Source organism: Streptomyces sp. NPDC057697 (genome assembly GCF_042799335.1).
GTDB lineage: Bacteria > Actinomycetota > Actinomycetes > Streptomycetales > Streptomycetaceae > Streptomyces.
Genome location: NZ_JBHVJA010000013.1, coordinates 223,204 through 280,874, shown reverse-complemented (window position 1 = coordinate 280,874; position 57,671 = coordinate 223,204). Strand labels below are relative to the sequence as shown.

Sequence of the window (57,671 nt, the reverse complement as noted above, 5' to 3'; positions counted from 1 at the left end):
GGTGGCCTTCGACGGCCGGCCGGCGAGCTGCCGGAGCCGGTCGGCCAGCACCGGGCCGATCACGTCCAGGGCCTCGGGAGTCGCCATGGCGGCGTGCTCGCAGTCGACCTCGTGGAAATCGACGGTGCCGTCGACGTGGGGCTCCCACATGTCCGGGGTGAGCCGGTCCTTGGGCTTGTCCATGGCCGCGAAGACCAGGGCATCGGTCCGCACCCGCTCGTGCCGGTACTCGGGGCTGATCCGGATGTCGTTGATCATCACCTGGAGGATGGCGGCGAACTGCTCCTCCTCGAAGTCGGCGAACACCGAGTTGTGCTGACGCGCGAGACGGGTGAACCGCTCGTACGTGAGCGGGGTGCCGCCGTCCGTGCCCTGCTCGGTCCCGGATTCCTCGGCACCGAGCGGGCCGTCGGGGTCCGCCCCGATCGCCTTCAGGAGCGTCAGGTACACCATGGCCGCGTCCAGCCCGGCCTCCTCCGCCACCTCCTCCTCGGTCCGGGGACGGGCGGGCTGTGCGTCGAGCAGGACGAGCAACGGCACGTCCTCGCCCCGTTCGCGCAGCCTGGCGGCCATCGCGTGGGCCACGACGCCTCCGAAGGACCACCCCAGCAGGTGGTACGGGCCGTGCGGCTGGATGCGGGTGATCTCGGCGAGGTAGTCGTCGGCCACCTCTTCGACGGACCCCGGGAGGTATCCGGGGGTGGACAGCCCCCGCGCCTGGATGCCGTACACCGGAATGTCCGCGTCCAGGTGCGGCAGCAGCCCCGCGTACGACCAGCTCAGTCCGCCTCCCGGATGGATGCAGAACAGCGGGGCCCGGCTCCCCTGCGGACGCAGCGGAAGCACCACGTCGAACGCGCCGCCCTGGCTCTCGTCCCCGTCCAGGCGGCGTGCCAGTCCGGCCACGGTCGGTGTCTCGAACAGGGCCCGGAGCGGGAGTTCGAGGCCCAGGACGTCACGGACGCGGCCGATCAGCCGGGCGCCGAGCAGCGAGTGGCCGCCCAGGTCGAAGAAGCCGTCGTCGACGCCGACCCGGTCGAGCCGGAGCACTTCGCGGAACAGGGCGCTCAGCACGTCCTCGTTCGGTGTGCGCGGCGCACGGCCGACCGGGGCCGTGTAGTCGGGTGCGGGCAGCGCCCGCCGGTCGAGCTTCCCGTTGGGCGTCGTCGGCAGCGCGTCGAGCGGCACGACCGCCGACGGCACCATGTGTTCCGGGAGCCGCTGCCGCAGCGCGTCGCGGATTCCGGCGATGCCGGACTCGTCGGCGCCGACGACGTACGCCACCAGCCGTGGATCGCCCGTACGGTCCTCCCGTACGACCACGACGGCGTCGGACACCCCGGGCCGCTCCCGCAGCGCCGATTCGGTCTCGCCCGGCTCGATCCGGAAGCCACGGATCTTGACCTGCTGGTCGGCCCGGCCCAGGAACCGCAGACCGTCTCCCCCGGTCCGGCGCACGAGGTCCCCGGTCCGGTACATCCGCGACCCGGGCGGGCCGTAGGGGTCGGCCACGAACCGCTCGGCGCTCAGCCCCGGCCGTCCCAGGTAGCCCCGGGCCAGCCCGGCGCCCGCGATGTACAGCTCGCCGGGAACCCCCGGCGGAACCAGCCGCAGTCGCTCGTCCAGCACATAGGTGCGGGTGTTGAGGATCGGCCCGCCGAGACCGGGCGGGGTACCGGGAAGCACGGTGGAGGCGGTGGACCAGATGGTGGTCTCCGTCGGCCCGTACAGGTTGGTGACGCCCGCCGCGTGGGCGGCGAGGGTCTCGGCCAGGTCGGCGGGGAGCGCCTCGCCGCCCACCAGGACGCGCAGCCCGTCGAGCACGTCGGTGCGTACGTCGACGAGTGCGCGCCACAGGGTCGGTGTGGCCTGGGCGATGGTCGCCCCGCTGTCCCTGATGAGGTCGGCCAGCGCGTCCGGGGTGCGGACGGTGTCGCGGGCGGCGAGCACCAGGGTGGCCCCGTGGAGGAGCGGCAGATAGATCTCCAGGGCGGAGATGTCGAACCCGACGGTGGTCACCGCGACCCAGCGGTCCTCCGCGTGCAGGGGGAACCGTACGGCCATGTCCGCGAGGAAGTTCGACAGCGCCCCGTGCGGCAGCACCACGCCCTTGGGCGTGCCGGTGGAACCCGAGGTGTAGATCACGTACGCCGGGTGCCCCGGGTCGAGCGGCCGTCCCGTGCCGGCCCCGGCGGCGGTGTCCGGCAGCGCGTCGAGCGCGGACCGGTGGCCGGGCGCGTCCAGGACGAGGACGGGGATGTCCGCCCCGTCCGGGAGCAGCCCCGTCAGCCCGGAGGTGGTCACCGCCAGGACCGGTGTCGCGTCGGTGAGCATGTGCGCGACGCGGGGCGCGGGGTACTCCGGGTCGACGGGCAGATACGCGGCGCCCGACTTGAGTACGCCGAGCAGGGTGGCGATCAGGTCCGGCGAGCGTTCCAGCAGGACGGCGACGAGGTTCCCGGGGCCCGCCCCGTTCTCCGTCAGCCAGTGCGCGATGCGGTTGGCCCGCGCGTCCAGCTCGGCGTACGACCACTCGGTGCCGTCATGGACGACGGCGGTGGCGTCCGGGGTGCGGGCGGCCTGGGCGGCGAACAGCTCGGGAACCGTCTCGCGCGGGAACTCCCCGCTGGTGCCGCGCCATTCGTCGGTGATCCCCCGGCGTTCCTCGGTGGTGAGGATGTCGGCGTGGGTGACGGGCTGCTCGGGCCGGGTGGTCAGGGCCTCCAGGAGGGCCGTCCAGCGACCGGTCAGGGTGGTGATGGTCCCCGGGTCGTAGAGATCGGTCGCGTACTCCGCGAACCCCTCGATCCCGGCGGGCCGCCCCTGCCCGTCATGCCGTTCGACCAGACTCAGCGTCAGATCCATCCGGGAAACACCCGAATGCAGGTCCTCCGCCCGCACCCGGAGCCCCGGAAGCCGGAAGTCCGGCTGCTCGTTGTTCTGGAGCGCCAGCATGACCTGGAACAACGGGTGGTGGGCGGTCGAGCGCCGAGGATTCAGCTCCTCCACCAAATGCTCGAACGGCACGTCCTGGTGAGCGAACGCCCCCAGACTCGTCTCCCGCACCCGGGCGACCAGCTCCCGGAACGACGGATCACCGGAGGTGTCCGTACGCAGGACGAGCGTGTTGATGAACACACCCACCAGCTCATCCAGCGCCTCATCCGTACGCCCGGCGACAGGACTGCCAATCGGCACATCCGTACCAGCGCCCAAGCGGGTCAGCAACGCGGCCAACGACGCCTGCAACACCATGTACACCGTCGCATCACACTCACGCGCGATGCGGGCGATCCGCTCGTGCAACCCTGCATCCAGGCCGAATTGCCGTACGTCACCCGCGTACGTGGCCACGGGGGGCCGGGGCCGGTCGGCGGGAATCGTCACCAGTTCCGGAAGGTCGGCCAGCCGGCCACGCCAGTACGCCACCTGCCGGCTCAGCGCACTGCCCTCGTCCCCGGCGTCGCCCAGCAGCTCACGCTGCCACAGCGTGTAGTCGGCGTACTGCACCGGCAACGGCTCCAGCGCACCCGAACGCCCCTCCAGACGCGCCGAATACGCCGACACCAGGTCCCGCGCCAACGGCGCCAGCGACCACCCGTCACCCGCGATGTGATGCAACAGGATCAACAACACGCACTCGCCACGGGACACCCGGAACAGACTCGCCCGCACCGGAATCTCCGCATGCAGATCGAACGCGTACCGCGCCGCCCCATCCAGCGCACCCGACAGCTCCGCCCCGGCCACATCGACCACCGTCAACGGCACCTCGGCCTCGTCCGCACCGAGAATCACCTGACGTGGAGAACCCGCACGATCCCTGAACAGGGTCCGCAACGACTCATGACGCACCAGGACATCGCCCAGCGCCCCACGCAACGCCCCCTCGTCCAGCTCACCGGACAGACGCAACGCCAACGGCATGTTGTACGTCGCCGACGGCCCCTCCAACTCGTACAGGAACCACAACCGCTGCTGGGCGAACGACAACGGCAACACCTCCGGACGCACCACAGGCACCAACGCGGTCCGCTGCCGCACCTCGGCCTCGTCGAGGCGTCGCGCCAGTCCGGCGACGGTCGGCGTCTCGAACAGGGCCCGTAGCGACAGGTCCACCCCGAGCACCGCGCGGATCCGGCTGACCAGCCGGGTGGCGAGCAGCGAGTGGCCGCCCAGGCCGAAGAACCCGTCGTCCACGCCGACCTTCGCCACACCGAGCATCTCGGCGAACAGCCCGCACAGCACCACCTCCCGTGGAGTGCGCGGCGCGCGTTCGGTGAGCGGCGCGTAGTCGGGTTCGGGCAGGGCGCGACGGTCCACCGTCCCGTCGGACGCCGTCGGCAGGGCCTCCAGCACGACCACGGCGGACGGCACCAGCGGGGCGGGGAGCGCATCCGTCAGCTCGTCGTGCACCCGGATGACGGAGAACTGGTTCGCGACGGCGGGGACCACATGGGCCACCAGCCGCCGTTCGCCCGCCGGGTCCTCATGGAGCGTCACGACCGCCTGGGTCACACCGGGCAGGTCGCGCAGGACCGCTTCGACCTCGGCGAGGTCGAAGGCCGTGCCCCGCAGAACGACCCGTGTGTCGTCCCGGCCGACGAGCCGCAGTCCGCCGTCGCGCTCGCGGCACGCCACGTCCCCGGTGCGGTACATCCATGCCCCGTCCGGGCCGTTCAGCTCGGCGGGCAGCCACGCCGTGCCACTGCTGCCATCGGCCCCCACGCCGTCCGGAGCCTGCCCGGAGCCGACGAGGTACAGGGAGCCGGGTACGCCGTACGGCGTCGGCCGGAGCCGCCCGTCCAGTACGTAGGAAGGCGGGGCGACGAGCGGCAGCCCGGTGGGCCCGAGGACCCGGACCGTCCGGCGGCCGCCGGACGCACGCGCGAGGAGCCCCGGCGCGTCCGGTTCGCCGAGGACGACCAGGGTGGACACCCCGTCCGGCGGGGTGGCCGTCGCGTCGGACGACGCGACCAGCTGCGCCGGTGCGAGCACCGCGTGGGTGATCCGGTGCTCGTCGAGCACCCTCGTCAACTCCGCGCCGACCGGTCGGCCGGGTGCGGTGAGAACCACCGTGGCCCCCGTCGCGAGCGCGGACAGCTCGATCAGTTCCGCGTCGGTACCGGGTGATGCCGGGCACGAGACGCGGGAGTCCCCGTTCACCTCGGCCCCGTGCCGGAGCGAACCGGCCAGTCGGGCGAGATGCAGATGCGGTATGTCGACGCGTACGGGCCTGCCCTCGGCATCGGACGTGCGGGTCACGAACGCCGGCCGCGCCCAGGAGGTCCGGTCGGCGGGAACGGCGTCCGCGGGGTCGCTCTCCGGGCAGGCCCGCAGAGCCGCCGCCGCGTCGGGCCGGTCCGGCGACACGACCACGCACCCGTCGGGCAGCGAACCCCCGAAGCGGTCCGCGGCCGGGCCCTCGGTGACGACCAGCGCGGGAGCCGCCTCACCGATCAGGCGCGCGGTGTACGCGACGGGGTGCTCCGGGTCCAGGGCCAGACACGCGGCACCGGTCTTGAGCACACCGAGCAGGGTGGCGACCCGGTCGACGGACCGGTCGAGGAGCACGGCGATCTCCCGGCCCGCACCGGCGCCGAGTCCCGTGAGCCAGTGCGCGACGCGGTTGGCCCGCGCGTTCAGCTCCTCGTACGTCACCGTCCCGCCGTCGTGTTCCAGCGCCGGGACGCCTGCGGCGTGTACGGCCAGCTCCTGGAAGTCGGCGAGCCACGCGGTCCCGGGGTCCTCGTGCGCGGTGTGGTCCTGGGCCCTGAGCAGCTGCTCGTTCTCCTCGGTGGTGAGGATGTCGGCGTGGGTGACGGGCTGCTCGGGCCGGGTGGTCAGGGCCTCCAGGAGGGCGGTCCAGCGGCCGGTCAGGGTGGTGATGGTCCCCGGGTCGTAGAGATCGGTCGCGTACTCCGCGAACCCTTCGATCCCGGCGGGCCGCCCCTGCTCGTCGTGGCGTTCGATCAGGCTCAGCGTCAGATCCATCCGGGAAACACCCGAGTGCAGGTCCTCCGCCCGCACCCGGAGCCCCGGAAGCCGGAAGTCCGGCTGCTCGTTGTTCTGAAGCGCCAGCATGACCTGGAACAACGGGTGGTGGGCGGTCGAGCGCCGAGGATTCAGCTCCTCCACCAAATGCTCGAACGGCACGTCCTGGTGAGCGAATGCCTCCAGGCTCGTCTCCCGCACCCGGGCGACCAACTCCCTGAACGACGGATCACCCGACGTGTCCGTACGCAGGACGAGCGTGTTGATGAACACACCCACCAGCTCATCCAGCGCCTCATCCGTACGCCCCGCAACGGGGCTGCCGATCGGCACATCCGTACCGGCGCCCAGACGCGTCAGCAGCGCCGCCAACGACGCCTGCAACACCATGTACACCGTCGCATCGCACCCACGCGCGATCCGCGCGATCCGCTCGTGCAACCCGGCACCCACACCGAACCGCGCCACCTCACCCGCGTACGACGCGACAGCGGGCCGGGGCCGGTCACCGGGAACGGTCACCAGCTCAGGAAGCCCGGCGAGCCGGCCGCGCCAGTAGGCCACCTGCCCGCTCAGTGGGCTCTCCGCGTCCCCGGCGTCGCCCAGCAGCTCACGCTGCCACAGCGTGTAGTCGGCGTACTGCACCGGCAACGGCTCCAACGCACCCGAACGCCCCTCCAGACGCGCCGAATACGCCGACACCAGATCCCGCGCCAACGGCGCCAGCGACCACCCGTCACCCGCAATGTGATGCAACAGGATCAACAACACACACTCGCCGTCCGCGACCCGGAACAGACTCGCCCGCACCGGAATCTCCGCATGCAGATCGAACGCGTACCGCGCCGCCCCATCCAGCGCACCCGGCAACTCCGCCTCCGTCACCCGACCGGACCACCAACCCATCCGGACGTCCTCGGCGGGCAGGACCACCTGGTGGGGCCGGCCGCCCTCCACATCGCGGAACACCGTCCGCAGCGACTCATGGCGTACCAGGACATCGCCCAGCGCCCCGCGCAACGCCCCCTCGTCCAGCTCACCGGACAGACGCAACGCCAACGGCATGTTGTACGTCGCCGACGGCCCCTCCAACTCGTACAGGAACCACAACCGCTGCTGGGCGAACGACAACGGCAACACCTCCGGACGCACCACAGGCACCAGCGCGGCGCGCTGCGGCGCGTCGGCGTCCACAAGGGCGGCGAGAGCGGCGGGGGTCGGGGCGTCGAAGACGGTACGTACCGCGATCTCCATGCCCAGGCGGTCCCGGATCCTGCTCACCAGCCGCATGACCAGCAGCGAGTGCCCCCCGAGCCTGAAGAAGTCGTCGTCGGCGCCCACCGTGTCGAGCCCCAGTACGTCGGCGAATGCCGCGCAGAGCGCCCTCTCGCGATCCGTGCGCGGCTCCCGTCCGGACACCAGTCGCGCGAAGTCGGGTGCGGGCAGCGCACGGCGGTCCAGCTTGCCGTTGGCGGTCAGCGGCAGTTCCGGCAGAGTCATCAGAGCCGCCGGAACCATGTAGGCGGGCAGCGATCCACCGAGGTGCACCCGGATCGCCTCCGTGTCCGGCGTCGCTTCCGCGTCCGCCGCGGCCACCAGGTAGGCGGCCAGTTGCCCCTGGCGCTCGACCACCACCGCGGCGCCGACGGACGGGTGGTCCGTCAACGCGGCCTCGATCTCGCCGAGTTCGATGCGGAAGCCACGGATCTTGACCTGGTCGTCCGACCTGCCGAGGAACTCCAGCACGCCTTCCCGGGTCCAGCGGGCGAGGTCTCCGGTGCGGTACATCCGGGAGCCGGCGGCGCCGTACGGGTCTGCGACGAACCGCTCGGAGGTCAGTCCGGGACGGTTCAGATAGCCCAGCGCCAGCTGGGTACCGGCCAGGTACAGCTCACCCGCGACGCCCGGCGGGACCGGGCGCAGCGCCGCGTCGAGCACATACGTCCGGGTGTTCCAGACCGGACGGCCGATCGGCACCACCCCGGTGTCCGTGAGGCAGGGCCAGGCCGTGACGTCGATCGATGCCTCGGTGGGGCCGTAGAGGTTGTGCAGCTCGGCTCCGAGGGCCGAGCGGAAGCGCTCCGCCAGCCCGGCGGACAGTGCCTCGCCGCTACAGATCACCCGGCGCAGCGTGGTGCACTGTGCGGCGGCGGGTTCGGCGAGGAAGACATCCAGCATCGACGGGACGAAGTGTGCCGTGGTGATGCCCTGGTCCTTGATCAGTCCGGCCAGGTAGGCCGGGTCCTTGTGCCCCTGCGGAGCGGCCATGACCAGCGTCGCGCCGGTGATCAGCGGCCAGAAGAACTCCCACACCGACACGTCGAAGCTCGACGGGGTCTTCTGGAGTACGCGGTCGTCGGCCGAGAGCCGGTAGGTGTTCTGCATCCAGAGCAGGCGGTTCACGACGCCGCGCTGCGGGATCACGACCCCCTTCGCCCGGCCGGTGGAACCCGAGGTGTAGATCACGTACGCGGGCAGCTCGGGCGACAGGGCCACGGACGGGCCGTGTTCCGAACCGTCCACGGCGGCCGTGCCGGTCAGCGCGGCGATGGCGTCGAGGTCGTCGAGCACGAGATCGGGCCGGGCGTCGGCCCGCATGAACGCGAGCCGCTCCGCCGGATAGTCCAGGTCCAGCGGAAGGTACGCCGCGCCCGCCTTGTGCACGGCCAGCAGCGCCACGACCAGCTCGACCGAGCGCGGCAGCGCCACGGCGACCGTGCCACCCGGCCGTACGCCTCGATCGGCCAGCTTCCGGGCCAGCCGGTTGGCGCGTGCGTCGAGCTGCGCGTAGGTCAGTTCCGTGTCCCCGTCGAGGAGCGCGAGTGCGTCCGGGGTTCGTGCGGCCTGGGCGGCGAACAGCTCCGGCAGCGTGGTGTCGGGCACCTCGTGCCCGGTGTCGTTCCACTCCGCGAGCACCTGGCGGCGCTCTTCGGCGGTGAGGATGTCGGCGTGGGTGACCGGCTGCTCGGGCCGGGTGGTCAGGGCCTCCAGGAGGTCCGTCCAGCGGGTGGTCAGGGTGGTGATGGTCCCCGGGTCGTAGAGGTCGGTCGCGTACTCCGCGATTCCCTCGATCCCGGCGGGCCGCCCGTGTTCGTCACGCTGTTCGGTGAGGCTCAGCGTCAGGTCCATGCGGGAGACACCGGAGTGCAGGTCTTCCGTCCGTACGCGGAGCCCCGGGAGCCGGAAGTCGGGCTGCTCGTTGTTCTGGAGCGTCAGCATGATCTGGAACAGCGGGTGGTGGGCGGTCGAGCGCTGCGGGTTCAGCTCCTCGACCAGGTGCTCGAACGGCACGTCCTGGTGAGCGAACGCCCCCAGACTCGTCTCCCGCACCCGGGCGACCAGCTCCCGGAACGACGGATCACCGGACGTGTCCGTGCGCAGGACGAGCGTGTTGATGAACACTCCCACCAGCTCATCCAGCGCCTCATCGGTACGCCCCGCGACGGGACTCCCGATCGCCACGTCCGTACCGGCGCCCAGACGCGTCAGCAGCGCCGCCAACGACGCCTGCAACACCATGTACACCGTCGCATCGCACTCACGCGCGATCCGCGCGATGCGCTCGTGCAGCCCGGCGTCCACACCGAACCGCGCCACCTCACCCGCGTACGACGCGACAGCGGGCCGGGGCCGGTCGGCGGGGGCCGTCACCAGTTCCGGGAGGTCGGCCAGCCGGCCACGCCAGTAGGCCACCTGCCGGCTCAGCGCACTGCCCTCGTCCCCGGCGTCGCCCAGCAGTTCACGCTGCCACAGCGTGTAGTCGGCGTACTGCACCGGCAACGGCTCCAGCGCACCCGAACGCCCCTCCAGACGCGCCGAATACGCCGACACCAGATCCCGCGCCAGCGGCGCCAGCGACCACCCGTCACCCGCGATGTGATGCAACAGGATCAGCAGCACGCACTCGCCGTCCGCGACCCGGAACAGGCTTGCCCGCACCGGGAGTTCACGGGACAGATCGAAGGCGTGGCGTGCGGCCCGGGAGAGCCGCGCGTCGAGTTCCCGTGCGTCGACCTCGTGCACCGCCCAGTCGATCCGGGCGTCCGCCGCCGCGCGGATGGTCTGCCGGGGTTCGCCGCCGGTCTCGGTGAAGTGGGTGCGCAGAGCCTCGTGGCGCGCCAGGACGTCGTCCAGCGCAGCCCGGAGCAGGTCGATGTCCAGCTCACCGGAGAGGCGCAGGGTCAGCGGCATGTTGTACGTCGCCGACGGCCCCTCCAACCGGTGCAGGAACCAGAGTCGCTGCTGCGCGTACGACAGCGGCAACGTCTCCGGGCGGACCGCAGGCACCAGGTCGGGGCGGGCCGACGCGTCCGGGTCGGGGCCCTCGTCCAGCCGCTTCGCCAGTCCGGCGACGGTCGGTGTCTCGAACAGGGCCCGCAGCGGCAGTTCGACCCCGAGTCCGGTACGGATGCGGCTGATGAGCACCGTGGCGAGCAGCGAGTGACCGCCCAGGTCGAAGAACCGGTCGTCCGCACCGACCCGCTCCAGGCTCAGCACATCGGCGAAGAGCGCGCACAGCTTCTTCTCCCGTTCCGTGCGCGGCTCCCGTCCGCCGACCTGGGCGGAGAAGTCGGGTGCGGGCAGCGCACGGCGGTCCAGCTTGCCGTTGGGCGTCAGCGGGAGTACGGGCAGCGGCACGACGGCCGAGGGCACCATGTATTCCGGCAGGCGCAGCCCCAGCGCGTTCCGCGCGTCGGAGAGGTCGACGCCCTCCTCGACCACGACGTAGCCGACGAGGCGCCGGTCGCCTTCCCGTACCTCGTGCACGACCGCGGCGGCCTGGGTCACGCCGGGGAGGCCGCGGAGTGCCGTCTCGACCTCACCGGGCTCGATGCGGAATCCCCGTACCTTGACCTGGCTGTCGGCCCGGCCGACGAACTCGACCTGTCCGGCCTCGTTCCAGCGCGCCAGGTCGCCCGTGCGGTACATCCGCGACCCCGCGGGGCCGAAGGGGTCCGCGACGAAGCGCTCCGCGCTCGGACCGGGCCGGCCGAGGTAGCCGCGGGCCATGCCGGCTCCGGCGACGTAGAGCTCGCCCGCGACACCGGGCGGTGTCAGCCCGAGACGGTCGTCCAGGACGTAGACCCGCATGCCGCTGACGGGGCGGCCGATGGGAAGCGCCGTCGGCAGTGTGTCCTGCGGGACCATCGCGTGCAGGGTGGCGAAGGTGGTGGTCTCACCGGGGCCGTAGCCGTTGATCACGGTGGTGTCCGGGCAGGCGTCCAGCACGCGCCGGACCGCCGTGGGTGGCACCACCTCGCCGCCGGTGAAGACCTGCCTCATGTGGACGAAGGCTTCCGGGGACTCCTCGGCGATGACCTTGAACAGACCGGCCGTGATCCACATGGAGGTGATGCGGTGCTCCACGACGAGGTCGCCCAGCGCGGCCGCGTCGAGCCGTGTGTCCGGCGCGATCACGACGCGGCCCCCGAGCAGCAGCGGCATCCAGAGTTCGAGGGGCAACGAGTCCCAGGCGGTCGGCGAGTGGAGCAGCACCCGTTCCGGGTGGCGGCCGACCACCGGGTCGTCGGCCAGCGCCGTGATGTCGGCGTGGGTGAGGGCGATGCCCTTGGGCTTGCCCGTCGAACCGGAGGTGTAGATCACGCACGCCAACTGGTCCGGCAGGAAGGCCGCTTCGACGCGGTCGGCCGTCCCGTCCGGGGTGGCCGGGTCCTCGGTGGCGAGCTCCGGTCCGAGCAGCAGGACCTGCGACCCGGGTACGAATTCGGGTACGCGCGAGGGGCTGTCGGCCAGCAGCACGGTGACGGCGTTGTCCGTCCACATCATCCGGATCTGGCTCTGCGGGTACCGCTCGTCGAGGGAGACATAGGCGCCGCCCGCCTTCATGACGGCCAGCACGGCCACCACGAAGCTCGCCGAGCGTGACAGGGCGAGCGCCACCACGTGTTCGGTGCCCACGCCGCGCCGCACGAGCTCCCGGGCCAGCCGTTCGGCACGGGCGTCGAGCTGCGCGTAGGTGAGCGTGACCTCGCCCGCGACCACCGCGACGGCGTCCGGGGCGTTCTCGACCTGTGCACGGAACGCCTCGGCGAGGGTCCGTTCGGTGCGGGCTCCGGCTGCCGTCGCCCAGTCCGCCCGGAACGTCCGGGTCTCCTCGGCGGTGAGGATGTCGGCGTGGGTGACGGGCTGCTCGGGCCGGGTGGTCAGGGCCTCCAGGAAGCCGGTCCAGCGGGTGATGAGCGTGCTGATGGTCCGGGGGTCGTAGAGGTCGGTCGCGTACTCCGCGAACCCCTCGATCCCGGCGGGCCGCCCCTGCTCGTCGTGCTGCTCGGTGAGGCTCAGCGTCAGGTCCACCCGGGAGACGCCGGAGTGCAGGGCCTCGTGCCGGACGCGGAGGCCCGGGAGTTCGAAGTCGGGCTGCTCGTTGTTCTGGAGCGCCAGCATGATCTGGAACAGCGGGTGGTGGGCGGTCGAGCGCTGCGGGTTCAGCTCCTCCACCAGGTGCTCGAACGGCACGTCCTGGTGGGCGAACGCCCCCAGGCTCGTCTCCCGCACCCGGGCGACCAGCTCCCGGAACGACGGATCACCGGAGGTGTCCGTACGCAGAACCAAGGTGTTGATGAACACACCCACCAGCTCATCCAGCGCCTCATCGCTACGCCCCGCGACAGGGCTCCCGATCGGCACATCCGTACCGGCGCCCAGGCGCGTCAGCAGCGCCGCCAACGACGCCTGCAACACCATGTACACCGTCGCATCGCACTCACGCGCGATGCGGGCGATCCGCTCGTGCAGCCCGGCATCCAGGCCGAATTGCCGTACGTCACCCGCGTACGTGGCCACGGGGGGCCGGGGCCGGTCGGCGGGAATCGTCACCAGTTCCGGGAGGTCGGCCAGCCGACCACGCCAGTACGCCATCTGGCGGCTCAGCGGGCTCTCCGCATCCCCGGCGTCGCCCAGCAGCTCACGCTGCCACAGCGTGTAGTCGGCGTACTGCACCGGCAACGGCTCCAACGCACCCGAACGCCCCTCCAGACGCGCCGAATACGCCGACACCAAGTCCCGCGCCAACGGCGCCAGCGACCACCCGTCACCCGCGATGTGATGCAACAGGATCAACAACACACACTCGCCGTCCGCGACCCGGAACAGACTCGCCCGCACCGGAATCTCCGCACGCAGATCGAACGCGTACCGCGCCGCCCCGTCCAGCGCACCCGACAGCTCCGCCTCCGTCACATCGACCACCGTCAACGGCACCTCGGCCTCGTCCGCACCGAGAATCACCTGCCGCGGAGCGCCCGCACGGTCCCTGAACAGGGTCCGCAGCGACTCATGGCGTACCAGGACATCACCCAGCGCCCCACGCAACGCCCCCTCGTCCAGCTCACCGGACAGACGCAACGCCAACGGCATGTTGTACGTCGCCGACGGCCCCTCCAGCTCGTGCAGGAACCACAACCGCTGCTGGGCGAACGACAACGGCAACACCTCCGGACGCACCGCAGGCAGCAGGTCCGGGCGGGACGGGGCACCGGTGGTTCCGGCCCGGGTGGTGTCGAGCCAGTCGGCCAGGCCGGCCGGTGTCGGGTACTCGAAGAGGACCCGCAGCGGCATTTCCACGCCCAGCGCGGCACGTACGCGGCTGATGAGACGGGTGGCGAGCAGCGAGTGGCCGCCCAGGTCGAAGAACCCGTCGTCCACACCGGCCTCGGTGAGCCCGAGCACCTCGGAGAAGAGCGTGCAGAAGACCTCTTCGTGCGGGGTGCGGGGGGCGCGGCGGTTCGCCGAGGTGTAGTCGGGTGCGGGCAGCGCCCGCCGGTCGAGCTTGCCGCTCGGGGTCAGCGGCATCTCCTCGATCGCCACGACGGCGGACGGCACCATGTACTCGGGGAGCCGTTCGCGCAGTGCGTCCCTGAGGCCCGCGAGGAGCTGCCCGGTGGTGCGTGTGCCCAGGGGGTTGTTGACCAGGGAGCGGAGCGGCCTGCCGGTGTGCGTCGGGCGGTAGAGGTCCGCGTAGACCGTGCTGTCCGGTGTGGCGGCGCGGGCGGGCAGGAACACCGCTTCGAAGGCGTCGACGGCCTTCGCCGACCAGGTCGTCAGTACCTGGTAGCCGTGTTCTCCGGCCCAGCGGGTCAGGGATTCGGGGTCCACTCCCGTGGGCCGGGGCTCGGCCGGGGCGGTGGAGCCGTGCTCCGTGTCCGGCCCGGCGTCCGTGCCGGACAGCTCCCGGCGGATGCGTTCCAGGGGTGCGCTGCGTGCCAGCGCCCGCGCGGCGGCGACCTCCGCCGCCAGACGGCTGTTGACCAGTCCGGTCACGCGCACCGGGCCGGAGTGCCCGGCGAGTGCGGCGGGCAGTGCCGTCAGGCTGTCGAGGTCCTGGCCCCACACCAGTTCGGGAAGTGCGGAGAGGTCCACCGTCGACGCGGGCGACGGGGTCTTGTGCAGCACCACCTCGTAGCGGTGCCGGGTCAGTTCGTTGTGGTGGGCGCCGCGCTTGAGACGGATGTCGACGGCGCCCACGGTGTCGTGGCGCCCGGCCCACGCGGTGAAGAAGTCGGGCTCGATGACCAGCTCCTTCTCCACGACCATGGCGCGTTCGACGGCGGTCCGCATCCGGTCGGAACCGGTGTCCCGCCCCTCGGGTCCCTGCTCGGTGTCCAGGTCACCCGCGTCGGCCCGTTCGGCGTGGATCGCGGTCTGGAAGGCGCGCAGCGAGGCGCGGTTGCGGACGTCTCCGACGACGATGCGGCCGCCGGGTGCCAGCAGGTCCAGCGCTCCGTCCAGGACCCGGGCGAAGTAGTCGGCGTCGGGGAAGTACTGGACGATCGAGTTGAGGACCACCGTGTCGAAGAAGCCGGTGGGCAGCCCCTCGGTCACATCGGCGGACCGGCAGTCCAGGGTGACCCGGTCGCTCCAGCCCGCCGCTTCGACCTGGCTGGTCAGCCGCTCGATCGTCGGTGCCGAGAAGTCGGTCGCCCAGTACGACTCCACCTGCGGCACCAGCGGGCCGAGCAGCAGGCCCGAGCCGACGCCGATCTCCATGATCCGGCGCGGGGCGGCCTCCATGATCCGGGTGACGGCGGCGTCGCGCCAGTCGCGCATCTCGTCGAGCGGGATCGGCTCGTTGCTGTAGGAGCTGTTCCAGCCGGTGAAGTCCTGGCCCAGTCCGGGTCGTTCGGTGTCGGCACCGGCATAGACGGAGTCGTAGATGTCCCGCCATTCGCCGACCTGTTCGGCGACGGCGCCCGGGTCCGCGGTGGGGCCGTCGCCGGAGTCCGGGGCGGCGGTCGTGCCGCCGGCCGGAGCCGCGTCCGCGTCGGGCACCACATAGGCGACCAGGCGCTGGTCGCCGGGGGTGTCCTCGCGGACGACCACGACGGCGCGGGCGACGCCCGGCCGTTCGCGCAGTGCGGCCTCGATCTCGCCCGGCTCGATCCGGAAGCCCCGGATCTTGACCTGCTGGTCGGCCCGTCCGGCGAAGTGGAGCCGGCCGTCGGCGGACCAGCGTGCCATGTCGCCGGTGCGGTACATCCGGGAGCCGGCGGGGCCGTAGGGGTCGGCGACGAAGCGTTCGGCGGTGAGGCCGGGCCGGTCGAGATAGCCGCGGGCCAGGCCCGCGCCCGTCAGATAGAGCTCTCCCCGGACCCCCGGGGGGACCAGCCGGAGCCGCTCGTCCAGGACGTACACCCTGGCGCCGTCCACGGGCCCGCCGATCGGTGCTTCGCGGCCGCTGAGGGGTCCGCTCATGGCGGCGCACACGGTGGACTCGGTCGGTCCGTACGCGTTGACCATCAGCCGTCCGGCGGACCACTGCTCGACGAGGTCGGGCGGGCAGGCCTCCGCTCCCACGATCAGGGTGGCGAAGTCCGTCAGCCGTTCGGCGGAGCCCGCGGGAAGGGTGGCCAGTACCGAGGGCGGGACCAGGGCGTGGGTGACCCGCTGTTCGGCGAGGACCTGGGCCAGTTCCTCGCCGACGAGCCGGTTGCGGGACCCGATGACCAGTGCGGCACCGGAGGTGAGGGCCATCACCATTTCCAGTACGGCGGCGTCGAAGCTGGGCGACGAGAGCTGGAGCACCCGTGAGGTGTCGTCGACGCGGCACTCCCGGCGCAGGGTCGACGCCAGGCTCGCGATGCCCCGGTGCGCGACCACCACGCCCTTGGGGCGGCCGGTGGACCCGGAGGTGTAGATGACGTAGGCGGGGTGGTCCGCGTGCGGCGGGGCGGTCAGGTCCTGGCCGGTCGGGCCGGTCGCCGGGCGGTTCCGTACGGTCTCGCGGATGCCGGGGGCGTCCAGGGCGGCGACGTCGATCCCGCCGGTCTCCGGCAGCAGCCCCGCCAGCGCGGTGGTGGTGAGGATCAGCGCCGGACGGGCGTCCGTGAGCATGTGCGCCACCCGGTCGCCCGGGTAGTCGGGGTCGATCGGCAGATAGGCCGCACCGGCCTTGAGCACGCCGAGGACGGCGGCGGTCAGTTCCGCCGAGCGCTCGAACACGACGGCGACCGTCCGCTCGGGCCCGACGCCCCGGCCGATCAGCCAGTGCGCGATGCGGTTGGCCCGTGCGTCGAGCTCCGCGTACGTGAGGTGTTCGCCGTCGGCGACGACCGCGAGGGCCTGTGGTGCGCGCGCGGCGTGGGCCTGGAAGGACTCCACCAGGGTGGGCCCGTCGTCCGGCGCCGAGGTGTCGGCCCAGCTCTCCGCGATCCCGGTGCGCTCCCCGGCGGTGAGGATGTCGCTGTCTCCGATGGTGCGTCCGGGGTCCGCCGCCATCACGGACAGCATCCGGGTCCAGCGGGCGATCAGTGTCCCGATGGTCCCGGCGTCGAAGAGTTCCGTCGCGTACTCGGCGTACGCGTCGATCCCGGTGGGTTCGCCGTCCGCGTCATGGCTCTCGGTGAGGCTGAGGAACAGGTCGAAGCGCGAGGTTCCGGTGCCGGCCAGCTCCGGGCGCACCCGCAGGCCGGGCATGTCGAAGGTGGCCTGCTCATTGGTCTGAAGGGTCAGCGCGACCTGGAACAGCGGGTGGTGGGCGCTGGAGCGCTGCGGGTTGAGCTCCTCCACCAGGTACTCGAACGGCACGTCCTGGTGGGCGTAGGCGGCCAGGCCGGTCTCGCGGACCCGGTCGATCAGCTCCGTGAACGTCGGATCGCCGGAGGTGTCGGTGCGCAGCACCAGCATGTTGACGAAGAAGCCCACCAGGTCGTCCAGGGCCTCGTCCATGCGCCCGGCGACCCCGCTGCCGAGCGGGATGTCGGTGCCCGCTCCGAGGCGGGTCATCAGCGCGGCCATCGCCGCGTGCAGGACCATGAACACGGTGGCGTCGTGGGAGCGGGCCAGTTCGCTCAGCGCCCGGTGCAGCTCGGGGTCGAGCCGGAAGCGGGTCACCTCGCCCTCGTACGAGGCCACGGCGGGCCTCGGGCGGTCCATGGGGACCGTCACCTGGTCGGGGAGGTCGGCCAGTTGGCCGCGCCAGTACGCGACCTGCTGCCCGAACAGGCTGTCGGGATCGGTGGCGGCGCCGAGCAGATCGCGCTGCCACAGCGTGTAGTCGGCGTACTGCACCGGCAGCGGGCGCCACGTCGGGTGCTCGCCCCGGCTCCGCTCGCGGTAGGCGGCGGCCAGGTCGCGGGCGAGGGGCACCACGGACCATCCGTCGCCCGCGATGTGGTGCAGCACGATCATGAGCACGTGTTCGGTGGGCCCGGTGCGCAGCAGCCGGGCCCGGAGCGGGATCTCGGCCGACAGGTCGAACTCGTGGCGCGCGGCCGCGGCGAGCGCGGCCGTCAGGTCCTCCCGGGCGACATCGGTGGTCCGCAGCTCCAGGCGTACGCGGTCCGGGGCGAGGATGTCCTGGCAGGGCAGGCCGTCCTGTTCCGGGAAGACCGTGCGCAGCGACTCGTGCCGGGCCAGGACGTCGTTGAGCGCGGTTTCCAGGGCGTCGTGGTCCAGGCCGCCGCTCATCCACAGGGCGAGCGGGACGTTGTACGTCGCCGAGGGGCCTTCCAGCTTGTGCAGGAACCAGAGGCGTTGCTGGGCGAAGGAGAGCGGCAGGGTGTCCGGGCGGGGTACGGGGAGCAGTGCGGGGCGTCGCCCGCCGCCACCGCCGTCGGCGCCGAGCTGTTCGGCCAGGGCGGCCGCGTTCGGGGTGTCGAAGAGGGTGCTGACGGCCAGTTCCGTCCCCAGGACCGAGCGGATGCGGCTGACGAGCCGGGTGGCGAGCAGCGAGTGGCCGCCCAGGTCGAAGAATCCTTCGTTCCTGCCGACCCGTGCCAGGCCGAGCACCTCGGCGATCAGGGCGCACAGGATCTCCTCCCGCGCGGTGCGCGGCGCACCGGCCCCGTTCGGGGCGGCCTCCGGTGCGAGCGGTGCGGCGTGGCCGTCCGCCGGTACGGTCCCGAGCGTCGGGAGCGGGTGCGGCAGCCGGTCGGCCAGCTCGTCGAGCACCCGGTCGGCGGAGAATCCGTCCGTTTCGGGGACCACGTAGGCGACGGGCCGCTGTGTGCCGTGTTCGTCGGTCCGGTCGGCCACCACGGCGTGCCGTACGGCGGGGTGTTCGGTGAGCCGCGCGCGCAGCAGGTCGAGTTCCTCGCGGCCGCGCGGCCGGCCGCCGGTGCCGGATCCGGTGTCGGCCGCCCCGGCCGCGATCCGGCGGGGGCGGCGCACCAGGCGCCTCAGCATCGCGGGCAGCGGTTGCGAGGCGGGGCGGGCCCGCAGTGCGGCGGTGTCGAGGCGTACGGGGGCGACGAGCGGGGGAACACCGCGCATCGCGCGGTCGAAGAGCTCCAGTGCCTGTGCGTCGGAGAGCGTGGCGATGCCGGAACTCCGGATGCGTTCCCGGGCGGCGTCGTCCAGTGCCGCGGTGATGCCGCTGGCGTTCTCCCAGAGTCCCCAGGCGAGGGAGGTGGCGGGCAGTCCGTGCGCGGTGCGGTGCTGGGCCAGGGCGTCCAGGAACGTGTTGGCCGCCGCGTAGTTGGCCTGCCCCGCGTTCCCGAAGAGCCCCGCGACCGACGAGTACAACACGAACGCCGACAGATCCAGCCCACGCGTCAACTCATGCAGATGCCACGCCGCGTCCACCTTCGGCCGCAGCACCGCCGTCAACCGCTCCGGCGACAACACCTCCACCGTCGTGTCGTCCGTGACACCCGCCGTATGCACCACCGCCGTCAACGGATGCTCCACCGGAACCGAAGCCAGCAGCCCCGCCAGCGCACCACGATCCGCCACATCACACGCGGCGATCGTCACCTCCGCACCCAGCCCCACAAGCTCCTTCCGCAACGACTCCGCACCCACGGCACCCGGCCCACGACGACTCGTCAGCAACAACCGCCTCACCCCGTACCGCACCACCAGATGACGCGCCACCAACGCACCCAACGTCCCCGTACCCCCCGTGACCAGCACCGTCCCCCCAGGGGTCAGTGCCGTGGCGGTACCGGTGGTCTCCGGGCCCGGCCGTCCGAGCCGGGGTACCACGACCTGGCCGCCGCGCAGGGCGAGCTGGGGTTCGTCGCGGCCGAGGCCGCCGACCAGCGCGGTGCGGACGTCCTCGGCGGTGGTGCCGGTGTCCGTGCCGATGTCGAGAAGGGTGAAGCGGCCGGGGTGTTCCGACTGCGCGGACCGCAGGAGGCCCCAGACGGTGGAAGCGGCGAGGTCCGTCACGTCCTCGCCCGCGGTGGCCGCCACGGCTCCCCGTGTCACGAAGACGAGACGCGCCGTGGAGAAACGATCCTGCGCAAGCCATTCCTGGACTAGGGCCGCCGCACGCGCGGCGGCGGAGTGGGCGGTGGACACCACCGCGCGGCCGTCGTCGGCGTCGGCCGGGAAGGAGCCGGTGCCGTACGAGGGGGCCACGAGCACCACGTCCGGGACACCGGCGCCCGTGGCGACGGCACGCGTCAGAGCGGCCAGGTCGGAGTGGACGACCGCGCCCGGGAGGTCCGGCTCCGCTCCGCCGAGGACCGCCCAGTGCCCGTCGGCGACGCCGGGACGGGTGGCGTCGGTCCCGCCGAGCACCGGCCAGTCGAGGACGAGCAGTCCGTCGCGGTGCCCGGCGGCGCCGGGCCGGTCGCGGTCGGCGGCGAACGGCCGCAGGGTCGCTTCCCCGATGCGCAGGACCGGCAGACCGGCCGCGTCGGTGACCAGGACCTCGAAGCTCCCCCCGGCGGCGGGGGTGATCCGTACCCGCGCGGTGGTGGCCCCGGTCGCGTACAGCTCCACACCGGTGAGGGCGGAGAGCTGCTGGACCACGGGCAGGGCGTCCCGCGCCGTCAGGTGCAGGACGGCGTCCAGGAGTGCCGGGTGGATGCCGTGGCCGGTGGCGTCGAGCCCGTCGGGGAGGCGGAGGTCGGCGTAGAGGTCCGCGCCGTCGCGCCACGCGGCGGTGACCCCCTGGAAGGCCGGTCCGTACGCGTAACCCGCCGCCGCCAGATCGGCGTAGAGCGTTGCGACGTCGACGGGGGCCGCGTCGCGCGGCAGCCGTACGGGCAGCTCGGGCACCGCCCCGTCGGCGAGGGAGAGCACGCCTCGGGCATGGCGCACCCAGGCGCCCTCGTCCTTGGCGGGGCGTGCGTACGCGCTCACCGACCAGCGGTCGCCCGCGAGCGCCTCGACCGTCATCTGGAGGTCGACCGCGGCGTCGGGGGCGAGGAACAGCGGTGTTTCCAGGGCGAGTTCGTCGATGCGGTCGGCACCGACCCGGTCGCCCACGGAGGTGACCAGATCGACGAAGGCGCTCGCGGGCAGCACCGCGGTGCCACCGACCGTGTGATCGGCCAGCCAGGGGTGCGTACGCAGCGAGATCCGGCCGGTCAGCGACCGCTCCCGCCCGTCCGGATGCTGGAGCTCGGCCCTCAGCAGCGGGTGGGCGGCGACGCCGAGCCCGAGCCCGGTCACGTCTCCGCTCAGGGCGCTCGCGGACGCGCGCAGCCAGTACGAGGTGTGCTGGAAGGCGTACGTGGGCAGCTCGACGCGGCGGCCGTCCGGCAGCCACGACGACCAGTCCACCGGGACGCCCTGGGCGTGGAGGCGGGCCGCGTGGTCCAGGAGCTGCTGCTCGGAGCCGTGGTCGCGGCGGAGCGAACCCACCGTCACGGTCGGCGCGTCCCAGGTCGCCAGGGTCTCCTCGATGCCCGCGGTCAGCACCGGGTGCGGGCTGGACTCGACGAAGACGGCGTGTCCGTCGGCGGCCGCGGCGAGGACCGCCCGTTCGAACTCCACCGGGCTCCGGAGGTTCCGGTACCAGTACCCGCCGTCGAGCCGGGAGGGGTCGATCCGCTCGCCGGTCACGCTGGAGTAGAAGGCGGTGCCGCAGTCGACCGGGGCGATGCCGGCCAGCTCCGCCGCCAGCCGCTCGCGCAGGGGTTCCACGCTCGCGGAGTGCGAGGCGTAGTCCACGGCGATCCTGCGTGCCGCGATCTCGTCGGCGTGGCAGCGGGCCACCAGGTCGTCCACGGCGTCCGGGGCACCCGACACCACGGTGGAGGACGGCCCGTTGACCGCCGCGATCTCGACCCCGCCGGGGCCGCCCGCGAGCCTCGCGCGCACTTCGGCGGCCGGTGCGGCGATCGAGGCCATGGCACCCGTGCCCGCCAGACCGGCCAGCGCCAGGCTCCGCAGTGCCACGATCTTCGCGGAGTCCTCAAGGGTGAGGGCACCGGCCACGCAGGCCGCGGCGATCTCACCCTGGGAGTGCCCGATCACCGCGTCCGGGCGTACGCCCCGGGACTGCCACACCGCGGCCAGACCGATCATCACGGCCCACAGCACGGGCTGGACGACGTCCACCCGGTCCAGGGAGGCCGCGCCCGGCCTGCCGTTCAGGACGTCCTGGAGCGACCAGGTGACATGTGGTGCGAGCGCCTTCGCGCACTCCTCGACCCGCGCCGCGAACACCGGCGAGGAGACCAGCAGCTCCTGTGCCATCGCGGGCCACTGGGAGCCCTGACCGGGAAAGACGAAGACCGTCCTGGGCTGCCCGGAGAGCGGCTCGGCGGCCGTGGTGAAGACATACGGGTGGGGTGTGTCGTCGGTGAGTGCGTGGAGTGCGGCGTGCGGGTCCCGGGCGGTGATGACGGCCCGGTGGGCGAAGCGGGTCCGTGCGGTGGCCAGGGTGTGCCCGATGTCGACGGGACGCAGCCCGGGACATGCCGCGAGATGGGTGGCGAGCCGGGCCGCCTGGTCCTGGAGCGCCTGCGGCGTCTTCCCGGACAGCACCCACGGAACGGAACGGCCGCCCGGCTGATCGGCCTCTCCGGTCGCCCCGGTCTCTTCGGCATCCGGTGTCGCGTGTTCGAGGATGAGGTGGGCGTTGGTGCCACTCACCCCGAACGAGGAGACACCGGCCCGTCGGGGCCGGTCCCGCTCCGGCCACGGCACCGACTCGGTCAGCAACCGAAGCTGCCCCTGCCCCCAGTCCACCTGAGAAGTCGGCGCGTCCACATGCAGTGTGGGCGGAAGAACGGCATTCTCCATCGCCATGATCATCTTGATCACACCGCCCACACCCGCCGCGGCCTGGGTATGACCGATGTTCGACTTCAACGACCCCAGATACGCCGGAGCACCCGAAGCCCGATCCCTCCCATACGTGTTCAGCAGCGCCTGGGCCTCGATCGGATCACCCAGCACCGTCCCCGTGCCATGCGCCTCGATGACATCCACATCCCCCGGCGCAAGATTCGCATCCCCCAGCGCCGAACGGATCACCCGCTCCTGCGAAGGACCATGCGGCGCGGTCAGCCCATTGCTCGCACCGTCCTGATTCGTCGCCGAACCACGGATCACCGCCACCACCCGATGCCCGTTCGCCCGCGCACGCGACAACGGCTCCAGCAACAACAGCCCACTGCCCTCGGAAAACCCCGTCCCCTGCGCCGACTCCGCGAACGCACGACACCGACCATCCGGCGACAAACCCCGCTGCCGGCTGAACTCCACCAACGTCCGCGGCGTCGCCATCACCGTCACCCCACCGGCCAACGCCATCGCACACTCACCCTTGCGCAACGACTGCACCGCCAGATGAATCGCCACCAACGACGAAGAACACGCCGTGTCCACCGACACGGCAGGCCCCTCCAACCCCAGCGTGTAAGCGATACGACCCGATGCCACGCTGGAGGTGTTGCCGGTCCCGACGTATCCCTCGTACTCCTCCGGCAGGGTGGTCAGGGCGCTGATGTACTCCTGCACCATGATGCCGGTGAAGACTCCGGTGTCGCTGCCGCGCAGCGAGGCAGGATCGATCCCCGCCCGCTCCACCGCCTCCCACGCGTTCTCCAGCAGCAACCGCTGCTGCGGATCCATCGCGGCCGCCTCCACCGGACTGATCCCGAAGAACCCCGCATCGAACCGGTCCGCCTCATGCAGGAACCCACCACCCGACGCATACACCTTCCCCGTCGCCGACGGATCCGGATCCGGATCGTACAACTCCTCCAGATCCCACCCCCGACCCGTCGGAAACCCCGACACCGCGTCCCGGCCCTCCCGCACCAACTCCCACAGATCCTCCGGAGAACCCACACCCCCCGGAAAACGACACGCCATACCCACCACCGCGATCGGTTCCTGGGCCTTTTCCTCGACCTCACGCAACCGTTGCCGGTACTCCCGCATGCTGGCCGTCGTGCGCTTGAGATAGTCGCGAAGCTGCTCTTCAGTGGACGTGGACATGGTGTACCTATCTCTTCAGCGCGAGAGTTCGTCGTCGAGGGCGTCGAACAGGTCGTCGTCGGACATTGATTCCAGGTCGTCGCCGAGCCCGGCGGAGGAGCCTTGTACGGAGTTCCACTTGCGCAGCAGCGCTTCCAGACGGGCGGAGATCCGTGCGTGGGTCCTGCTGTCCCCGGTGAAGGCGGACATCGCCGCGTCCATCCGGTCGGCGTCCTCAAGGATGCGGATGTCCGCGGCGGCCTCCGCGGGCACGAGGGTCGCCAGGAAGTGGTTCACGACCGCTTCAGGGGTGGGGTGGTCGAAGATCAGCGTGGCGGGCAGCCGCAGTCCGGTCACCCTGTTCAGCCGGTTGCGCAGTTCCACGGAGGTCAGTGAGTCGAACCCGAGGTTCTTGAACTCGGCGGTGACGTCGATGCCTTCGGGCTTCGGGTGTCCGAGCACGGCGGCGACCTCCGCCCGTACCACTTCGCCGAGCGTCTCCCGTCGGCTCTCCTCGGAGAGCGGCCGCAGCCGCTCGGGCCAGGAGGCGGCCGCCGAGGCCGCGGCGGGAGCGGCCGGGGCCCGGCGCACGGGAACGCGTACGAGTTCCCGCAGCACCGCCGGTACGGCCGATGTGCCGTCGGCCGAGGCCGCGTCGGCCCGGAGCCGCTTCAGATCGAGTGGCAGGGGTGCCACCAGGGCCTCGGGCGTCTGCCATGACGCGTCGAACAGCTCCATGCCCTGGTCCGTGGAGAGCGCCCCGATCCCGGAACGCTCCAGCCGGTCCAGGTCGCCGCGGTCCAGGTGCCCCGAGAGCGGGCTGCTCTCTTCCCAGAGTCCCCAGGCGAGGGAGGTGGCGGGCAGTCCGTGCGCGGTGCGGTGCTGGGCCAGGGCGTCCAGGAACGTGTTGGCCGCCGCGTAGTTGGCCTGCCCCGCGTTCCCGAAGAGCCCCGCGACCGACGAGTACAACACGAACGCCGACAGATCCAGCCCACGCGTCAACTCATGCAGATGCCACGCCGCGTCCACCTTCGGCCGCAGCACCGCCGCCAACCGCTCCGGCGACAACGCCTCCACCGTCGTGTCGTCCGTGACACCCGCCGTATGCACCACCGCCGTCAACGGATGCTCCACCGGAACCGAAGCCAGCAACCCCGCCAGCGCACCACGATCCGCCACATCACACGCGGCGATCGTCACCTCCGCACCCAGCCCCACAAGCTCCTTCCGCAACGACTCCGCACCCACGGCACCCGGCCCACGACGACTCGTCAGCAACAACCGCCTCACCCCGTACCGCACCACCAGATGACGCGCCACCAACGCACCCAACGTCCCCGTACCCCCCGTGACCAGCACCGTCCCCCCAGGGGCGGGAGCGCTGGGCAGGGTCAGGACGACCTTGCCGATGTGGCGGGCCTGGCTGATGTGGCGGAACGCCTCCTGGGCGCGCCGGATGTCCCACACCGCGACCGGCAGGGTCTCCAGCACACCGCTGTCGAACAGCTCGACGAGCGCGACCAGCATCTGCTGGATACGGTCCGGGGAGACCCAGGTCAGATCGAACGACTGGTAGGACACCCCGGGCAGCGACTCGGGCTCGCGGATGTCCGTCTTGCCCATCTCCAGGAACCGGCCGCCCGGCCGCAGCAGCCGCAGCGACGCATCCACGAACTCGTTGGCCAGGGAGTTCAGCACCACGTCGAAGCCGCTCTCCCCCACCTCCCGGCCGAAGCTCTGCTCGAAGGCGAGATCGCGGGAGGAGGCGATGTGCCGGTCGTCGAGCCCCAGCGAACGCAGGGTCTCCCACTTGCCGGAACTCGCGGTGCCGAACACCTCCGCGCCCAGGTGACGCGCCAGCTGCACGGCCGCCATGCCGACGCCGCCCGCGGCCGCGTGCACCAGCAGACGCTCGCCCCGCCGCAGCGCGCCGAGGTCCATCAGGGCGTGGTACGCCGTCAGGAACACGGCGGGCACCGATGCCGCCCTGGCGAACGTCCAGCCGTCCGGCATCCGGACCAGCATCCGGTGGTCCACGACCGCGACCGGTCCGAACGCACCCGTCAGCAGCCCCATCACACGGTCGCCCGGTGCCAGGTCCCGTACATCGGGTGCGACCTCCATGACCACGCCCGCGCCCTCGATTCCGGGCGGCCCGGCCTCGCCGGGATAGAGCCCCAGGGCGTTCAGCGCATCGCGGAAGTTCAGTCCGGCGGCGCGTACGGCGATCCGTACGTGGCCGGGCTCCAGCGGTGCCGACGACTCGGGGTGGGCCCGGAGGGCCAGACCGTCGAGCGAGCCGTCGGGCGACACCTCCATCCGCCAGGCGGCCTCGCCCTCGGGCACCGCCAGCACCCCCTTCCGGGAGTTCCGGACCAGCCGGGCGGCATGAACCGCCCCGCCGCGCACGGCCAGTTGGGACTCGCCGCCCTCCCGCACCGCGGACAGCACCGCACGCAGCAGCCCGGGTTCACCGGCCGGCCGACGGTGATCGTCGACGTCGAGCAGTACGAAGCGGTCCGGGTGCTCGGCCTGCGCCGAACGCACCAGCCCCCACAGGGACGCCATCGCCACGTCGGTGACCGCCTCGCCGTCACCGACGGCCGTCGCGCCCCGTGTGAGCACCACCATCGGGGCATCGGTCACCGGTGATTCCGAGGCCAGCCACTGCTGGACGAGCTCCAGCGTCCGGCGCGTCGCCGCGTGCGCGTCGGCGGCCGGGTCGGCGGCCGGGTCCCGCAGGCAGGGCACGAGCACGGCCGAGGGCAGGGCCGCGCCCTCCGCCACGGAACGCTCCAGGGAGAGCAGATCCGGATGGGCGACCGCGCCTGCGGCGTCCGGGAGACCGGAGGCGATGACGGCCACGGTCACGGGCTCCGCCGTGCCCGGGGCGTCGAGCCGGGAGATCTCCGTCCAGTCCAGCCGGAACAGCGACCTGTGCTCGCCCCCGGCCCCGGACAGGCGTCCCGGGGCGAAGGCGCGCAGGGTCAGGGACTCCACCTCGGCGATCGACGCGCCCGAGGGGTCCGCCAGCACGATCGACACCGCGTCCGGGCCGGTCGGCCGCAGACGTGCCCTGGCCACGGTGGCACCCGTGGCGCGCACGGTGATCCCGGCCCAGGCGAACGGCAGCCGCACCTCGGTGGCGTCCAGCACCAGCAGGTGCAGGGCGGCGTCCAGGAGGGCGGGGTGCACCCCGTGACCGGCGGGGTCGAGCCCGTCGGGGAGGCGGAGGTCGGCGTAGAGGTCGGCTCCGTCGCGCCACGCGGCGGTGACCCCCTGGAAGGCCGGTCCGTAGACGTAGCCGGTCGCGGCGAGGTCGGCGTAGAGCGGGGCCACCTCCACCGGCTTCGCGGTTTCGGGAAGCCGGACGTCCGGCAGCGGCGGCCTGTCGTCCGCTCCGCCGCTCGTCAGCGCGCCGGAGGCGTGGAGCGTCCAGCCGCCCCCCGCCGCGTTCCCCGGATCGTCGTCGGAGGCACGCGAATGGACCGTCACCGCCCATCCGCCCTCGTCCAGGGCCTCGACCTCCACATGGAGGTTGACGGCCGTATCGGGTTCGAGGACGAGGGGCGCCGCGAGGGTGAGTTCTTCCACCGGACCGGCGCCGACGCGGCCGCTCGCCTCCGTCACCAGGTCGACGAAGGCGGTCCCGGGCAGCAGGACGGCCTCCCCGATGGTGTGGTCGGCCAGCCAGGGATGCGTACGCGGCGAGATCCGGCCGGTGAACAGCCACCCCCGGCCGTCGGGGCGCGGGACCGCGGCGCCCAGCAGGGGATGTTCCACACCGTCGAGCCCGGCCGAGGACACATCGGAGGCGGGCGCCTCGTCCATCCAGTAGGACTCCTGCTGGAAGGCGTACGTGGGCAGGTCCACCGACGCGGCTCCGGGGAAGACCGCCGGGACGTCGAGCGCGGCCCCGAGCGCCAGGGCGTGCGCGAGGACCGTCTCCACGGTCTGTTCCTCGCCGCGCCGGGCCCGGAGGGCCGGCACGGCGACGACGCCCGCGTCCGCTCCGGTGTCACTCAGGCAGGTCTGTGCCATGCCGGTCAGTACGCCGTCGGGGCCCAGCTCGACGTACAGGGTCACGCCCAGCCCCGCCAGCGTCGCCATGCCGTCGGAGAAACGGACCGGCTGCCGGACGTGTGTCACCCAGTAGGCGGGCGAGCACAGCTCGTCGGCGGTGGCCGGGCGGCCCGTCACGTTCGACACGACGGGGATGCGCGGCTGGTCGAAACGCAGCCCCTGAAGCACCTCGCCGAACTCCTCCAACGCACTGTCCATGTGCGCCGAGTGGAACGCGTGGCTGACCGTCAGCCGCTTGACCTTGCGTCCGGTACGGGCGAAGCGGGCCGCGACCTCGTCGGCGGCGTCCGCGTCGCCGGAGACGACCACCGACTCCGGTCCGTTGACCGCGGCCACCGAGAGCCGGTCGCCGTACTCCTCCAGCGCGGCCAGTACCTCGTCCTCGCGGGCCTGTACGGCGACCATCGCACCGTCGTCACGCGCCGCCTCCATCAACCGGCCCCGCGCCGCCACCAGCACGGCCGCGTCCTTGAGGGAGAGCACGCCGGAGACGTGGGCGGCCGCGACCTCGCCGATGGAGTGCCCCAGGAGGAACCCGGGCCGCAGCCCGTAGTGCTCCATGAGCCGGAACAGCGCCGTCTCCACCGCGAACAGCGACGCCTGGGTGTACAGCGTCCGGTTCAGCAGCTCGGCATCCGTCCCGAAGACCACTCCGTGCAACGCCCGCGGCAGCCTCTGGTCGAGTTCCGCACACACGGCGTCGAACGCCGCGGCGAACACCGGCGACGACCGGTACAACTCCTGCCCCATGCCGAGCCGTTGCGCACCCTGACCGGTGAAGAGGAACGCGACCTCGGGCGCCCCCGCCCCCGGTTCACGGGTGGTCAGGATCAGGTCCGGGTGGGGTGTGTCGTCGGTGAGTGCGTGGAGTGCGGCGTGCGGGTCCCGGGCGGTGATGACGGCCCGGTGGGCGAAGCGGGTCCGTGCGGTGGCCAGGGTGTGCCCGATGTCGACGGGACGCAGCCCGGGACGGGCTTCGAGATGGGCGGCGAGTCGGGCCGCCTGGTCCTGGAGCGCCTGCGGCGTCTTCCCGGACAGCACCCACGGAACGGAACGGCTGCCGGCTTCCGGCTGATCCGCACTTTCGGCTTCTTCGATCTCTTCCGGGGCGGCTTGTTCGAGGATGAGGTGGGCGTTGGTGCCACTCACCCCGAACGAGGAGACGCCGGCCCGTCGGGGCCGGTCCCGCTCCGGCCACGGCACCGACTCGGTCAGCAACCGAAGCTGCCCCTGCCCCCAGTCGACCTGCGAGGTCGGCGCGTCCACATGCAGTGTCGGTGGAAGGGTGCCGTTCTCCATCGCCATGATCATCTTGATCACACCGCCCACACCCGCCGCGGCCTGGGTATGCCCGATGTTCGACTTCAACGACCCCAGATACGCCGGACTGTCCGAAGCCCGGTCCCTCCCATACGTGTTCAGCAGCGCCTGCGCCTCGATCGGATCACCCAGCACCGTCCCCGTGCCATGCGCCTCGATGACATCGACGTCGCCCGGCGCAAGATTCGCATCCCCCAACGCCGAACGGATCACCCGCTCCTGCGAAGGACCATGCGGCGCGGTCAGGCCATTGCTCGCACCGTCCTGATTCGTCGCCGAACCACGGATCACCGCCACCACCCGATGCCCGTTCGCCCGCGCACGCGACAACGGCTCCAGCAACAACAGCCCACTGCCCTCGGAGAACCCCGTCCCCTGCGCCGACTCCGCGAACGCACGACACCGACCATCCGGCGACAACCCCCGCCGTCGGCTGAACTCCACCAACGTCCGCGGCGTCGCCATCACCGTCACCCCACCGGCCAACGCCATCGCACACTCACCCTTGCGCAACGACTGCACCGCCAGATGAATCGCCACCAACGACGAAGAACACGCCGTGTCCACCGACACGGCAGGCCCCTCCAACCCCAACGTGTAAGCGATACGACCCGACGCGACACTGCCCTCGTTACCGGTGAGGATGTGTCCCTCGAACTCGGCGGGCACGCGCCGCGGCGCGTAGCCGACCTGCATCAGGCCGGTGAAGACTCCGGTGTCGCTGCCGCGCAGCGAGGCCGGATCGATCCCCGCCCGCTCCACCGCCTCCCACGCGTTCTCCAACAGCAACCGCTGCTGCGGATCCATCGCGGCCGCCTCCACCGGACTGATCCCGAAGAACCCCGCATCGAACCGGTCCGCCTCATGCAGGAACCCACCACCCGACGCATACACCTTCCCCGTCACCGACGGATCCGGATCCGGATCGTACAACTCCTCCAGATCCCACCCCCGACCCGTCGGAAACCCCGACACCGCATCCCGGCCCTCCCGCACCAACTCCCACAAATCCTCCGGAGAACCCACACCCCCCGGAAAACGACACGCCATACCCACCACCGCGATCGGTTCGGTGTCGGAGAGGGCCTCAAGTCCGGGCTTCTCCCCTTCCCCGATGGCGCCCCCGGCCTCCACGCGCAGCTGCTCCGCGAGCCGGGCGGCCGTCGGGTGGTTGAAGATCAGCGTGGGGGAAAGGGACAGCCCGGTCGCGGCGCTCAGCCGCTCCAGGAACTGGACCGCGCCCACGGAGTCGAATCCCTGGTCCTTGAACGTCCGGGCGATGTCCACGGTCTGCGGGCTCGGGTGCCCGAGCACGGTCGCGGCCTCCGCACGTACGAGTGCCAGCAGTTCCTCCTGGCCCATCGCCCGGACCCGGCGGCCGTACTCGTCCCCGTCCTTCTCCGGCAGTGTCCCCGGACCGGCGCTCGGGCCGGGGACCGCAGATGTCCCGGGGGTGGGCCGCAGGTGCTCCTTGCGCCAGTTCGACAGGGAGGGCAGCACGTCCCGCAGTGCGGTGTGCTGCTCCGGCCCCATCCCGAGGGTGTCGGCCAGCGCGGCGACATCGGCGCTCTCCACCGCTTCCCAGAACGGCAGTTCGGCGGGGGCCTCGCCGCCGCCGGTGTCCAGCCAGTGACGTCGGCGCTGGAAGCGGTACGTGGGCAGGGCGACCCGGCGCGTCGGCCGGTCCGCGAACGCCGCACGCCAGTCCACCTCCACACCGTGCACATGGAGGTGGGCCAACGAGGTCAGCAGCCGGCGCCGGCCGCCCTCGCCGCGCCGCAGGGTGCCGACGACCGTGGTACGCACCGGCTGCACCGCCGCGGCCGACCCGGCGGCTTCCACGTCGGCCAGGGTCTGCTGGAGTGCCGGGGTCAGTACCGCATGCGGGCTGACCTCGACGAACGTGTGGTGGCCCTGACCGGCGAGGGCCCGGGTCGCGGTCTCCAGCTGTACGGGCCGACGCAGGTTCTCGTACCAGTACTCGGCGGTCAGCTCCGCCGTGTCGAGCGCACCACCGGTCACCGTCGAGTAGAACGCCAGGTCCGCGGCGCGCGGTGCGATGTCGGCGAAGTCCGTCAGGAGGCGGTCGCGGAGGACGGCGACGTCACGGGAGTGCGAGGCGTAGTCGACCGGAATCATCCGTGCCCAGACGCCCTCGGCCTCGTAGGCCGCCACCAGTTCCTCGACGGCCCGTGCCGGGCCCGAAACCACCGTGGAGAAGGGGCCGTTGACGGCCGCGACCTCGACGCGCGCACCGTCGGTACCGGGCGCCGACGGTCCGTCGGCCGTACGGGCGCGCACCTGCTCGACCGGGAGCGAGATCGTGGCCATCGCCCCGGTGCCGGACAGCAGGCCCAGGGCCTTGCTCCGCAGCGCGACCAGCTTCGCCGCATCGTCCAGGGTCAGCGCGCCCGCGACGTACGCGGCCGCGATCTCCCCCTGGGAGTGCCCCACCACCGCGTCGGGGCTGACGCCGTACGACCGCCACACCTCGGCCAGCGCGACCGCGACGGCCCACAGCGTGGGCTGTACGACATCGACGCGGTCGAGCGGCGGGGCGTCCGGCGCCTCGGTCAGCACGTCGAGCAGCGACCAGTCGACGAACGGCGCCAACGCGCGCTCGCACAGGGCGATCCGTTCGCGGAAGACGGGAGAGGAGACCAGAAGCTCCTGTGCCATGCCGGGCCATTGCGATCCCTGGCCGGGGAAGACGAAGACGATGCCGCCCGGGTCGCGGACCGTGCCTTGGACGAGCGCGTCGTCGGCGGTGTCCGCGGCGAGGGCGGCCAGCGCGCGGTCACGCTCCGCGGGGTCCGCGGCGATCACCACGGCGCGGTGTTCCCATCCGGCGCGCGTGGTGGCGAGCGAGTGCGCGATGTCGGCGGGGAGCGGGCCGGAGGAAGCGGTGAACTCCCGGAGCCGTTCCGCCTGCCCGCGCAGGGCCGGAGCGGTGCGCCCCGAAAGGACCCAGGGCACGGGGCCCTCGGCCGCCGCTTCCGAGGCCGCGGGCCGGTCGGGGGCCGCCGCTCCCCCGGTGGTGCCGGGCACGGGCGCATCCGCCACCACCACATGGCAGTTGGTGCCGCCCATGCCGAAGGAGCTCACCCCTGCGATCAGCGGCCCTTCGGGGGCCGTCCATGTCTCGCAGTCCGTCAGCACCCGCAGGTTCCACTCGTCCAGCGGGATGTCGGGGTGCGGCGTCTCGAAGTTCAGGCTGGGTACGAGTCGGCGGTGCTGGATGCACAGCGCAGTCTTGACCAGGCCGACCACGCCCGCGGCCGCTTCGAGATGTCCGATGTTGGTCTTCACCGAGCCGACGAGGAGCGGCTGCCCGAGGGTCCGCGCACCGCCGATGACCGCGCCCAGGGCCGCCGCCTCGACCGGGTCGCCGACCTTGGTGCCGGTGCCGTGGAGTTCCACGTACTGCACCTGGTCAGGACCTATGCCGGCGCGCTGCTGGGCGAGCCGCACGACGTCTTCCTGCCCGGCCCGGGTGGGGACCATGAGGCCGTCGCCGCCGCCGTCGTTGTTGACGGCGCTGCCGCGTACGACGCAGTACACCCGGTCGCCGTCCGCCAGGGCCCGCGAGAGCGGTTTGAGGACGACGACCGCTCCTCCCTCGCCGCGTACGTAGCCGTTGGCCCGCGCGTCGAAGGTGTGGCACCGGCCATCGGGAGAGAGCGCGCCGAGCCCGGCCATCCCGAAGGCGGGCTCGGGCACGAGGTTCAGATGCACACCGCCGGCGAGGGCGAGCGCCGACTCACCGCTGCGCAGGCTCTCGCAGGCCATGTGGACGGTGGCCAGCGACGATGCCTGGCCCGCGTCGACGGTCAGGCTCGGTCCGCGCAGTCCGAGCACATAGGAGATCCGGTTGGCGATGATGCCCCGCTGGTTCCCCGGAACGGCGTGCGGGGTCCTGGCCGCGGGTCCCGAACGGTCCAGCAGCAGCGCGTAGTCGTGGGACGCCGCCCCGATGAACACCCCGGTCGTACCGTCGTGTTCCTGACCGGACACGATCCCGGCGTCCTCCAGCGCCTCCCAGCTCAGCTCCAGGGCGAGTCGCTGCTGCGGGTCCATCGCGGCGGCCTCCTTCGGCGAGATGCCGAAGAACTCCGCGTCGAACTCTTCGACGTTCTCCAGGAAGCCGCCGAACCGCGCGCTGCGGAGCTGTCCCTCGGTCCATCCGCCGGACGCCCCCGGCGCATCGGCGTCGGGGTATCCGCGCGACGCCGGAACCTCACCGATCGCGCTCCTGCCCTGGGAGAGCAGCTGCCAGAATTCGCCCGGGTCCACGGCCTGCGGCAGTCGACACGACAGTCCGACCACTGCGATATGGTCATCCGAGGCCAGGCGTCGGTCGGAAGCGGAATCGGAATTCTGTGGGCGCAATTCGGTCACGCCGCGCGGCTCAGTCACTAGGTCCCTTTTCGGCCTGGCGATCCAGCGGGGGCAGCATGTCGGTGGCCCACCGGATACCGGATATGGAATGTCGGATGTCGCTACAGCACGGTCCTCTGGTGGTACGCGGTGCGAGCGAGTGCACGACGGGATCTACTGCGCTGTAGGTGCCCCCGTGCACCCGTACCTACTGATGGTTCCTCGGCACTTGCCCTGAGGCCGAGAAAGCCGCGCCAGGAAGGCGAATACGCCGACCGGACCGGACGGTCCAGTTCGTGTGACATATGCAGACCGTGACGTGAGTGACACTGCCATGCCGCCCCAGCACAAAGCACGGGTTGACAAACCGCCAGGGATGATTTCGAGCCACCTGGGCAGATGACCGCATCGGTCACACCAAGGGGCTCATTATCTGGATAATTTCCGTAGTCCCGCACACGGACGCCATGTCACGATGCCCGGTTCTCTCCTTATTTCCCCTCTTCGGCGTCGGCCGGTGCTTCCGGATCTTGACCAAAAAAGATGCACGGGATTCGCTCAGCGCAAAGAGAGGGTGAAGTGGTATGCGGCTCGACGGCGGAGGCCGGGAACGTCCGGTAATCTATGCGGACCGCTGTATCCTGCATCCACGCTCCGCGATGCCGATTTCCGAAGAACAGCAAATGCGGAGCAAGCAGAGATGTGCGTACGGAAGAACCTCGGGGAGTAACGGGATGATGAGTGAAGCAGGCAAAGTGAAACGCCCACGATTCGTCCTCATGGCCGCCGTGGCCGCATTGCTGATGATCGTGGATGTGATCACCAAGCAGATCGCTTTGGCGAACTATTCTCCGGCGGCACCCGAGAGTTACCTGGGCGGGTTCCTGAAGTTCACGCTCATCAACAATTCAGGGGCCGCATTCTCCCTCGGCGAGGGCTCGACCTGGATCTTCTCCACGGCAAAACTGGTCGTCATCATCGGCATGCTCTGGATTTCCCGCCGTATCCGCGTGCCCTCCTGGGAAGCGATCTTCGGGCTCCTGATCGGCGGCGCCGCAGGAAATCTGGTGGATCGCATCTTCCGTCCGCCGTCCCCCTTCCGGGGCGAGGTCGTCGACTGGATCCAGCTCCCGCACTGGGCCGTCTTCAACATCGCCGACATGGGCGTGGTCAGCGGAGGCGTGCTGACCGTCTGGATGGTCTTCCGTGGCATCAACCTGGACGGCACCATCGAGACCGAGGCGAACCAGGGCAAGAAGAGCGAGAAGGACAAGAAGGAAAAGAAGGCGCTCCAGGACGAGGGCAGCGAAGCCTGACCCACACTGGGCGAACCTGACCCGCGCGCTGGGCGAACCTGACCCGCGCTGAGCCGCGTTTCGCTCCGCGCGGCGTTTCGCTTCGGGACACCGGGTCCGTCCGGCGCCGCCGGAGTGTCACAGCAGCATCCCTGGAGGAGCGTCTCAGGCGCACCTCCAGGCGAAATGACGAGACTTCGATTTTCGGCACCGATCCTTAGGATCGTTCCTGACGAAGAATCGAACACCATTCGAAAGCCCGTCTCCACGCTCTTCCCGGCCGTTTCCGGGCCGGGTCGCGCGGCGACCCATGGCATCCACTGGCACAGCGCGTCGAACGGAGAGCCGGCACCGGCCGGCAGGCTGGGGCCGGCTTCGACGCATGCCTCGATCTGGTGTCGTACGACGCGGCGGAGACCACCGACGAGAGCCCGGAACGCGTCGCCGCGCTCGCCGGACTCACCGCGGCCCGCTCAGGTGCTGGGGGCCGCTATCACCGCGGAGGGGCCGCGCTGGGAACGCGGAGTCTTGTCCCCCACGCGCTTGGGTTCGATGGTGCGGGGATCGACGGCTTCGCCGGGGGCGCCCTGCTGGTAGGGGCCCTCGGGGTTGGCGTCGCGGTCGTGCGGGAGAAGGAAGAAGACCCGGCGGAGCTGGAGGCCGCTGTCGGGGTCGGCTTCGGCGTGGGCGTCGAGTTCGGTGTAACCGACCATGCGTCCGTCGCGTTCGTAGCGTGGCTTGCCGCGGCGGCGGGCGGTCTTGTCGAGCGCCTGGCGTACATAGTCGAGGTCGTCGGGATTCTCCAGCCACACCACGGCGTTCTCGTGGCGGAGGTCGCTCTCGTTCAGCAGCGAGCTCATGGCCGCAGCCCCTTTTCGTCGTCGACGGCCGATTGCGGGCCGGGGTGGATGTGGTGAGCACGATCCCGGGTGGGGGCACCGTGTCCATGGTAGGCCGGGTTGGCGGGTCTGTGTCGGGTGCTCCGGTCAGCCATGGCCGACCGGGGGTTCGTCGTCGGTCAGAAGGCCGAGGCCCGGGTAGTACTTCTTGCCGCTGGACTTCATCATGTCGGCGGGCGAGGCAAGGGAGAGTTCCTGACGCACACGGGTGGCGAAGGCGCGGGCCGTGGCCGGGCGGATGCCCTCACCGGCGCTGCACCAGCTGCTGTACGTGGTGTACAACAGGCCCTGCTCGACGCGGAGGTCCCCGTTGTCGGTGGTGCAGCATTCGGCGAGGAAGCGGCCGATGTGGTCCTCGGTGGTGGCATAGGCCTCGGTGGCGATGCGTACGGTCGCGGGTCCGGCGAGCGGGTCGCGGGTGTCGAGATAGAGCTGGGCTCCCTCGATGAGCCACTGCAGGATGCCGGGGCCCTCGCTCTGTACGAGTTCCTTGGCCAGGTTGTCGATCTTACGAGCGGCGGGAACGACGCGTTCGAAGGGGATCAGCCGGATCCGGCGCCAGAAGGCGTGGCCCCCCGTGCCGACTTCGGGGCGGTGGTTGCCGAGCAGCCAGAGCTTGTGGGTGGGGTTGAAGCTGAAGAAGTCCTGCCTCATGCGCCGGGCCATGATCCGGTCGCCGCCGGTCAGGAGTTTGACCCGGGACTCGTCGAACTTGTCATTGGGTTTCAGCTCGGAGCACACGACGATGCGCCGTCCATGGAGCTCGGTGAGTTCGGTGGAGTGCTCGGAGAACTTCCCCTTCTCCATGAGGAAGCCGGGCGGGGCGGCCTGGGCGTAGTCGCCGAGGATCTGCGTCATGACGTCGAGCAGTACGGACTTGCCGTTGGCTCCGGTGCCGTAGAGGAAGGGCAGCACCTGCGCGCCGACGTCGCCGGTGACGGAGTAGCCGAGGAGCAGATGGAGGAAGTGAATGGTCTCCGCGCCCTTGGCGTCCTCGCCGAAGGTGTCATGGAGGAAGCGGTGCCAGCGGGGGGTGGGCATCGCCTCGGGGGCGACGCTGGTGGCCCGGGAGTGCATATCGGCTTCCGGGTCGGGCTTGTGGAGATGGCCGGTGTGGAGGTCGACGACCCCGGCCGGGGTGCACAGCGCGTACGGGTCGCCGTCCAGGACATCGGGATCCAGGGCCAGGGCGGGCGAGGCCTTGGCCTGGGTGAGCATGGCCTTGATGCCCGGCGTCGACATGGAACGCCGACGGTGGGAAGCGAGTTCGCGGTCGCTGAACTGGCCGGTCGGGTCGGTGGCCGGCATCTGCTCGGCCAAGTCTCCCGCCGCCCATACCGCGGCTTTCTCGCCCCCGGTGCGCTTCCAGCGGTACTGGTCCCAGTGGTACCAGCCGAGGCCCTCGACATGACGGAACTGATCGCCGAACATCACCGCGAACAGCTTGGCGTTGCCCCGGTCGGTGAGCAGTCCGGGGAGTTGGCCCGAGGGGATCGACGGCTCGTGGACGACCGCGGTGCCGGCTCTCTGCTGGGCGGGCAGACCGGGGTATTCCGTCTGGCCTTCGAGATCAAGCATCTGCTGCGCTGCGGCAGTAGCGTCGAAGCGCGGGCTGTCGGCGCTGCTCATGGGCGTCCTTTGAAATGGAGCGGCCGGCTCGCACCGGCGGACAGGGCAGAGGTGATGACGGCGGAGCTGTGGCGGCTTCGCTGCGGCCGGGCGACATCGGCGGCCTCGGTCAGCAGCTCGCGTGCACGGCTCTCGGTGAGATGGCCGGAGGCGATCAGGCCCCCGGCCGTGTAGGCGGCACGGTTGAGCTTCTCGGTGAAGGCGGTGCCTTCGGGGGCGGCGGCGCACTCCTTCACCTGGTCGAGGAGCGGCTCCAGGAGCCGGTGGGCCCGCTGCCGGGCGGGGCGCGGAGCTCCCGGCCGCAGGGTCCCGGGCCTCGGAGCCGGCACCGGGGCGGGCCGATGGTCGACCGGGTGTCCCGTGCGCTGGAGCTCAACGGCGAGCCAGTCGGGGAGGAGCGCGGGCAGCCGGGCCGGGCCGACCGGGCTGTACGTACCGGCAGGGGTGCGGGTGGCGGGGGTCACGATGTAGCCGCCGGTCGCCCGGACATCGACCTGCCAGGCGAGGGCGACCTTCGGACTGGAGCCCACCGAGGAGCGGTACCGCGGCCCTCCGGGGGGCGTCCGGTACCAGACGTGCAGCCCGCCGGACGGGGTCCGTACCCGCAGGGTCGAGTCGTCGTCCGCGGGGCTGGGCCTGCCCCGGAGGGCGGCCAGGAGAGCGAGGGTGTCGAACCCGGAGGCCAGCCCCGCCAGGTCGACGCTTCCGTGGATCGGGATGCCGGGCAGGAGCCGGTTCCGGTCCGGGACTTCGGCGCAGTGCGCATCGACATCGAGGACGACGAGGCCCGCCGGTCCGCAGGAGACCCCGACCCCGAGCGTGGGGTTCCTGCCCCACCAGGCGTCCAGCAGGGCGGGGTTCGTGGTCGCCGCGTGAAAGCCGTGGCACCACCGGCCCTCGGAGGGGCACGGGCAGTCCTGCGGGCTGTGGGGCTCCTCGCGGCACGCGGGGCAGTTGGCTGCCGGGGTCTTGCGGCCGGGGGCCAACGGGTGGACCGGCCAGCCGTTCCCCGCGCACCAGCGGGCAACGTCGTAGGGACTGGCGGTTCCCATGGAGCGGGGAACGCTGGTCTCGCTGTGACGCGGCACGCTGATCGTCCTTGCCGAGGGGCTGAGAGACTGCTCAGTCCCTGCGGCAAAAGACCAGGTCACAGCGCTGCTACCGCCAGACGAGGGACCGAAGGGACTGAGTTTTCCAATGAGGTCAGAGCCTACATCAGCGCCCTGGCCGCAGGTGAAGCCGTTTCCCGACTTCGGTCCCTTCAGTCCCTTTTGCAGCCTGGGGGGTTGGGGCATTCGCTTCTTGGGACGAGCAGCTGATCCGGTCGGTCGGCCGGGCGTGTCGGGGCCTGGAGGGACCGGGCCGGAGGGACCGAAGGACTGGGGCCCCTTCGGTCCCTGTTCAGTCCCTCCAGTAAAAGTGCAGGTCAGAGGGTGTACAGGGCCTGAACGAGGGACTGAAGGGACTCAAAGTTCCAGTTATGAGCCGCTCAGGTATAGAAGACCTCTGTACTTGCGCGCACGCATACACACGCACGCGTAATAGAAGGAACTGGGATTTTGAGTCCCTTCAGTCCCTCCAGTCCCTTGTTCGGGGCGCTTGCAAGCCTGTGACCTGCACTTTTACGGAGGGACTGAAGGGAGGGACTGAAGCGCAGGGACCGAAACGGGGAGTTGGGTCCCTCCGAGCCCGCCTCGCTCCGTTCTCCGTCCTTCGTCCTTCCTCCTCGTCCCGGTGACAAGAGAAACGGGAACGGAGAAGGGAGCGAGGCCCCTGGGCAGGAGACTGCCTTCAGAGCTGTTTGTCGGGCACTGCCGACTTCTCCAGTTCATCGAGCCTCTGCAGCATCGACTGACGCTGCTCGGGTGTCATCTTCCGAAACACCAGCTCGGCAACGGCCTTGCCGTCGTGCCAGGGCATCTTGATCGGCGGCCGGTGTGGCGGGACCGAGGAGTCGGCCGCCCTGGGAACGAAGGGTGACACGGCCTCACCGGCCGCCGAGGGCTGTACCCGAGGTTCGGGAAGAGGTGCCCCGGTTACGTCCGACCCCTGGGGTACCGGAGGTGTGCGGGGCGCCTGGGCTGCCTCGGGCATCTGAGGTGCCCGAGGCTGAGGGGCCGGTGGTGCCTCAGGAGAAGCAGACGGGAAGGCCACGGGCGGAGTGGGCTCCGCCGTACCACCGGGCTGCTCCTCCCCCGTCCGCCGCTCCTCCGGCTGGTCCTCCCCCACGTGCGGAGCCACGCTGCCTCCCGGCGGGCTCGGTTCGTTCTTTACCGCGGTAAAGAACGAACCGGCGGCTGCGGGAGGTGGCGGCGGCTGTTCCGTGGAACGACGGACCCTGGGGCGCTCCTTCTCCTCCTCACGTTCCAGCGCACGGTCCTGCCAGGCCCGCAGCTGCTCGTCATGAGGAAGCTTCACCAGGGCCCGTGTCTCACGCACCGGAAGGTCCCCGTTGCTCACCAGCGCCTGGAGTTCCGGGGCGAGGTTGAGCAGATACATCTGCTGGGTCACCCAGCCACCGGACTTGCCGTAGTGCTCAGCGACCCTGGTCTTGCCGCCGAGCTCCTCGACCATGGTCTGGATGCCGAGCGCGCGCTCAATCGGATCGAGGTCCTCGCGGTCGTTGTTCTCGGAGAGAACCGCGTCCAGGAAGTCCGCCCGGGATGTGGCCACATCGTCATCGACGACGACCTCAAGTGTGCCGATCCCTGCGGCCAGGGACGCACGGTAGCGCCGCTCGCCATTGGCGATGACATAGCGGGCCGTGCCGACGTTGTCGGCTTCGTCCTCCCAGAGCCGGAGATAGGCCTCGCGTGTGACGGCGACGGCCGGCTGGAGCTGCTTCTTCTTCAGCTTCAGCCCGAAGTCGAGCAGATCGCTGTCGGAGCCGAAGTTACGACGTGGGTTGAAGCGGGTCGGAACGAGCTGGTCCAGAGGGATGGTGCTCAGACGACTGTCGGAAGCCCCGACGGTGACGGCTCCCGTGGCGGCGGCCACGGCCTGGCGCCGTGCGCTGACGCCCTGGGCACCGCCGAAGCGTCCGGTGCCGAGCTGGCCGGCCTTGCTCATGAGACCTCCCGGGCGAGCGCCCGCATGGCCACTGCCTGCTGGCTCCGTGGCGCGTACGCGAGCAGTGGCCGCTTCATGCGGACGGCTTCCTTCTGTTCCTTCAGATCCCCGATGAGGCCGACGACCCGCGGATCCTTTATGTCGACCCAGCCCTGGAGGGAGGACGTCGCGATGTAGCCGCGACGCGAGTCGTAGAGGTTGACCACGATGCCGAGGTAGTCGATCTCCACGGCGAGGTCGCTGCGGAGGTCTTCGAACTGGGCGGTGAGAAGCTCGTAGGCGTCGGCGCTGCTGTCTTCGGCCTGCACCACGACCAGCGCCCCGGACTGGCCGGGCGCCTCGCCGTTGCGGCGCCGCCCGTAGTAGGCGGCGGCGTCCATGCTGAGCCCGAGGCTCGGCGGGCAGTCGACCAGGATGACGTCGTAGTCGGCCTCCAGAGGTGCGAGTGCCCGCTCCAGTGCGGCTTCGCGTGCGCGGACCGCGGAGAGACGGACATCCAGGAGGAAGGCGTCGCTGCAAGCGGGCAGCAGGTGGAGGCGCTCCCCGAAGACCTCTTCGTCGATGGAGACGACGAGATCGCGCAGTTCGCCCTTCGGGTCGCCGGCCATGTGATTGGTGAGGCTGTCGCCACCCATGGGCAGCGGCGTGGCACCGAGTTGATTGGTGAGGTGACACTGAGGGTCGAAGTCCACGAGCAGGACCCGCAGTCCGAGGCCGGGCAGGTTCTCGACGTCCAGGGGACCGTCTTCCCCGGACGCGGCCGCCAGCTGTTTGGCGATGCGCACCGGGTGCAGGGCATTGGGGTTCTCTGCGAGGGCCTCACCGGTCCCGGCTGTGATCGCGGTCTTGCCGACACCGCCCTTCTGGTTGCAGACGATGATGCGCCGGGTGATCGTGGGCCGCTCGATGTCCGGTGCCTGGTGAGTGTCGAGCCACAGCTGTACCGACTGGGCGAGGCCCTGGATGAGGGAGACCCCGCGGTCGGCCGCAGCCTGCCGGAAGGTGTCCCACTGCCCGTCAGGAAGGAAGGTCGCGAAGGAATCCGCGCCTCTGGTGTCAATGGTCGTGAGGCTGGCCGCCAGGTCACACCATGCGGTGATGCCCTGCTCGACGGCGGCCTGGATCTCGATGCCGTGCTGGGCGGCCCTGACCTTGAGGTTCTGCCGGAGCCATCCCGGCAGCTTGGAGACGACCTTCTCGCGGTCGTTGGCTGGAGAACTCATGAGAGACACCTTACTAACGTTCAAGATCGGTACGACCATTGGTGCGTTAGTAGCGCCTAGTGTGTGTCGAGCGGGGCGGCTTTACCGCGGTAAAGCCGCCCCGCCTTTCTCTGGGCATCCGTAGCGGTGTCCCGATCAAGTCCGGGCCAGTCATGCGGTGTTCCGGTCTTCTCTGGGGATGGCCCGCAGCTTCCCCCACGGTTCGGTCGGCTCCTGCTCCGACACGGACACCTCATGACGGATGCGTGCTAGCGGTTCGGCTCGGAGTTCTGGCACAACCTGTTCCAGCGCGGCTAACACCTGAGCGACCGGGCGGAACGGCTCCGCCGGCTGTCCCCGGTCAACGGAGTCTGTCAGTGGCATGAGCGAGGCTCTCTCCCATGACGACGACCGCCGCCGACTACATGGTTCGAGGAACGCTTCCCGGACCTCGCAGAGGCGTATTGCTTCACGCTGGTGCACAACCTCGCGCCTTCTGACCTGCTCCACCGTCTCGACGGGCAGGACGAGCCGACGCTGACCGGCACGGGCGCGCTCGTCGAGGCCGCCTTCGACCTGTCCCACCGGTTGGACGGCAAGCAGCAACTCGTCGCCATGACCACCGTCGAGCCATGGACCCTGCTGATCGAACCCAACGGCTATCTCGGAGTCACGGAGGACCTGGCGCCGGCCGCCTCGGCCGGCACACGCTGGGTGTCGCACTTCGTCGACATCAACGGTCTCGATGCGTTTCTCTGGGCCGAAGACTCCGTGCGGCGTCTCTGGTTCGAGCCCATGTTTCCCGACGAGCGCTGGGGCACCACACCTGACGAATCCCTGGACGTCATGCACAGCATCGGCTTCCACTTCGGGGACGACAGCCCCGAGGCCGACCTCTCCTCACTGGCCGCATTCGCTCTCGCCCAGCACCTGACCGGCGTCGCCGTCGCGCCGGAACTACTCGAAGGCACTGCGTTCACCTGCGGCAGCGTCGAGGTCAGGTGACCAGATCGCTCCACGGCTCTCCGCAGCGCAGTGCCTGGACAGAACTGGGACGGGCTCGTGGGCCCCGTCCCGCACAACTCTGGGCACCGCAGGCCATGGCCCGACCCGTCCCAGACCCATCTGGGACGGGGCAGGGTCGAGCGGGGCGGCTTTACTGCGGTAAAGCCGCCCCGCGTCCCGCCTCATGGCCGCCCGTCAGCCGATGCCTGCCCATGGGACGGCCGGGGCCGTGAGAACCACCTCGCCCACTCCTGTTCGGCCCCGTCCGGCACGCGCTTCCCTCCGTATGCCGGGCAGTCATGCCCTCTTCTCGATGGGTCAGTTCTTTACCGCGGTAAAGAACTGACCCGGGAGCAGGGCCGGGCCGAGGCCCTGGATGCGCGCGGCGGCGGCCTACGGACCCAGCGGGCAACAGGGTCGGTGAGCCTGTGCGGACTTCGGTCAGGGCGCGGCGAGACCGGCACGTCTGACCGCGGTCCCCCTGCCTGCGCGGTCTCGCCGCTGTCCGATGCGGCGCGGGACCGGTGGGATACGGGGCTGTGTGCGCCGGTCCAGGGTTACGCCCCCGGCGTCCGTCCGCCGGTCAGCCGGCGGCGAGGAGTTCGAGGGTGTCGATCACACGGTTCGAGAAGCCCCACTCGTTGTCGTACCAGGCGACCACCTTGATGTGGCGCCCGTCGACGCGGGTGAGGGCCGAGTCGAAGATCGACGAAGCCGGGTTGCCCGTGATGTCGGACGACACGAGCTCGTCGTCCGAGTATTCGAGTACGCCTGCGAGCGGCCCCAGCGCGGCAGCGCGGTACGCCGACAGCACGTCCTCGCGCGTCACATCGCGCGCGACCGTCGTATTGAGTTCGACGATCGATCCCACCGGAACCGGCACACGGATCGAGTCGCCCGACAGCTTGCCGTCGAGGTTCGGCAGCACGAGGCCGATCGCCTTCGCGGCACCCGTCGTGGTCGGCACGATGTTGACGGCGGCCGCGCGGGCGCGGCGGGCGTCGCGGTGCGGACCGTCCTGAAGGTTCTGCTCCTGTGTGTACGCGTGCACCGTCGTCATGAAGCCGTGCTCGATGCCCGCGAGGTCGTCGAGCACCGAGGCCAGCGGCGCCAGCGCGTTGGTCGTGCACGAGGCGTTCGACACGATCGTGTGCGTGGCCGGGTCGTACGCGTCGGTGTTGACCCCGAACGCGAGCGTGACATCGGCACCGTCCGCCGGGGCGCTGATGAGTACCCTCTTCGCGCCCGCTTCGAGGTGGGCGCGGGCGGCCGTGGCCGACGTGAAGCGGCCGGTCGCCTCCAGCACGAGGTCGACGCCGAGCCGGGCCCACGGCAGCTGCGCCGGTTCGCGCTCGGCGAGCACGGTGATGCGACGGCCATCGACGACGAGGGCGTCCCCGTCCACCGTCACCGGGCGGCCGAGCCGCCCCGCCGTCGTGTCATAGGCGAGCAGCCGCGCGAGGGCGGCGGGCTCCGTGAGGTCGTTGACGGCGACGACCTCCAGGTCACTGTCGCGTTCGAGCAGTGCGCGCAGCACATTGCGTCCGATGCGGCCGAATCCGTTGATGGCGATACGAGTCATGGATGGTGTCCCTTCGGGTTCGCTCCCAGGCTCCCCCGCTCCATCCACCGCTGACAGCGGCGTGATCGCCACAGTCCGCAAGGATCACGCCAGGCGGTGGCGGCGGACTACCGGCCCTGGGTGAAGGTGCGCCGGTACTCGCTCGGCGTGGTGTCCAGGATGCGCTGGAAGTGCAGCCGAAGATTCGCGCCGGTGCCGAGGCCGACGTCGGCGGCGATCTGCTCGATGCTTCGCTGTGAGCGTTCGAGCAGCTCACGCGCCATGTCGACGCGGGCTCTCATGACCCACTGCATCGGCGTGTACCCGGTGTCTTCGACGAAGCGCCGCGAGAACGTACGCGGCGACACCGCGGCGTGCCGGGCGAGCGCTTCAAGGGTGAGCGGCTCGCCCAGCCGGTGCAGCGCCCACTCCCGGGTGGCGGCGAACCGCTCGCCGAGCGACTCGGGCACACTGCGTGGCACGTACTGCGCCTGACCCCCGCTGCGGTACGGCGCCGCCACCAGGCGCCGCGCCGCGTGGTTCGCCGCGGACACCCCCAGATCGCCGCGCAGGATGTGCAGGCACAGATCGATGCCCGAGGCGGCGCCCGCCGATGTCAGCACGCTGCCCTCGTCGACGAACAGCACGTTCGCGTCGACCTGGACGAGTGGGCGCTTCGCCGCGAGCGCCCGCGTGTAATGCCAGTGCGTCGTCGCGCGCTTCCCGTCGAGCAGGCCGGTGGCGGCGAGCGCGAAGGCACCCGTGGAGATGGCGGCGAGCCGCGCCCCCCGTCGGTGGGCGGCGATCAGCGCATCGACGACGGCCTGCGGCGGGTCGTCGCGGTCCGGGTGCCGGTAGCCGGGAACGAAGACGATGTCAGCCCACTCAAGCGCCTCGATGCCGTGGGCGACGTAGTACGACAGGCCATCACCCCCGGCCACGGGTCCGGGCGCCGCGCCGCACACCCGGACCTCGTACGGCATGCTCGCCCGGGTCGTGAACACCTGCGCGGGGATACCGACATCGAGGGGCTTCGCACCTTCGAGCACGAGGACGGCGACGCGGAGCAGGGGTGAGGCGGCCACGGGACAGAGGGTACGTGGGGCACGGCCCGGCTCCCCGCCCATCTGCTCCGTGGCACGGGCGGGCCGATGGCGCGGATCCTCATCGGGCCCCTCCGGCCACAGATGCTTCGCCGGGGTGCGATCGAGATACGCGCCACAGGGGTGGCGAGGTCGCGGGGGGTCGGTTCCAAGGAGTACGCCGACCGGGCCCGGCGCAGGCGTACTTACCTGGGGCCTGCCCCAGGCTCCTCCGTCACGGGCAAGCACTCGGCGAGCAGGTCGAGGATGTCGCGCCAGGCCCGCTGCGCGTGCCGTGGGTGGTAGCCGACGCCGGGGCGCACGGTGTGGTCGACCGTTGGGTGGTGGAAGGCGTGCAAGGCGCCGCCGTAGACCGTGAGGCGCCAGTCGACGCCCGCGGCCTGCATCTCGGCGGTGAACGCGTTCCGTTGTGCGGTCGACATGATCGGATCCTCCGACCCGACCCCCGCCCACACCGGGCAGCGGATGTGCGCCGCCTCGCCCGGTCGGCCCGTGGTAGTTGCGTTGACTGTCCCGATCGCGCGCAGGTTGACCCCGGCGCGCCCGAGCTCAAGACCGATGGCGCCCCCGGTGCCGTAGCCGATGGCGGCGATCCGGTCGGGGTCGGTTCGCGGTTCGGCGCGCAACACGTCGAGCGCCGCATGGCCGATGCCCCGCATCCGGTCGGGATCGGCGAGCAGGGGCAGGCAACGGGCCAGCATCTCCTCGGGGTCCTCCAGATAGCGGCCGCCGTGAAGGTCGAAGGCCAGCGCTACGTATCCCAGCTCGGCGAGAGCATCGGCCCGGCGGCACTCGACGTCGCTGAGCCCCGTGCCCTCTGGTCCGAGCAGCACCGCGGGCCGACGGCCGGCCCCGGCCGGGACCGCGAGGTGCCCGATCATCGTCAAGCCGTCGGCCGGGTACTCGACCGTACGCGTCGTCATCGTCGTCATCGGCGTCATGAGACCGGACTGTAGTGAGCGTCGAGCGCGGACCGGCCGGTGTTCTGCCGCCGGCAGAACACCGGGCATCGATGTGTACGTACTCCATGGTCCTGCCGGGCCGGTAGGAGGTCAGCTCCTTCCCGTTCCTGATTCCGGGCATCACGCCGAAGCACAGCAAGTGGGCAAGCGGAGAGAGCAGGGGAGCCCCGGCCTCGGGTGTCCACATGCTCGGCCTCGGGACTGGTGAGCTCGCATGTTCAGGTGTCGCGTATACCTCTCCGGAGGCGTGCCATCAGTCACCTTTAGTGATCACTGCCGAGATTGTCTCGATATCTCGCGAGCGCTGTCTGGTGTGACCTGTCGGAGTCTTCTAACATCAGAGGACTGATTGAGGGCGTCTCCCCGGGGGGCCCGGACTCTCTGCAGTCCGGACCACACCCCGGGGACACACCGTCTCAGCCAACTACCGTTTTCGGTGGTCGGGCTGAGACGCGTGTCTTGGAGCGGCCACCCTTCGCAGAAGGATGTCGGCCTTGCGCTCCGGACTTTCAACGCGAGTTCTGCTTGTCGCCCTCTCAATCGTTCTGTCCCTGCTTGTCGCGGTCATCGCTGGAGTGCTGTCTTGGGCAGCGGACGGAAGCGTGCCCCGCGCGGTGCTCTGCGGCGGTGGGGCCTTCGTCGTATGGATGACTCTCTCCGTCTCCCTGTGCTCGGCTCTGGGCCTGTTGGACAGGAGCATCAGGCAACCATGATGTGGAGCGCAGCCGACTGGCGGTGGTCCTCGTGATCTTCCCGATGGTTTTGGATGTCATCGGGAGTGGTCGCCGAAGCCGGAGGAACGTGGAGCCGATACGCCGCTGGCGGCCATGAACGGCGCAGATGACTGACAATGCCGGGATGACCCGACCCAGAATCCGTGTCGCCGCGTACGTCATCCGGAACCGCGCCGCCCCCGAAGTTCTGGTCTTCGACCACGCCGGTATGCCCGAGGCCGGCACCCAAGTCCCTGCGGGGGGAGTCATATCAGGCGAAGGTCTGGAAGAAGCGGTCCTTCGAGAGGTCGCCGAGGAGACCGGTCTGCTGACAGCCACAGTCGTCCGACAGATCGCCGTGGAGAGCAAGCCCCATCCCGACACCGGGCAGCCACGACGAACCACCTTCTTCTTTCTGCAGGCATCAGCGGAAACCCGCGATGCGTGGAGCCACCACGTCAAGGGCGACGGAGACGACGCAGGCCTTGTCTTCACCTGCCGGTTCCTCCCCCTCCCTCTGGAGGAACCGCTGGCGGACGACCAAGACGCGTGGCTGGGCCACATCGACCCGCGCTGGACCACCGCCACCGGCGGCAGTCAGTAGTCAAGGTCGGCCCCAGCCGCTGAATACGCGACACCTCAGCACGCGGGCTTGCCAGTCCCGAGGCCGGTGCTCCAGCCGGTGCGCCAAGGGCCTCCGGCCGTCGGCCCGACGCACGGGTGCGGCGGTCGTGCTGAGCACTCCGCGAGGCACCTGACGCACCTTTCGAGTACGCGCGGTCCCCTTCCTCTCCGTATCGATGGAAGGCTCCAGGGAAGGCTCCGAGGACTTGTTCATCCCGGGACGTGCCTGTTCCTCTTGTCGCTCATACGCCCATGGAACAAGGCATGTTTCCTCCCCTTCTCCCCTGTGCGTAACTGCACAGCCATGCAGGCATGTTTCTTTGTAGGTACGTCAGTAGCTCGGTCGGTAGCAATGCGTGGAGCTGTGTAGGCATGTTGGTAGGCATGCTGATAGGTACGTGGGTATGAGTGCGAGTACGCGTGCAAGGAGGCATGCAGGGAGTCGTGCACGCATCTCTGTATGAATCCAGGAATACCGGAATCCAGGCACTCAGGTACGCATGCGCATGCCCATCACTCCTACGAAGCGGCCCTGTCCTCATCTGTGTTCACACAGATTCCAGGGCCTTTCTGTTCCTGCCTGCGTGATGCTCTCCATGCCACTCCGCCACTCCGCATCAGAGTTGGGGCGGATCTTCATACCGGCCTTCGCGCTCTGCCGTTCATTCCCCTCCCTCGTCTCCCACCCTCCTCCGCCTCCACGCACCCTCGCCGTGTACGTGGCGCGAAGGCTGCTTCCTCACCATTCGTTCGGGCGCGTATTCCCACCACGTTCCGCATGTTCATCCCTGGCACGAACGTCCTACCGCCACGTCGTCGAGCCATTGCTCCCTCCGCGCCGTACTCGTGCGACACACCTGAACATCGCCTCACTCACGCTCTTCCCCTATGCCTTGGTGCTATCGTGCGAACGTGTGTGTCACGACGCGACATGCACGCATGGCGGCAGGAATGCGAAGCGCTCTGGAGATGCCCGAATCTCTCTGCAAAGTCCGAAAGTCGTGCAGCCATTGGCCTCAACTGCCGTCCCCACACCGCCAGCCCACGTGATGCGACGCGACAAAGGCGTCCAGGACGTGGTCCCTCACCCCTCGCCCAGTTCGGGAGGCATCCGCGATGACCAGCACGTTTGAGAGCGCCATCGACGTCGTCGATGGCACAGAGAGTCCCGCACCGACGGTGATCGCGATCGCTACGCAGAAGGGCGGAGTCGGCAAGACCACCACGACGGTCAACCTCGGCGCCCGGCTCGCCATGGCCGGCTACAACGTCCTCATCGTCGACCTTGAACCGCAGGCCCAGGCCGGTACCGCACTGGGTGTCACGCTCGGCGGCCAGGAGGACGAGCAGGCGGCCGAGGCCGAACTGAGCAGGTCTCTCGGGTACATCCTGCAGATGGCCTTGCAAAGTTTCCCCCGGGCTCACCTCCAGCAAGCCATGTTCGACCGCACCGACGAAGTCCTGGAGGGCTTCGAAGGGCACGGCCGCCTCTGCCTGCTGGCCTCGGAAGAGGCGTCCATGTCGGCCGCTCAGAACGCGTTCGTCACCAAGCCCTACAAACAGACGGCCACACTGCGCCATCTGCTCCTGGCGGAAGCCCAGGGCTTCGACTTCGTTCTCATCGACACCCCGCCGGCCGTCTCCCACCTCAACGCGGTCGCCCTGGCGGCGGCCGACCACGTGGTGACGATCTGCATTCCGGAGTACCAGTCCATCAAGGGCGCGCTCGTCCTCAGCGCCGCGACGAACGCCGTCGAGACCAACACCGGGGGAGAGTGCAAGCCGCAGCTGCTGGGCGCGCTCCTGAACCGCTCCAACCCGGAATCGAAGTGGACCAACCAGGACGTCGACATCCGCAACGGCATGATCGGCGACGGGGTCGGCGCCGAACCGGGGCGGGGCCTGTTCCCCTTCTTCACCGACGTACGCAAGGACACCCGCATCTCGGAGTCCTTCATCTACGGCAAGCCCGCCGTGGTCCGGTTCCCGAACCATGCGTGCGGCAAGCAGTACACGGCCGTGGTCGAAGAGATCCTGGATCGCATCGACCTGCCCCGTGAGAAGTGGACGATCGCCGACCCGATCCTGTTCGAGGAGAGCGCAGATGCCTGAGCCCCAGGGCCCGGAGACGGACGGCGCGGCCAAGAAGGCCGTCAAGAAACCGGTGAAGAAGGCCGCGAAGAGGGCGGCTCTCAGGCCCCGGCCCGCTGGGTCCATCCTCAACAACCCTGCTCTTGCCGGCGCCCAGTCCGTCGTCGCGAGGTCGGTGCTCGGGCAGGGCGGGTCGGGTACGGAGAAGCCCGCCGCTGTACCGCATGCACCCGCACCGCACACACCCGTACCGCAGACGCCCGTACCGCAGACGCCCGTACCGCAGACGCCCGAGGCGTCACCGCTCCAGCCGCCGCGCACCCAGTCTCCGGGCGTGGTGCCCGCACCGAGTCGGCCGACCGAAGGCCAGGGCCGTACGGAGCCCGCAGCGGGGGAGACGTACCGGACGGCTCCCCCCACGGAGCCGTCCGTACCTCCCGTCGGCCGCCCCGGCGGCAGCACGGAGCCTGAGCCCGGGGCCACGGCCCCGAAGGGCGCGGCTGCCGGGGGAGGCGCGGCCGTGGCGGACACCTCGATCGCCGCCCGGTTCTCCGACGCCGCCTCCGCACTCCCCGAGGTGGTCGGCGCTCCCGGGCGCGACCGTAGGAAGCCCCGGTCCGGCCCCGCCGATCCGACGCCGCACGCAACCGCGCCCGGAGCAGCCTCCGGGCATGTCCCCGAATCCGCCCCCGGAGCACCCTCCGAACGTGTTTACGAAACAGGGGGCAGTCCGTACGCGGTGCGGAAGAAACGCGCGGCTCCGTCCCGTGGGGGAGCGGGGCTCGGCACCGCGCACGAAGCCGTTTTCAGGTCATGGCGAAACAGCCGTGTGGACCTCAAGATGGGCAGGCAGTCCTGGCAGACCCATGCGTTCAGGTTCGCGCCGGATCTCGTGGCAGCGCTGAGCCGACGGGTCGCCCAGGACTGCACGTCCGCGGGAAAGGCGCTCACGGCCGCCCAGTACGTCGATGCCGCGATGACCCTCTACCTGCCCAGCACCATCTCCAGTCAGCTGGAGCTCGCGGAGGAGTTCCTGCTCTCGCGCGACTCCGACGTCGGCACGGGCAAGCAGGCGAGCCATCGGGTCAGCGCCGAGGTGTACGCGATCGCCTCGCCGCTCGCCAACGAACTGCGGATCGCCGGTCACCCCAGGCTCGCGGTCCATGTCTACTCCGGCGTGCTCGATCGCTTTCTGCGGGACCTGGAGGAGGGCCCGCTGGGGCCCATGAAGTAGTCGCGGCGGCCCCGGCCGCAGGACGGAGCGAAGCGCCAACCCCCGCCGGGGGTTGGCGCTTCGCCCTGTCCTGCCACCTTCCCCGGCCGTCCGCAGCCCGTCAGGAGCTTGATTTGTAGGTCTCTCGGTAGGCGGATCAATAGCTGAATCGGTAGGCCCATGAGTAGTTCTTCGGATAGGCACGTAGTCATGCCTGTAGTGATCCCCATAGGCATATGCATCGTCATGTCAGTAGTCATTGACGCGTCTTTGTATGTACGTATCCTCCCTTCGTTGCCTCCGTCATCTAATTGCTGCGACGTGACGAGAAGTTACGCTAGTTGAATCAGACAAATAACCTTGAATATAGGGATGGCAGAGACGTGGTCGTGCAAAACCTGATGCGACGCGGCAAAATAAATCGGCCCGGATACGCTACGGTGATCGACAGTCACAAGCACACTCACGCGCTGGAGACGTCTTGTCCGCCTATGTGCAGCCCGCTGCTCTTGCGAATAGCGCCAGGCTCAACCGTTCCTGGATCAACAAGGCCGTAACGCTGGGCCTGATCAACCCCAGCACCCTCGATGGCGAAGATCTGATCGTCGTACGCGTGTTCGCGTTCGTGGATCAGCTCGTATGGCCGGGACAGAGCAGGTCCAGGAGCGAGGCGCGTGTGATCGAGCCGTGGCAGTCGCTTGCGGTCAACACCGCCCGCGCTGCCGCACGGGACCCAGCCACGCGGCAGGATTCCATCCTCTGGGTGGCGCCGGACGGGGTGGAGGTCACCCATGAACCAGGAGCGCACTCGGCCTTCGTGCTCAGCCGCCCACGCTCGATGTTCGCCGCGGTGCCGCTCGGCGAGTGGATCGCCGAACTCCCGCCGCACCTTGAGACGCTCTTCCACTGGCCACGCCAGATCATGGATTCGGCAATCCCCGTGGACGGCTCGACGAGGGTCCCGCTGCGTGTCTTCAGCACCTCTCCGGGACTCGTCACGGTGTTCGCCTCCGCGGTCGCGCCGCTCCACGGGGAGGCGTACGAGAAGATCATCCGATATGTGACCGCTCACCACTCCGGCTCCAGTATCCGTCTCATCGAATGGCTCCGCTCGACCACACAATCGCAGTGGTCCGAGTTCTACGAACTTCCGCGCGGTGGCCTCGTCCGGCGTCCGCTCGACCACTCAAGCCTTCTCGAAGAATTCGGGCCTCAGCTGAAGCGCCTCGACCCAGGCATGCCATGACCTGCGGCCACACGGCTCCGGAAGCCACTCGTACCTAAACACAGCAGTGAGGGCGCCCGGCCTGTCAGCCCTCAACTGTCCTTTTGACCCAAACCCCTTCGTCGGCGCCGCTCCGGCAAGAACGGAGCCGACGAAGAACCTGAGGAAAACAGATCGGCCCGGGATCTGCGGTCCCGGGCCGATGCTCCGCCGAAGAGGTGAGCACGACTCAAACACTTGAATGAATCGCGTCGCGCACCCGGCTGTCCTGCTGTAGCCCAGCTGCACCGGGTGGCGATGAGCAAAACCCTCATCCCTCGACAGGAGCAGATCATAGCTACCCAACCGAGGGCTGGATCAGTCGCACCCGAAGTCGATCGGGCGCGACGCCCCCGGCCCCGTACCTCACAGACGCCGCCACGGGCACGTGCCGCCCGCCGCACCGCGCGTACGAAGGGCGGCCCGGCCCCGTACGCAGCGGATGTCCCGGGTCGTGACCTGGCGAACGAACCCCTCGCGCTGTCTCCCGCGATGTTGACGGCGTTGGCGTCGGCGGTTCACTCCTTGCTCAAGGACCCCCGGTTGACCGGGCGGAGCGATCTCGTCAGATTGGCCTCGGTGGTACTGCTGGCGAAGGCACCGGCAGGCTCCGCCGTGGTGGACATGTCCTACCGCGACGTCGCCGGCTGGCTGGGCTGTTCGCTCTCCCATGTCGGACACACCGCCGTCCCCGGGCTGAAGGCGACCGATGCCGTACGGTGCGGGCCGAAGCGCTCCGACGAGGGGCGGACGGAGGGCCTGCGCCTGGAGCTGCTGCCGCTGCGCGAGGCGCGGGCAGCGGCGGACGGCCGACCGCTCGCCACGCTGACCAAGCGGGAGTTGGCGACGCTGCTGCGGTTCTGCGAAGCGGTGACGTGCCCGGGGTGGGCGCCTCCCGGCAAGGCGGAGACCCCGGCGGGATTCATGGCGGGACGCCGGGGGAGAGGGGCGCCCACGGACCGTCTGGCCATGGTCCTGCTCTCGCTGGAGGCCCGTACGGACGGCCGGGTGCGGATGGCGCCGGGCCGGGTGCCCAAGGGCTTCCGGCGGGCCGACGCAACGGTCGCCCGGCTGCTCGGATGCCCGGTCGACGCTGCGGCGGTGGTCGTGGACCGCCTGGTCGCCGCCGGGTATCTGGAGCTGGAGGCCACGGAACGGCCCGGCGGCGAACGGCTGCGGGTACCGGCCGTGGCGGCCGCGCACGCACGGGTCCGTCGAACGGCCGTGCAGGAGACCGGCGATGAGGTCCGACCGGCGGGCGAAACCGGAACGGCGGACCAGGGGCCGTGCCCCCGATGCGCCGGAACCGAAGGAGCGGAAACAGAGGCGGCGGGGATGGCGCTGTCCGGGGAGGGCTGGGCCCAAGAGAGCCTGGAGGACGTGCTTCTGACGGCGGCCAATGGTGCATTCGGGGATCAGACACCCGAACGCACCCCGAACCAGCAGGTCAGCAAAGGCTTCCAGGGGCAACCGAATCCGGCCATGTGTGCAGACCTCCACGCGTCCCACACACCGGTGGTTGCTCCCTCGCGGTCTTCTGCTGGTGATCCTGAGGTCTTTTCCGGCTCTGCCGTCGAGGGCGGGGGCCGTCGGCGGGGACGCGCGTACGCGGGCGAGGATCGAGCCGCCGACTCGCCCCGGCCGGGGCGCGGCCGCAGGGATGCCGGGGCCGACCCGCTTCGCGGGGACAAGCCACGGAAACTCCCTGCCAGGACGACCGGAGCCAGCGGCGCGGGATTCCTGCGGATGGCGCAGGTGCCGCAGGACCTCGCCGAGGCTCTGGCACCGGTCGCCCACCTGTGGGCCGGGATCCCCCGCCTCTCGACGGTCAAGTGGCTGGCCAGGGCGGTACGGGGCGAACTTGCCCGCCTGCGCGGCATCCTCGGCCCAGAAGACGCCGTGCGGGCCCTCGTCGCACGGCTGAACCGCCGGCTCGACCGGCAGGGGCCCCATGCGGTGAGAGAACTCGTCGGCTGGCTGATGCGCCGTGGCCTTCCGCAGCGGCCCGGCTGCTGGTCGCTGCTGTGCGACGACGGCTACCGGATGGACACCGGCGACCCGTGCGAAAGCTGCGACTGCCTCGTCGCGGACCGGCGGTCGCTGCGCCGCTCGATCGCCGCCACCGTCGCCGAACAGCTCGGTACGGCGTCCCCTCAGCTGCAACTCACGGAGGTGGAAAGGCGGTTGAGGGAGGCGCATCACGCGAAGGCGGCCGCCGCCCAGGCCTTACGCCAGGAGCGCGACGCACAGAAGCAGGACCGGCGCCGCGCGGCCGCGCGGCGCCGGCAGGAACTGGAGGCGGCGGAGGCCGCGCGCGCGGCGATGCCGTGCCGGAAGTGCGGGCTGCCCGACACGGCGGGGGAGTGCCCGGTGTGCGCGTTCCGGAAACGGACGGACGAACTGATCGGCCAGACCGTGGACCTGGTGGTCGCCCTGCGGGTCGACACCCTGGATCTCCGCGCCGTGGCGGAGATGACGGCACAGGTCGAGCAGGACACCCGGACCGTCATCGAACAGGCATATGCGCAGAACTCCGATTCCCCCGATCTCCCTGATTTCCCCGACTTCCCTGATTCCCCCGATCTCCCCGGTTCTCCCGGCATCCCGGGCTCCTCTGACCCCTCCGGCTCCCCCGACCCCTCCGACGACGCCCCCGTCGATGCGGGAGTGCGGGCTTACGCTCTACAGCAGCTGGCCGCGAAGCTGCTGTCGCAGCGTCGGAGTCAGGCGCTCCAGCGATTGGCCGAAAGTGAACCGGCGAGGGAGGCCGCGGAGCGGGCGTACCGGGTGGCGTTGGCGAGTACGCAGTGGCGCGCCCCGGCAGAGAAGAGGCGCGAGGCCGCCGAAGAGGCTGCGGAGGAGGCGCGTCACCGCGTGGCCCGGGAGTTGCTGAAGGAGTTCCTGGCGAACCTCGCCCTGGCTCGGGCGAACCTGGCCGGCGTACCGGAACGCGTCCCGTGGAGCGAGCGGTTGGCGGAGCTGCTCCGCTGAGAAGGCCGTTGCGCCGTCGGCGGAGGCCGACCGGGCTCACCCGGTCCGCGCTGTGGACCGGCCGAACCACCGGGCACCCGGCCCGGCATGGACGAATACCGGCCAAGACATCGCGGCGCACCTCGGCATGTGTCGGCGCCTGGCGGCGGTCTCGGTCGCTCCGGTCGCCGGTTCTCTGCTCCGCATCCCCTATGACCTGGGGTTCTCCGCTCGCCATAAGGGACGGTGATGGAAGGAGCCCGCCTGCTGACCGGGCGTGCCGACGACCGGCCGAACCTTGAGTCGCTTCAGTCATCGGGACGAATGTGCAGGTCGGAGCGGTGGCCGAGGGGGCTCAGCGACCGAAGCGACTCAAGGTTCAGATATATGGAGACATTCCTGCGCGTGAGCGCGTGTGTGCGCGTCATATAGGGAGAGCTTGAGTCGCTTCAGTCGCTGATCCTCGGTGTGCGAGCCTCTGACCTGGTGTTCCGTTTCTCTGCGGACGAGCGACCGAGCGACTGTCACCCACCGCGCGGTCGGTCGCCGGGACGGTGTCCCTTCTTCCGGATGCGTACATCTGTTCTGCCCCATGTGTCTCTCCTCTCCCACAGGTTTCGCTAATCTGATGTTGGGATTTGAGTCGCTTCAGTCGCTCATGGGGGAAGTGAATGGCAGCTGAGCTGCAGGTTCTGCACAGCGACCCACAGCAGTTCGCGAGATCCGCACCGGTCGCCGCGCAGCCTCTGACAACTGCCTCGTGGTGTGCGCGCCAGGGGTGGCCGGTTCATCCTCTTGCTCCGGGGCGCAAGACACCCGTGGGCAACTGCGAGGTGTGCCGCGCTCCGGGACATGCCCGAGGGGGGTGCGACTGTGTGCGTGCGGGCCGTTGGTGCCACGGCTTTCACGCGGCCACGCTTGATTTCGACCGGATCCGGCAGTGGTGGGGCTCCCGTCCCGATCTCGGGGTGGCCGTCGCCACCGGACCGGCCGGTCTCGTCGTCATCGATGTCGACGCGCATGTCCGCGAACTGCCGGACCGGCAACGGCTGTTGCCCGGTGTACGGATCTCCGAGGAGATCGACCTGACCGGGCTGGCCCATGGCTTCCACACCCTGGGTGTGCTGGCCGCCCTGCGCGGCGCGGTCAGTCCGGCCGACGACGAGTCGACGCTACGGGTCCGTACCCCGTCCGGTGGCCTGCACGTGTGGTACCGCAACGACGGCGGGCACCGCTGGCAGTGCTCCTCGGGGTCGGGCGGTGGCCGTGCCCTCGCCTGGCAGGTCGACGTCCGGGCGCACGGCGGGTACATCGTGGCGCCCGGAACCGTGACCTCCGCGGGAACCTACCGCCGGGTCGGGACCACGCGACGGCCCGCCCCGCTGCCGGTCTGGCTCGCCAAGGAGCTGGAGCGCACCGGACATCTGCCGCCCGCCTCCGTGCCGGGCCCCCGCCCCGTACCGCCCCGCGCCCGGCAGGCAGTCCTCGCGGCGAGGAGCGGCGGAGGCCCGGGGGACCGGGCACTGGCCGGGGTGCTCGCCGAGGTCGCCGCCTGCGGGGCCGTACCCGAAGGCGCCGCGTTCTCCGAGAAGTTGAACCGGGCCGCGTACACCGCCGGAGGACTCGTCGCGGGGGGCCTCCTCACCGAGGCCGAGGCCCTGCGGGTGTTGCGGGAGACGGCCGAGCAGGCCCGTCCGGGCCGGCGGAGCCGGTGCCTGGCCATCATCAGGAGCGGGCTGAGCGCGGGGCTGGCACGCCCGCTGTCGCTCAAGGGGCGTGCGTGAGCGTGGACGAGGAGAACGCACTCTCCGCCTTCGACGTCGAGGCCGTGGCCGCGCAGATACTCGCGCAACCCGTCCCGGCGCCCCGGCGCGGCGACGACTTCGCCCGGTACATGACCGCACCCGTCCCCGGGCCCGCATCCATACCCCCGTCCGCACCCGCACCCGGGCCCGGACACGCATCCACCCCCGCTCCGGCGGGCCGGAGCGGGGCGGCATCGGGGAACGGCGAGGCGACGTCGGCCGGACTGCTGCCCGATACGCTCACCGACCGCGGCAACGCCAAGCTGTTCGTCACGCTCTACCGCAACGACTACCGGCACGTTCCCGGAATCGGCTGGTACCAGTGGGACGGCACCCGGTGGCAGATCGACGAGGACGACACCGTGATGTGGTCGGCGGGAGACCTGGCCGAGTCCATCGCCACCACCGATCCCCGGGGCGTCTACACCCCCGCCGCGTTGCAGCAGCACCGCCGCCGCGCGCTGAGCACCAGCGGGATGAACGCGATGCTGACCCAGGCCAAGTCCGCCCCGGGCATGGTGCTCAACGCGTCGCGGCTGGACGCGGATCCGTACGCGCTGTGCACGCCGGCGGGCGTCGTCGACCTGCGCACCGGTCGCATCCGTCCGGCCGAGCCCACGAGGGACTTCCACTCCCGTTCCACCTCGGCCGCGCCGGAGCCGATGCCCACACCGCGCTGGAACCGCTTCCTGACCGACACCTTCGGCGAGGGGGCGGACGGCGCGGAGATGATCGACTTCCTTCAGCTGCTGCTGGGTTACTCGGTCACCGGGGACGTCGGCGCCCAGGTCATGCCGTTCCTGTTCGGCTCCGGGAAGAACGGCAAGTCCGTACTGCTGGACGTCCTGATGAAGCTGCTCGGGGACTACG

At 70.7% G+C, this 57,671-nt stretch carries 19 protein-coding genes (2 of these 19 only partly in view); 9 read left to right on the top strand and 10 right to left on the bottom strand.

Annotation, left to right across the window (positions count from 1 at the left end; genetic code table 11):
- Both ACFVFH_RS29300 and ACFVFH_RS29295 read right to left on the bottom strand, forming a co-directional pair.
- On the bottom strand, positions 1-23,637 hold the 5' portion of the coding sequence (locus tag ACFVFH_RS29300) for a non-ribosomal peptide synthase/polyketide synthase (protein ID WP_383774058.1). 18 nt of this gene lie to the left of the window's left edge; the window shows 23,637 of its 23,655 coding nt (coding positions 1-23,637); it begins with the start codon at positions 23,635-23,637; the stop codon falls past the left edge of the window.
- Between the two features lie 15 nt (positions 23,638-23,652).
- Positions 23,653-33,345, bottom strand: coding sequence for a type I polyketide synthase (locus tag ACFVFH_RS29295; RefSeq protein WP_383774056.1), 9,693 nt, complete (start codon positions 33,343-33,345; stop codon positions 23,653-23,655).
- A gap of 830 nt (positions 33,346-34,175) precedes the next feature.
- Between ACFVFH_RS29295 and ACFVFH_RS29290 the strand changes: the two genes are divergently transcribed.
- The gene (locus ACFVFH_RS29290; RefSeq protein ID WP_383774054.1) at positions 34,176-34,712 is read left to right on the top strand and encodes a signal peptidase II; all 537 of its coding nucleotides are present in this window, start codon (positions 34,176-34,178) and stop codon (positions 34,710-34,712) included.
- Positions 34,713-35,164: 452 nt separating this feature from the next.
- Here the strand turns inward: ACFVFH_RS29290 and ACFVFH_RS29285 are convergent, their stop codons facing one another.
- From ACFVFH_RS29285 to ACFVFH_RS29265, 5 genes are all read right to left on the bottom strand, one after another.
- Positions 35,165-35,551, bottom strand: a complete 387-nt coding sequence (locus ACFVFH_RS29285; RefSeq protein WP_383774052.1) for a DUF6009 family protein — start codon at positions 35,549-35,551, stop codon at positions 35,165-35,167.
- Positions 35,552-35,677: 126 nt separating this feature from the next.
- On the bottom strand, positions 35,678-37,219 hold the full coding sequence (locus ACFVFH_RS29280) for a phage/plasmid primase, P4 family (protein ID WP_383774050.1): 1,542 nt from the start codon (positions 37,217-37,219) through the stop codon (positions 35,678-35,680).
- Positions 37,216-38,271 carry a bifunctional DNA primase/polymerase gene (locus ACFVFH_RS29275; RefSeq protein ID WP_383774103.1) on the bottom strand — a complete coding sequence of 352 codons (1,056 nt, stop codon included), beginning with the start codon at positions 38,269-38,271 and terminating at the stop codon, positions 37,216-37,218. Before ACFVFH_RS29275 ends, ACFVFH_RS29280 begins: the two co-directional genes overlap by 4 nt.
- Before the next feature lie 739 nt (positions 38,272-39,010).
- Complete coding sequence (locus ACFVFH_RS29270) at positions 39,011-40,288, bottom strand: ParB/RepB/Spo0J family partition protein (protein WP_383774048.1); 1,278 nt, start codon at positions 40,286-40,288, stop codon at positions 39,011-39,013.
- Entirely contained in the window at positions 40,285-41,511 is a 1,227-nt protein-coding gene (locus tag ACFVFH_RS29265) for a ParA family protein (protein ID WP_383774045.1), read from the bottom strand. Before ACFVFH_RS29265 ends, ACFVFH_RS29270 begins: the two co-directional genes overlap by 4 nt.
- A gap of 456 nt (positions 41,512-41,967) precedes the next feature.
- Between ACFVFH_RS29265 and ACFVFH_RS29260 the strand changes: the two genes are divergently transcribed.
- Positions 41,968-42,495 carry a DUF6461 domain-containing protein gene (locus tag ACFVFH_RS29260; protein WP_383774043.1) on the top strand — a complete coding sequence of 176 codons (528 nt, stop codon included), beginning with the start codon at positions 41,968-41,970 and terminating at the stop codon, positions 42,493-42,495.
- 583 nt (positions 42,496-43,078) lie between these two features.
- On the opposite strand, the gene gap is transcribed toward ACFVFH_RS29260, so the two are convergent.
- The 3 genes from gap to ACFVFH_RS29245 form a co-directional block, all read right to left on the bottom strand.
- Complete coding sequence (gene gap / locus ACFVFH_RS29255; protein WP_383774041.1) at positions 43,079-44,077, bottom strand: type I glyceraldehyde-3-phosphate dehydrogenase; 999 nt, start codon at positions 44,075-44,077, stop codon at positions 43,079-43,081.
- A 107-nt stretch (positions 44,078-44,184) separates the two neighbouring features.
- Complete coding sequence (locus ACFVFH_RS29250) at positions 44,185-45,183, bottom strand: GlxA family transcriptional regulator (protein ID WP_383774039.1); 999 nt, start codon at positions 45,181-45,183, stop codon at positions 44,185-44,187.
- A 161-nt stretch (positions 45,184-45,344) separates the two neighbouring features.
- The gene (locus tag ACFVFH_RS29245) at positions 45,345-46,091 is read right to left on the bottom strand and encodes a dienelactone hydrolase family protein (protein WP_383774101.1); all 747 of its coding nucleotides are present in this window, start codon (positions 46,089-46,091) and stop codon (positions 45,345-45,347) included.
- 888 nt (positions 46,092-46,979) lie between these two features.
- Here ACFVFH_RS29245 and ACFVFH_RS29240 point away from each other — a divergent pair.
- The 7 genes from ACFVFH_RS29240 to ACFVFH_RS29210 form a co-directional block, all read left to right on the top strand.
- Positions 46,980-47,438 carry an NUDIX domain-containing protein gene (locus tag ACFVFH_RS29240; protein WP_383774037.1) on the top strand — a complete coding sequence of 153 codons (459 nt, stop codon included), beginning with the start codon at positions 46,980-46,982 and terminating at the stop codon, positions 47,436-47,438.
- A gap of 1,136 nt (positions 47,439-48,574) precedes the next feature.
- Entirely contained in the window at positions 48,575-49,570 is a 996-nt protein-coding gene (locus ACFVFH_RS29235) for a ParA family protein (RefSeq protein WP_383774035.1), read from the top strand.
- 808 nt (positions 49,571-50,378) lie between these two features.
- Positions 50,379-50,783: a hypothetical protein gene (locus ACFVFH_RS29230; RefSeq protein ID WP_383774033.1), complete on the top strand. Its 405-nt coding sequence runs from the start codon at positions 50,379-50,381 to the stop codon at positions 50,781-50,783.
- Between the two features lie 460 nt (positions 50,784-51,243).
- Positions 51,244-52,008 (top strand): hypothetical protein, encoded by a 765-nt coding sequence (locus ACFVFH_RS29225; protein WP_383774031.1) that lies wholly within the window; start codon positions 51,244-51,246, stop codon positions 52,006-52,008.
- Between the two features lie 561 nt (positions 52,009-52,569).
- Positions 52,570-55,017: a hypothetical protein gene (locus ACFVFH_RS29220; protein ID WP_383774029.1), complete on the top strand. Its 2,448-nt coding sequence runs from the start codon at positions 52,570-52,572 to the stop codon at positions 55,015-55,017.
- A 650-nt stretch (positions 55,018-55,667) separates the two neighbouring features.
- Positions 55,668-56,780: a bifunctional DNA primase/polymerase gene (locus ACFVFH_RS29215; protein ID WP_383774027.1), complete on the top strand. Its 1,113-nt coding sequence runs from the start codon at positions 55,668-55,670 to the stop codon at positions 56,778-56,780.
- On the top strand, positions 56,777-57,671 hold the 5' portion of the coding sequence (locus tag ACFVFH_RS29210) for a phage/plasmid primase, P4 family (protein WP_383774025.1). 725 nt of this gene lie beyond the right edge of the window; 895 of the gene's 1,620 nt are visible here — the first part of the coding sequence; the start codon lies at positions 56,777-56,779; the stop codon falls past the right edge of the window. The genes ACFVFH_RS29215 and ACFVFH_RS29210 overlap by 4 nt, the downstream gene beginning before the upstream one ends.

Excerpts from the sequence above, each read along its gene's own strand:
- ACFVFH_RS29285 (WP_383774052.1), bottom strand. The coding sequence starts at position 35,551 with ATGAGCTCGCTGCTGAACGAGAGCGACCTCCGCCACGAGAACGCCGTG.
- gap (WP_383774041.1), bottom strand. The coding sequence starts at position 44,077 with ATGACTCGTATCGCCATCAACGGATTCGGCCGCATCGGACGCAATGTG.
- ACFVFH_RS29280 (WP_383774050.1), bottom strand. The coding sequence starts at position 37,219 with ATGAGCAGCGCCGACAGCCCGCGCTTCGACGCTACTGCCGCAGCGCAG.
- ACFVFH_RS29245 (WP_383774101.1), bottom strand. The coding sequence starts at position 46,091 with ATGACGACGATGACGACGCGTACGGTCGAGTACCCGGCCGACGGCTTG.
- ACFVFH_RS29240 (WP_383774037.1), top strand. The coding sequence starts at position 46,980 with ATGACCCGACCCAGAATCCGTGTCGCCGCGTACGTCATCCGGAACCGC.
- ACFVFH_RS29250 (WP_383774039.1), bottom strand. The coding sequence starts at position 45,183 with ATGGGCGGGGAGCCGGGCCGTGCCCCACGTACCCTCTGTCCCGTGGCC.
- ACFVFH_RS29235 (WP_383774035.1), top strand. The coding sequence starts at position 48,575 with ATGACCAGCACGTTTGAGAGCGCCATCGACGTCGTCGATGGCACAGAG.
- ACFVFH_RS29275 (WP_383774103.1), bottom strand. The coding sequence starts at position 38,271 with ATGGGAACCGCCAGTCCCTACGACGTTGCCCGCTGGTGCGCGGGGAAC.
- ACFVFH_RS29290 (WP_383774054.1), top strand. The coding sequence starts at position 34,176 with ATGGCCGCCGTGGCCGCATTGCTGATGATCGTGGATGTGATCACCAAG.
- ACFVFH_RS29215 (WP_383774027.1), top strand. The coding sequence starts at position 55,668 with ATGGCAGCTGAGCTGCAGGTTCTGCACAGCGACCCACAGCAGTTCGCG.
- ACFVFH_RS29265 (WP_383774045.1), bottom strand. The coding sequence starts at position 41,511 with ATGAGTTCTCCAGCCAACGACCGCGAGAAGGTCGTCTCCAAGCTGCCG.
- ACFVFH_RS29270 (WP_383774048.1), bottom strand. The coding sequence starts at position 40,288 with ATGAGCAAGGCCGGCCAGCTCGGCACCGGACGCTTCGGCGGTGCCCAG.